Raw genomic sequence first — 56290 nt, forward strand, 5'->3', positions numbered from 1 at the left:
CTCGTCGCGAGCTCCTTCGCTCGTGTTCATGGTCGCGACCGCTTCGCTCCTCGTTGGCTCGTTCCTCGCTCTCTCGTCGCGAGCTCCTTCGCTCGGTGTGCTTCTGCCGCCAGGTGAGGATCAGCGCGTGCAACGGCACCACCGCCATCAGGATGCCCGGCACCAGCAGCACATGGGTGACGAAGACCCGCGGGATGACCTGCCCGGGGAAGCCGCCGTCGAAGGCGAACGCCGCCAGGTACGTGCCCACCAGCGGGATCGAGAGCAGCAGCGCGTGCGCCTCGCGCAGCCCGGTCATCGCGAGCTGGTCACCGGGCAGCGAGACGCCCAGGAACGACTCGAACAGCACCAGCCCGAACAGCACGACCCCGAGCATCCAGGTCAGCTCGCGCGGCCGGCGGAACGCGCCGGTGAAGAAGACCCGGCAGAGGTGGGCCACGATCGCCAGCACGAACACCGTGGCCGACCAGTGGTGGAGCTGGCGCATCAGCAGCCCGCCGCGCACGTCGAGGCTGATCTCCGTGACTGAGGCGAAGGCCACGCCGGAGTGCGGCTCGTAGAACAGCGTGAGGAACGTGCCCGTGAGCACCAGCAGCGCGAACGAGTAGAGCGCCAGCTCGCCCAGCAGGAACGTCCAGTGGCTCGGGAACAGCTTGCGCAGCTGCGGCCGGAGCCAGCGGGCCAGCGGCAGGCGGTCGTCGAGGTAGATCGCGGAATCGACGGCCGCCTTTGCGGACCCCGCGACTATGCGGGCGCGCCGCTTGGGCTTGGTAGGAGTGGCCATGGGCGCCTCCTGATGGGGGTGTGATCTGATTCTGCACCCGCCGTCCGCCTTTCTCAAGAATTGGTGTAAACCAATTGGTCTAATCCAATTCTCTATCTTCCAGAACTTTAATTGGATTAGACCTCTCCTGTGCGGTTTACCTGGGGAAACGGCAACTTATCCGAAGGGTGCAGTTTCATCATCAATTTCGCCGGTAGAGTCCCGGGCAGAGGCGTTGGATTGGAGCGTGTGGTGGCCAAGTACGTTTACGACTTCACCGAGGGCAACAGGAATCTCAAGGATCTTCTCGGCGGCAAGGGCGCGAATCTTGCCGAAATGACCAACCTCGGACTGCCCGTTCCCCCCGGATTCACGATCACCACCGACGCCTGCCGCCACTACCTGGCGACCGGCGTCGTACCGGACGGCCTGGAGCAGGAGGTCGCCGAGCACCTGGACGCGCTCGAGAAGCAGATGGGCCGGCGGCTCGGACAGGCCGACGACCCGCTGCTGGTGAGCGTGCGGTCCGGGGCGAAGTTCTCCATGCCGGGCATGATGGAGACCGTCCTCAACATCGGGCTGAACGACGAGTCCGTCCACGGCCTGGCCAAGCAGGCGGGCGGCAACGACCGCTTCGCGTGGGACTCGTACCGCAGGCTCATCCAGATGTTCGGCAAGACGGTGCTCGGGATCGACGGCGACCTGTTCGAGCGCGCGCTCGACGAGCTGAAGGGCCGGCGCCAGGACACCGACCTCGACGCGGGCGAGCTGCAGCGGCTCGTGGAGACGTTCAAGGGCATCGTCCGCGAGCAGACCGGCGAGGACTTCCCCACCGACCCGCGCCAGCAGATGCGCCTGGCCGTCATGGCGGTCTTCGACTCCTGGAACGCCCCCCGGGCGATCCTCTACCGCCGCCAGGAACGCATCCCGGCCGACCTCGGCACCGCCGTGAACATCGTGGCCATGGTCTTCGGCAACGTCGGCGACGACTCCGGCACCGGCGTCGCCTTCACCCGCGACCCCGGCACCGGCAGGCAGGGCATCTACGGCGACTACCTGCAGAACGCCCAGGGCGAGGACGTGGTGGCCGGCATCCGCAACACGATCCCGCTGGAGGAGCTCGAGCGCATCGACAAGACCTCATACGACGAGCTGCTCGGGATCATGAAGACCCTCGAGAACCACTACAAGGACCTGTGCGACATCGAGTTCACGATCGAGCGCGGCAAGCTCTGGATGCTGCAGACGCGGGTCGGCAAGCGCACGGCGGCGGCCGCGTTCTGCATCGCCACGCAGCTCGTGGACCAGGGCCTGATCACGCTCGACGAGGCCGTCACCCGCGTCACCGGCGACCAGCTGGCGCAGCTCATGTTCCCCCGCTTCGACGGCGGCGCCGACAAGAAGCGGATCGCCAAGGGCATGAACGCCTCCCCCGGCGCCGCCGTGGGCAAGGCCGTCTTCTCGTCCGAGCGGGCGGTGGAGCTGTCGGAGCAGGGCGAGGACGTCATCCTGGTCCGCCGCGAGACCAACCCCGACGACCTGGCCGGCATGATCGCCGCCAAGGGCATCCTGACCAGCCGCGGCGGCAAGACCTCCCACGCCGCCGTGGTGGCCAGGGGCATGGGCAAGACGTGCGTGTGCGGGGCGGAGGAACTGGAGGTCTCTCCTCCCGAACGCCGCTTCACCGCGCCCGGCGGGGTGGTGGTGTCCGAGGGCGACGTCATCTCCATCGACGGGACCTCCGGGGAGGTCTTCCTGGGGGAGGTGCCGGTCGTGGACTCGGCGGTGGTCGAGTACTTCGAGGGCGCCCCGCCGGAGGACGAGCTGGTCAAGGCCGTGGACCGGATCATGCGCCACGCGGACTCGGCGCGGCGCCTGGGCGTGCGGGCGAACGCCGACACCCCGGAGGACGCGGCGCGGGCCCGCCGCTTCGGCGCGCAGGGCATCGGACTGTGCCGCACGGAGCACATGTTCCTGGGCGAGCGCAGGCAACTGGTGGAGGACCTGGTCCTGGCCGCGACGGACGAGGAGCGCCAGGCGGCGCTGGACGCGCTGGAGCCGCTCCAGAAGACCGACTTCACCCAGATATTTCAGGCAATGGACGGCGCTCCCGTCACCATCCGCCTCATCGACCCGCCCCTCCATGAATTCCTGCCCGACATCGTGGACCTCTCGGTCAAGGTCGCCACGGACAGTCCCGCCAACAGAGCCACCGAGAAGGACCGCCGGCTCCTGGCGGCGGTGAAGCGCCTCCACGAGCAGAACCCGATGCTGGGTCTCCGGGGCGTCCGCCTGGGCCTGGCGATCCCGGGCCTGTTCGCGATGCAGGTGCGGGCCATCGCCCAGGCGGCCAAGGAGGTGCCGGGCGCCCGGCCGGAGATCATGATCCCGCTGGTGGCGGCCGTACAGGAGCTGGAGGCGGTACGCGAGGAGGCGGAGCGGATCCTCGCGGAGGCCGGCGTGGAGGCCCTGATCGGCACCATGATCGAGGTCCCGCGGGCGGCCCTGACGGCGGCCCAGATAGCGGAGGCGGCGGAGTTCTTCTCCTTCGGCACCAACGACCTCACCCAGATGGCCTGGGGCTTCTCACGGGACGACGTGGAGTCGGCCTTCTTCTCCCGCTACCTCGACCTCGGCATCTTCGGCGTCTCCCCGTTCGAGACCCTGGACAGGGAGGGCGTGGGCCGCCTGATCAGGATCGCGGTGGAGGAGGGCCGGTCGGCCCGCCCGGACCTGCACCTGGGGATCTGCGGGGAGCACGGCGGAGACCCGGACTCGGTGCACTTCTGCCACGAGGTCGGGCTGGACTACGTCTCCTGCTCGCCGTTCCGCATCCCGGTGGCCCGCCTGGAGGCCGGCCGCGCCGCCTTGACCGAAACCGACTCCGACACCCGCTGACACCAGGACGCCGTGGAGAGCTCCCGGGGCTCCGGGCCGACAAGCGCGGTCCTCGCTCAGCGCTCGGGCGTGCCGATGGGATCGGGGCTCCGCCCCGATCCCAGGGCGAGGGGGCATGCCTGCCCCCTTCGCGCTCCCCCTGGCGCTGGGCCGAAATTCCACCCGGTTGGGTCGTATGCCGTGAAGCCGCAGTTCAAGACCAGAGAGGCCGGCGGAAGAACCCATAGGGACACCGCAACGGCAGCCGAGAAAGACCGGGCGGCAGAGATGGCGGGACCGAACGTCCTTCCTGTTCGGTAACCGAGATCGCCAGAACTAGGCGGCGTGGGCTTCGAACCAGACAGATCCGAGATCATGGCCGGCAGTGAGGCGAACATCCGCATCCAGAGCGGCGGCCAAGTGGCGCAGCAGCGCAACGGTCGGTGTGGTGCCGCCTTCCTCGATGCACTCAATCTCGTCCTCGGTCATGCCCGCTCGCTCGGCGACTTCGGCAATGCCAAGCCCGAGTGCGACGCGCCGATCGTACAGGGCCTTGCCAAACGCCAGCGCCTCGCGAATGGCGATCCGTTCGGGATCTTCGACCTGCTCGGAAGGGCGTACCCAGCGGGTGTGGTACCCGGACATCACACGTGCCTTTCGAAAATCTCGGTTATCGGACCCCAATGATCGCGCTCGCAGATCTTCTGCGCTCGAACCGCACGTTCGATCTGCCTCTGATCATGTTGCTTGGTCTTGTGGAAAACCGTGAGCAACACGATCGTCCTGTTCGTAGTACACCAGTACGTTACCCGGGCGGCAACCACGCGAAGCCGAACCCGCAGCTCCCATACCCGTCCCTCCAAATGATCCGACCACGGCCCGCCGAGTTCAGGCCCTCTTTCGGCCAGCATGCCTGCGAGTTCATCGACTCTCTTGAAGTCGCTCCCGCTGAGATCGGCAAGCCATTCTCGTACTTCGGGTTCCAGTTCGAGGCCGTACAGCTCCCGCATCATCCCTCCCGACACCGTGGCTGAGAGTAGCGGGCGTTTGCGTTGTGTGAGACTGGGTCGGGGGAACGCCCCCATTTGTCTCATGCCGCAACCGGCGTGGACGGGCTGGGTGGGCCGATCCGGGAGGACCCCGATCGCTGGTCAGGTTGATTTCTGGCCGTCGAGCGTCTCGCGCAGGATGTCGGCGTGCCCCGCGTGCTGGGCGGTCTCGGCGATGAGGTGCAGCAGCACCTGGCGCACGCTGCGCACCGCCCCCGGCTCGTTCCAGGGCGCTTCCGGCAGCGGGTGTGTCGCCGACAGGTCGGGCACGGTGGCGATGATCTCCTCGGTACGGGCGGCGACCTGCTCGTAGCGGGCCAGGATCCCGGCCGATGTCTCGCCGGGCAGCATCCGGAAGTCGTTCTGGTGGTCGATCGCCCACTGCGGGATCTCCCGTGCGGTGCCGGCTGCGAGGTCGGCCCAGGTGACACCGTCGGGCAGGTCGTGGCGCATCGCCGACGGGCCCTCCAGCACGAAGCGCAGCCAGCTCTCCTCCATGGAGGCGACGTGCTTGATCAGCCCGCCCAGGCAGAGCGCGCTGGCCGTCGGGCGCTCGCCGAGCTGCTCGTCGCCGAGCTCCCGGACGGTGTCGGTCAGGGCGGAGCGCGCGGTCGCGAGCGCGGCGAGCAGGTCGCCCCGCTCGGCGTCGAGGGTCGAGGGGGGCGTGGTGGTGGCGGTCACGGCGTTCGGGTCCTTCGCGTTGTTGTCGTTGACGGGCACGCGACAACAGTCGCAGGTGAAGCGGACAGGAAGTGTCCGCTTCTCAGGGCACTATGGGAATCATGCCGAAGACCTCAGCGCGACTGCTGGCGCTGCTCTCGTTGCTCCAGACGCGCCGCGACTGGCCGGGGGCGCTGCTGGCCGAGCGGCTGGACATCAGCCCGCGCACCGTGCGCCGCGACGTCGACCGCCTGCGCGAGCTCGGCTATCCCATCGTGGCCTTCAAGGGGCCCGACGGCGGCTACCGGCTCGAGGCGGGCACGGAGCTGCCCCCGTTGCTCTTCGACGACGAGCAGGCCGTCGCTCTGGCCATCGCACTCCAGATCGCCACCACCACCGGCGCCGGCATCGAGGAAGCCGCGGCGCGCGCGCTGAACACCGTCCGGCAGGTCATGCCCGTACGGCTGCGCCACCGGATCGACACCCTCCAGGTCACCGCCGTCGAGCGGCCGACGACAAGACCGGACCCGCCAGTCGGCAGCGGCGTGCTGACGGCACTCAGTGCGGCCGTCCACGCCCGCGAGGTGCTGCGCTTCGACTACACCCCCGCATTCCCCCCGGCCGACCAGGCCATGGCGGCCCCGCCGCGCAGGGTGCAGCCGCATCACCTCGTCGCGTGGGGCGGGCGCTGGTATCTCGTCGCCTGGGACCTCGACCGCGAGGACTGGCGTACTTTCCGCGCCGACCGGATCGTCCCGCGCACTCCGACAGGGCCCCGCTTCACCCCGCGCGAGCTGCCCGGAGGCGGGGTGGCCGCCTTCGTGACGGGCAGGTTCCGGGGCTCCGACGGCTCAGGCGACTGGCCCTGCCGCGGCGAGGTGATCCTTGACCTGCCTGCCTCCGCCGTGTCCCGCTTCACCCGCGACGGAGTCGTCGAGGAGCTGGGACCGGAGCGCTGCCGGCTGATCCTGGGCTCGTGGTCATGGCCCGGCCTGGCCGCCGCCATCGGCAGGTTCGACGCCGACATCGAGGTCGTCGGCCCGGCCGAGCTCAAGGACGCCTTCGCGCACCTGGCCCGCCGCTACGCCCACGCCGCAGCCGGCACACCCGCCGCACCTCCCCTGGCCCGATGAGCCAGGTCAGGCGGTGAACGCATGCAGGTTGGCGGTGCTGAGCGCCTGCTCCGCGCCGAACTCCGCAAAGGTGCCGACCTGGCGGAAGCCGAGGCGGGCGGCGAGCCTCAGCGAGCGCTGGTTGGCCGTCTGGGTCACGAGAACGACCGGCTGGTCGGGGAGTTCGCCGGCGGCGGCGCGCAGCACGGCCGTCGCGGCCTCGAACGCGAGCCCCGCGCCCCACGCGCTGCGCCTGAGCACATAGGAGAGCTCCAGCTCTTCGCCGTCCTCCGTGACGTGTCCGGGGCGCTCGGCGGAGCGGCGGTCGAGGGCGAGTGTTCCGATGAGCTCGTCGGTCGTGAGGTCCGCGATGACGAAGCTTCCTGGCGGGGAGGTCAGGGCGGCGGCGCCGACCGCGTCGATGTGCCGCTCGACGTCGCCGCGGGGCCTCGGGCCGCCGAGATATGCCCTGACCTCGGGATCGGTGACGAGCTCGATGAGCCCTTCGCGGTCGGCACTGTGCGCTTTGCGCAGCAGGAGCCGATCTGAGGCGATTTCCGTCGCGGAGAGCGTGGGCACTTGGATCATGAAGCCATCCTGGCAGCGAACCTGCCTGCCCGTGCGCAGCCGTAAAAAATCATGGTGGTGAACGCAGAACGGGCCGCCCGCCGGAACAACGGCGCGCGGCCCGTCAGATGACGACCAGAACTAGTCGTTCAGGTGCTGGCGCAGGTAGGAGTCGACGCCCTCGATGGAGATGCGCTCCTGGGCCATCGAGTCGCGCTCCCGGATGGTGACCGCCTGGTCCTCGAGCGTGTCGAAGTCGACCGTGATGCAGAACGGCGTGCCGATCTCGTCCTGGCGGCGGTAGCGGCGGCCGATCGCGCCCGCGTCGTCGAACTCCACGTTCCACCGGCGGCGCAGCTGCGCGGCCAGGTCGCGGGCCTTCGGCGACAGGTCGGCGTTGCGCGAGAGCGGCAGCACCGCGGCCTTGACCGGCGCGAGCCGGTGGTCGAGCCGCAGCACCGTGCGCTTCTCCATGACGCCCTTGGCGTTGGGCGCCTCGTCCTCGCTGTAGGCGTCGAGCAGGAACGTCAGCGCCGCCCGGTCGACACCGGCCGCCGGCTCGATGACGTAGGGGACGTAACGCTCGCCCGTGTCCTGCTCGAAGAAGCTCAGGTCGACACCCGAAGCCTTGGAGTGGGCGGTGAGGTCGTAGTCGGTGCGGTTGGCGATGCCCTCGAGCTCACCCCACTCCGAGCCGGCGAAGCCGAAGCGGTATTCGACGTCCACCGTGCGCGTGGAGTAGTGGGAGCGCTTGTCGGCCGGGTGCTCGTAAAGGCGCAGGTTGTCCTTGTTGATGCCCAGGTTGGAGTACCAGCGGTAGCGCTCGTCGATCCAGTACTGGTGCCACTCCTCGTCCGTGCCCGGCTTGACGAAGAACTCCATCTCCATCTGCTCGAACTCGCGGGTGCGGAAGATGAAGTTGCCCGGCGTGATCTCGTTGCGGAACGACTTGCCGATCTGGCCGATGCCGAACGGGATCTTCTTGCGCGCCGACTGCTGCACGTTGAGGTAGTTGATGAAGATGCCCTGCGCGGTCTCGGGCCGCAGGTAGGCCAGGCCCGACTCGTCCTCGACCGGGCCGAGGTAGGTCTTGAGCAGGCCGCTGAACTGCCTGGGCTCGGTGAAGGTGCCCTTGTTGCCGCAGTTGGGGCAGGTGATGTCGGCCAGGCCGCGCTCGGGCGACTTGCCGTTCTTCTCCTCGTACGCCTCGATGAGGTGATCGGCGCGGAAGCGCTTGTGGCAGGAGAGACACTCGGTCAGCGGGTCGGTGAAGGTGTCGACGTGGCCGCTGGCCCGCCACACCTCGGGCGCCAGGATGACGCAGGAGTCGAGGCCCACGACGTCGTCACGCGACTGGACCATCGACAGCCACCACTGCCGCTTGACGTTGTTCTTGAGCTCGACACCCAGTGGACCGTAGTCCCACGACGCGCGCAGTCCGCCGTAGATCTCGCTCGACGGGTATACGAGCCCGCGGCGTTTGGCGAGGCTGACGATGGTGTCCATGACGTCGGTGCGTCGTGCCATTTTGGTTGATTCTCTTTCCGGCTGGAGGTCGGCGAGTGAAATTGGTGAGATCCCAGCTTAGGGGACGCACACACCCTCTCGCTCGCCGGTAATCGTTACTGCCTGTCTTGTGTGTAGACGTCCTCGTAGGCGCCGGGCTCGTTGACCATGAGGATCATCAGCGGGTACATCGCCATCCTCGCAGCCGACAGGGCCCTGCGGTAGAACCCGGCGCCCTCCCACTCCGTGACCAGCGCCCACAGGTTGGGCTCGTCGATCGAACGGGCCAGCCGGCCACGCCGGTAGCCCGGCTGGGCGCCGAGTGTGTCGAGGATGGTTTGGCCTTGCTTGACGAAGTCTTGGGACTGGGACTCAGGAACGGTGTATCGGATCACGGCGAGCACCCGACCAGATTAAAGGCGTCACGACTGGCAGACATGCCAACTGCCGTAGGCTCTGGGAGTGGCCCCTGACAGCAAGCGCCCGCTTCCCAAGGGCGAGCAGTTCTTCACGCCGGGCGCGACCGGCCTGCGCAAGGCCGTCGAGCAGCGCAGTGCCGTGCCGATGACCTATCTGTTCACGCAGGTGCCCCGCTGGGTGGCGCCCGCCGTGCTGGTGATCCTGCTGCTGGCCGGGTTCGCCGTGGCCAACCCGCTGGGCGGTGTGGCCGTGCTGCCGGTGATCGCGTTCATCGGCTGGCTGGCGTACCTGTCGTGGCCGTCGCTGGGGATCGGTGGCAAGGTGCTGCGGGTCGCCATGCTGACCTTCCTCGTGCTGCTCGTCGCGACCCGCTTCGGCGCCTTCTGAGAAGCCTTCTCCCCGTTCAGGGGAGCAGGGTGTAGTGGGGGAAGTTGCCCGGCAGGCGCTCGCCCTCCGGGCCCGTGGTGGCGGCCCGTACGAGCAGTTCGCCGCCGACGAACGCGCCGCGCCAGGACGCCCCGAGCCCGCCGAACAGCTCCTCCCGGTCGCCCCGCGAGCGCGGCCGGTTGTGCCCCACCTTGAACGCCCGCACCTCCGGCGCCAGCCGCCGGAACGTCTCCTCCTCGTCGCAGGAGAGCGTGGCCACGAGGGCGCCGTTGCTGGCGTTCATCGCGGCCAGCAGCTCCGCCTCCGTGTCGACCAGCACGAACGTGTCCACCGGCCCGAACGGCTCGGCGTGGAAGAGCGGGGAGGAGCGGGGCGGGTTGAGGAGCGCCGTCGGCGCGAAATAAGCCGAAATATCCTGCCCCGGCAGGAAATGTCCGGCGTCGAGCGGCGCCCGGTGCACCGGCACCCCGCCCCTGGCTACCGCCTCGTCCACCTGGTCGGCCAGCTCCTTCGCCTTCGAGGCATTGATCAGCGGCCCGAAGTCCAGCTCGGGCAGCGGATCGCCGGGAGCGTCCACCGCGAGCGGATGCCCGAACCGCAGGGAGCCCACCGCCGCCAGGTACGCCCCCAGGAACTCGTGGAACAGCGACCGCTGCACCACGAACCGCGGATAGGCGGTGCAGCGCTGCTTGCCGTAGTCGAACGAGGCCCGGATCTGCCGGGTGAGCAACTCCCAGTCGCCGTACTCCCACACGCCCCAGCAGTTGAGGCCCTCCTGCTCCAGCACGTGCCGGCGTCCGACGTCGGCCAGCGAGGTCGCCACCTTCGCCCCCGCGTCCCTGCCTCCCACGAACGACACGCAGCCCAGCGCGCGCCCGCCGACGAGCACCGGCGACAGCTCCGCCCCTCCCCCGCTGACCAGCGTGAACGGCAGCCCTTCCCGCACGGCCAGCGCGCAGGCGAGCGTGAGGCAGCACAGCCCGCCGTCCGTGGGCGTCTTGGCGATCACCGCGTTGCCGGCCAGCGCCTGCACGAGCATGGCGTGCATGAGCACGCTCATCGGGTAGTTCCAGCTCGCGATGTTGCTGACCGGCCCGGGGAGCGGCGCGCGTCCCGCGATCAGGCGGTCGATCTCCTCGACGTACCAGCGCACGCCGTCCAGGCAGCGGTCCACGTCGGCGCAGGCCGTCCGCCACGGCTTGCCGATCTCCCAGACCAGCAGCAGCGCCAGCAGGTCGCGGTGCGCGGCCATCGACTCCACGGCGGCGGAGACCATGGCCTTGCGCTCGGCGAGCGGCACGTGCCGCCACCTGCGGTGCTCCTCGACGGCGCCCGCCACCGCGCGTCCCGCACCCGCCCGGTCGAGCCTGGGCGGTCCCGCGATGGCGGTGCCGTCCAGCGGCGAGAAGCCGGGCACGGGGCGCCCGTCGCGGTGCCAGATGCCGCCCCAGTGGTTCAGCACCCGGTCGTCGTGGAAGGCCTCGGGGGCCGCGGAACAGCACCTGTCGTAGGCGTCCCGCCAGGCCGTACCCGGCTTGAGCCGCATGCGTCCCTCCTCAGTCGGACCAGTCGGCGGTGATGAGCTCGGGCAGCGGCTCGAACTCCTTGATCGCCTCCAGCGAGGGCCCCATGGCGGCGTTGGCCTCGCGCTCCACCATCACCTCCACCAGCACGGGCAGCCGCTCCCGCGCCGACTCCGCCGCCGCCCAGGCCAGCGCGTCGCGGATGTCCCCCGGCAGCTCGACGCGGCGCGCCGGGCAGCCGAACGCCTCCATGGCCTTGACATGGTCGATGCCGCCTTCCCCGTAGCGCAGGTCCACGGCGTAGTTCATGCCGTACGGGAGCTCGGCCTGCCGGATGAGTCCCAAATACTCGTTGTTGATCATGACGATGACGAACGGGATCCGGTACTGGGCAGCCACCGCGACCTCCTCCATGAGGAACTGGAAGGAGTAGTCGCCCACCACGGCCACGACCTGGCGCTCGGGATGGGCGCACTTGACGCCCATGGCCGCGGGCACCTCCCAGCCGAGCGGGCCGGCCTGGCCGCAGACCAGGTAGCGGCGTGGCAGGTACGTCGCCTGGAACTGGCCCGACCAGATCTGGTAGAGCCCGATGGCGGTGACGAACGTGGTGTCCCTGCCGAAATACTCGTTGATCTCCCTGAACACCCGTGGCGGCTTGATCGGCACGTCGTCGAAGTCGTCGCGGCGGGCCATCGTCCGGCGCAGGTCGGCGATCCGCCGTACCCACTTGCCCGGCTCCTTCGGCGCCGTACGGCGGCGCGCCTCGGCCAGCAGCTCCGCCAGCACCGGCCGGGCGTGCCCGACGATCCCCAGGTCGGGCTCGAAGACCCGGCCGATCTGCGTGGGCTCGATGTCCACGTGCACGAACGTGCGCCCCCTGCGGTAGACGTCGAGGTCGCCGGTGTGCCGGTCGCCGAAGCGGGCGCCCACGGCCAGGACCAAGTCGCTGTCCAGGAACGCGGCATTGCCCCAGCGCGTCTGGGTCTGGATGCCCGCCATGCCCGCGAACAGTGGGTGGTCCTCGGGGAAGGCGCCCTTGCCCATGAGCGTCACCTGCACGGGCACCTGGAGGTGCTCGGCCAGCGCGCGCAGCTCGTCGCACGCCTCGGCGATGATCACGCCGCCCCCCGCCAGGATGATCGGCCTCCTGGCGCCGGTCAGCAGGTCCATGGCCTTGCGCACGGCCCCGGGCAGCGGCCTGGGCTCCTCGACGGGCAGCGGCGCGTCCAGCTCCCGGTCGTACCGGCAGGTCCCGCGCTGGACGTCGAGCGGCAGGTCGATGAGCACCGGACCGGGCCGTCCCGAGCGGGCGATCCTGAACGCCTCCCTGAACACCCACGGCGCCTGCGCCGGCTCCTTGAGCTGCACCGCCCACTTGGTCACCGGCCGGGCGATCTCCACGATGTCGACCGCCTGGAACGCCTCCTGGTGCAGCTTGGAGCTCACCGCCTGCCCGGTGACGCAGATCATCGGGATCGAGTCGGCGAGGGCGGTGTAGAGGCCGGTGATCATGTTCGTGCCGGCGGGGCCGGAGGTGCCGATGCAGACGCCGACGTTCCCGGTCACCCTGGCCCAGCCGTCGGCCGCGTGGGTGCCTCCCTCCTCGTGGCGTACGGTGATGTGCCTGATCGAGCTCTGCTGGAGCGCGGCGTAGAGCGGCAGGATGGCCGCGCCGGGGATGCCGAAGACGGTGTCCACCCCCTCCGACTCCAGCACGGCGACCACGGCCTCCATGCACGGGATTCGCGTCATCCGTTCAGCCTTTCGACGACCTTGAGCAGGGCGGAGTGATCGAGCGAGCCGTGGCCCTGCGCCCTGGCCGCGGCCACGAGCTGGGCGACCTGCCCGGTGAGCGGCAGGCTGACGCCGGCCTCGCGGGCGGCGGCGACGGCGATGCCCATGTCCTTGTGGTGCAGGTCGATCCGGAACCCGGGGGCGAACTCCCGCCTGACCATGGTGTGCCGCTTGAGCTCCAGGATCCTGGAGCCCGCCAGGCCGCCCGCGAGCACGTCGAGCCCGGCCACGGGATCCACGCCGGAGGCTTCGAGCAGCACGATCGCCTCCGACACGAGCCCGTAGATGCCGCCGACGACGAGCTGGTTGGCCGCCTTGACGGTCTGTCCGGCGCCGGCCGGGCCGACGTGCACGACCGTCGTGCCGAGCACCCCGAGCACCGGCTGGGCCGCCCGGAAGTGCTCCGCCTCGCCACCCACCATGATCGACAGGGTGCCGTCCACCGCGCCGCGCTCGCCGCCGCTGACCGGGGCGTCCAGTGCGCGTACGCCGGCGGCCGCGGCCTGCCGGGCGACCCGGCGGGAGGTCTCGGGCCTGATGGTGCTCATGTCGATGTAGAGGAGGTTCGGGCGGCCGTACTCGACGGCCAGCGGCGCGACCTCTTCCACCTGTGGCGAGTCGGGCAGCATCGTGATCACCACGTCGGCGCCGCCGACCGCCTCGACCACGCCGGACGCGCCCTTGCCGCCCAGGGCGACGAGCTGCTCGACGCGCTCGGCGCTCACGTCATATCCGATCACTACATGTCCGGCTTTGAGGAGGTTCGCCGCCATCGGGCTGCCCATGATCCCCAAGCCGATGAACCCGATGTTCATGGCCGCCTCCAGTCGAACGCGCCCGGCCCCTCGTGCCGGTACTCCAGGCCGATGTGACCCCGGTAGCCCGCCGCCGACAGCCGGGCGAAGATCTCGTCGTACGGCATGCGCCCGCTGCCCGGCCGCCCCCTGCCGGGGTCGTCGGCGATCTGTACGTGGCCGAACCTGGCACTGTGCCGGTCGATGAGCGACAGCACGTCCTCGCCCATCCGGTGCAGGTGGTAGAGGTCGGCCAGGAAGGCCACGTTCTCCCTGTCCACCTCGTCGATCAGCTCGAACGCCGCCCGCGACGATGTGATCGGATATTTCGGGTTCTCGTGGGAGTTGAGCGCTTCGACCACCACGGTCGCGCCGATGCCCGCCGCCGCGTCGGCCGCCCTGCGCAGGTTGGCCACGGCCAGGGCCCGGTCGGTGCCCGGCCCGTTGCCGTACAGGGCGTTGAGCACGCCGCAGCCCAGCTCGCCCGCCAGCTGGACCGCCACGTCGATGCCGGCCTGGAACCGGGCGGAGGTGTCCGGTCTGGCCAGCAGGCCGCGCTCCCCCGCGGTCATGTCGCCCGCGTCGAAGTTCAGTCCGACGAGCCGGACGCCGGCATCCTCGATCGCCTGCCGCAGCGCCGCCGGCTCCCTGCGCGGCGGCTCCGGCCCGTCGAACGGCCACCAGAGCTCGACGGCGTCGAACCCGGCCTTGGCCGCCGCGGCGGGCCGCTCCAGCAGCGGCAGGTCGGTGAAGAGAATGGAGAGATTGACGTCGAATCTCATGACGGGATCGCCGAGCGCATGAGGCGGGCGGTCTCGGACGGGGTGCGGCCGACGCGGACGCCGACCGCCTCCAGGGCCTCCTTCTTGGCCAGGGCGGTGCCGGACGAACCGGACACGATCGCGCCCGCGTGCCCCATGGTCCTGCCCTCCGGCGCGGTGAAGCCGGCCACGTAGGCGACCACGGGCTTGGTGACGTTTGCGGCGATGTAGGCGGCGGCCCGCTCCTCGGCGTCGCCGCCGATCTCGCCGATCATGACGATGGCGTCCGTGCCGGGATCGTCCTGGAACGCCTGGAGGCAGTCGATGTGGGTGGTGCCGACGACGGGGTCGCCGCCGATGCCGACGGCGGTGGAGAAGCCCAGGTCGCGCAGCTCGTACATGAGCTGGTATGTCAGCGTGCCCGACTTCGACACCAGCCCGATGCGCCCGGCCGAGGTGATGTCGGCGGGGATGATCCCGGCCGACGACTGCCCCGGGCTGATCAGGCCGGGGCAGTTGGGCCCGATGATCCTGGTCCGGCCGCTCGCCAGGGCGCGGAAGCGCACCGTGTCGTGCACGGGGACGCCCTCGGTGATGACCACGCAGAGCGGCACCCCGGCCCCGACGGCCTCCTCCACGGCCGAGCCGGTGAACCGCGGCGGCACGAACACGACCGAGACGTCGGCCCCGGTCTCCTCCATCGCCTCCGCGACCGAGCCGAACACGGGCACCGTGCGCTCGCCGAAGTCCACGGAGCGCCCGCCCTTGCCGGGCGTGACCCCGGCCACGACGTCGGTGCCCGCGGCCAGCATGCGGGCCGTGTGCCTGGTGCCCTCCGCGCCGGTCATGCCCTGCACGAGCACCCGGCTCTCCTTGGTCAGAAAGATCGCCATCACGCACCTGCCGCGAGTCTGGCCGCCATCTCGGCGGCGCCGTCCATGGTGGAGACCTGCCGGACCGCCGGGTGCCGGGCGTCGCTGAGGATGCGCCTGCCGACCTCGGCGTTGTTGCCGTCCAGCCGTACGACGATGGGCCTGCCGAGGCCGCGCTCGCCGAGCAGCCCGAGCGCGGTGACGATGCCGTTGGCCACCGCGTCGCAGGCCGTGATGCCGCCGAAGACGTTCACCAGGACCGAGCGCACGCCGGGATCGGCCAGGATGATCTCCAGCCCGTCGGCCATGACCTTGGCGGACGCGCCGCCGCCGATGTCCAGGAAGTTCGCGGGGGCCGCCCCGGCACCGGCGACCACGTCGAGCGTGCTCATGACCAGCCCGGCGCCGTTGCCGATCACCCCGACCTGTCCGTCCAGTTTGACGTAGTTCAGTCCCTTGGCCCTGGCGCGGGCCTCCAAGCCGTCCGAGGACTCGGCGTACTCCCGGGAGTGCCGGAACGCGGCGTTGCCGTCCAGGGTGACCTTGCCGTCGAGCGCCACGATGCGCTGGTCCGTGGTGCAGATCAGCGGGTTGACCTCGACCAGCAGGGCGTCCTCCTCGACCAGGACCCGCCACAGCCTCTCCAGCACCTCGGCCGCCTGCTCCGGCAGGCCCGCCTTGGCCGCCATCAGCCGGGCGGTGTCCGCGTCCACGCCTGTCACGGGGTCGATCGGCAGCTTCACCAGCGCGTCGGGGTCGGTGGCCGCCAGCTCCTCGATCTCCATGCCGCCCTGGCCGGAGACCATCGCCAGAAAACCGCCCTCGGCCCGATCCACGAGGAAGGCCGCGTAATACTCCTCGAACGGCACGGTCGCGGCCTCGACCAGCACGCTGCGCGCGACGTGCCCCTTGATGTCCATCCCGATGACGCGCCCGGCCTCCGCCTCGGCGCCGGCCGGCCCCGCCGCCGGCCTGATGCCGCCCGCCTTGCCGCGTCCGCCGGTCTTCACCTGGGCCTTGATGACGACGGGCGCGTTCAGCTCGGTCGCGATCTCGCGGGCCTCGGCCGGGGTGGCCGCGATCCTGCCTGGGGGGACGGGGATCCCGTGGCGCCCGAAGAGCTCCTTCGCCTGATACTCGTACAGGTCCATTCGAGCCTCCTTTGTAGACGGTATACCGTATGGAAAAACCCTCGTCCAGAGTCTCGACAGCGGCTCGTCTACTGGATATTCCATACAGTATGGAGAATGCAGTGAGAGACTGGCGCGGACGCTCGTACCTCCCGGGACCCGTCCCCGCCGACCGTAAGCGCATCTTCTGGCTGGCCTGGGGCGCCATGGCGGCGATCAGCCCGCTCCAGTACGGCTACGCGGCCCTCCTCGCCAAGGAGGCCACCGGCCTCACCCTGCTGGCCGTCTGGATCGCCTGCCAGGCCGCGGGCGCCCTCCCCGCACTCCGCCTGGTACGGCGCGGCCGCCTCGGGGTCCGCGCCTGCCTGGCGGCCGGAGCCGCCCTGAGCGCCCTGGGCCTCGCCGCGGCGGCGTTCAGCGGCCCGGGTCAGGCGGCGGCGGGGCTGTCCGGCCTCGGCCTGATCGCCTTCCTGGGATACGCGCTGCTCGGCGGGCTCGGGGCCGGCCTGGTCTACGGGATCTGCGGCGAGGTGGTCTCCTCCTGGTATCCGGAGCGGCCGGCCGCCCGGGTCGGCCTGATCACCGGCGCCTTCGGGTACGGCGCGGTGCCCGTACTGGTGTGGGCCGGTATCGCCCCCGACGCCACGTCCACCGCCTTCCTGGTCGCGGCCGCCGTCGCCGTGGCGGTCATCGGGGCGGCGGCCCGGCACCTGCGGCTGGCCCCGGCGCTGTGGTGGCCCGCGGACGTCGACCCGCGCTCGCACGCGCTGGACGCGGCGAGACTGCGCACGACCCCGGAGGCGGCCAGGCAGTTCAGGCTGCCGCAGGCGCTGCGCACGCGGACGCTGCCCGCGCTCGCCCTGATCCTGACGTGCGCGGGCGCGGTGTCCGTCTTCGACGTGATCGTGGTCGCGGGCACGGGGTCCTGGGGTGCGCTCGCCCTGCTGGTGGCGCTGAACGGGGCCAGCCGGTCGGTGGCCATGCGCTGCTCGGAGCTGTTCGGCCGGCGCCGCGTGCTCGCCGCCGTGCTGACGTCGCTCGCCGTCGGGCAGCTCCTCCTCGCGGCCGCCGCCTCGGGAGGCGAGCCGCTGTTGTGGCTCGGAATCGTGGCCGCCGGGGTCGGGGGCGGGGCGTTCTATCCGCTGCTCGCCAGCCTGGTGCGGGAGTTCTTCGGCGTCGAGCGGGCGGGCGAGATCCACGCCGTCGTCTACAGCGCCAAGGCCGTGGCCGGCGTGGCGGCCGTCGCGCTGGCCCTGCTCGCCCTGAGCAATCCCGTGACGGCGCTGGGCGTCGCCACCGCGCTCGCCGCGCTGCCCGCCCTGGCCACCCCCCGCCTCCGCATCCCCGGCCTCCCGGTCACCATCCCGGCCTGACACCGCGGGAGGCCCTGTGATGAGACTCACGGTCCGGGACCTCCCCCGGACGGTATGCTGTAGGCAGTCGACGAAAAACTTTAGTCCAGCCCTGGAGACGTGACATGCTGCTCTCGGATCAGCCCGGTCAGGCGACGGCCACGAAGATCGCCCGTCCTGCCACGCTCAGGGAGAGCGTGATCGAGGCTATCCAAGAGCTCATCGTCTCCGGGCAGCTCAAGCCGGGACAGCACCTGGTCGAGAGCGAGCTGGCCGAGCTGCTGGGCGTCTCCAGGCAGCCGGTCCGCGAGGCGCTGCAGCAGCTCAGCGGCGAGGGGTGGGTGGACCTGTTCCCAGGGCAGGGCGCGTTCGTGCACGTCCCGACGCTGGAGGAGGCCGACCAGCTGCTGGCCGTGCGCACGCTGCTGGAGACCGAGTCCGCCAGGCTCGCCGCCAAGCACGCGGGCGAGGACGGCGTGCGGCGGCTGCGGGCCCTGTGCGCCCGGGGCATCGCGGCGGTGGAGTCCGACGACGTCGAGGCGGCGGTGGCGACCAACTCCGAGCTGCACGCCCTGGTGACCGCCCTGTCGGGCAACCAGGTCCTCTCCGAGCTGGCCAGCCAGGTGGCCAGGCGGGTGCGGTGGTACCACACGCCGGTGGCCCGCCAGCGCGGCATGGACTCGTGGGAGGAGCACACCTCGCTGATCGACGCCATCGAGGCGGGCGACGAGCGCCGCGCGGCCAAGATCATGCGCGAGCACACCGAGCACACCCGTGCCTCCTACCTGGCACAGCGCGAGAAGGAGCCGGTCGAGCCGGCGCCCAAGCCGGTACGCCGGCGCCGCCCGCGGCAGCTCGGTTGACCTGACGTTCACAGAAGGCCACATGCTCCGAAACACCTCGGGTAGAGGGTGGAGTCATAGGAGGTGCATGACGATGAAGGCGCTCATCCGCTTTCTCCTCGGTGATCCCCCGGGCCAGGCGGCGGACGGCCGTGCGATCGGCCTGGGGCTGAGCACGGCGCTCAAGAAGCACTACTCCGCCGACGACGCGGACCGCTACCTGCGTGAGTGGGCCGCGGCGGAGCACGACGACGTACGCGACTGCCCACGGCACTGAGCCGCGGCAGGGGCCCGTACGGAGGCCGGCCCCGGCCGCGGCGTACTCAGCGCTCTACGGGCTCGGGCGCCACCCCCTCCGAGCCCGCCTCCGAGTCAGAGGCTGCGGCCGACGCCCTGGCGTCGCGGGCGGACTTGACGAGGCTCAGCACCGTGGTGACGGCGAGGGTGCCGACGATGGCACCGAGGGACACCAGGATCGGGATCTCCGGCGCCCACGACACGCCGTCGTGGTGCAGGGCCTCGAGGATCAGCTTCACGCCGATGAAGGCCAGCACCACCGAGAGCCCCTTGCTCAGGTAGACGAGCCGGTCGAGCAGCCCGCCGATGAGGAAGAAGAGCTGGCGCAGGCCCATGAGGGCGAAGGCGTTGGCGGTGAAGACCAGGTAGGGCTCCTTGGTGAGGCCGAAGATGGCCGGGATGGAGTCGAGCGCGAAGAGCAGGTCGGTGGTCCCGATGGCGACCATGACGATCAGCATCGGGGTGACCATCCTGCGCCCGTGGTGCACGGTGAGGCGGGCCCCGTGGTACGTGTCCGTCGTCGGGAGCACCCGGCGCACCGCGCGCAGGGCGACGTTCTCGGAGAACTCCGCCTCCTCGTCCTCGTGCCCGATCAGCTTCCACGCGGTGTAGACGAGGAAGGCGCCGAACACGTAGAAGAGCCAGTCGAACCTGGACACCGCCTGCGCGCCGGCCGCGATGAAGGCGCCGCGCATGCCCAGTGCCAGGATGATGCCGATGAGCAGCACCTTCTGCCGGTACTCCCGCGGCACCCGGAAGCGGCTCATGATCAGCAGGAAGACGAAGAGGTTGTCCACGCTGAGCGAGTACTCGGTGATCCACCCGGCGAAGAACTCGCCGCCGTGCGCGGGACCCCAGAGCAGCAGCAGGCCGGCGCCGAAGGCCACGGCCAGGCCGACGTAGAACGAGACCCAGGCCACGCACTCCTTGATCGACGGCTCGTGCGGCTTCCTGGCGACGATCCAGAAGTCCACCGCGATCACGAGCGCGAAGCCGCCGACCGTGGCCAGCCAGATCCAGACGGGCAGGTTCACCGCCGCTGCCTCCTTCGTGCGCGCAACATCCCGGCGTGCCGTACGTAGACCTCGAGCAGCGCCTTGGCGAGGGGGTTCGCGCCGGCGCGGCGCATCAGCCAGTGCGGCATGAGCCGTTCGTGCAGCCAGACGAAGCCGATCGCGAAGCCGAGGCTCACCATCGCCTGGTACGCGAGGAACGGCAGCACGCCGTCGGCCAGGCCGATCCCGACCAGGCTCTCCTGCGCCAGCCGGGACACGGGGAAGGCCGCCACCCAGTACAGGCCGACGGGTGCGAAGGTGCCCGGACGGAACACGCCGTGGCCGAGCAGCATGCCGTACAGGCCGCCGAAGAGGGCGAGCGGGACGGCGAGGGACAGTGCCGACAGCGCGGCCATCCCGGTGGGCTGCCTCGCGAAGAGGGTCAGCCCACCGGCCATGGCTCCGGCGACGGCTCCGATCGACGCCCCCGGCAGGGCGAGTTCGAGGCTGTGCCGTCCGCCCATCAGCCCACGACCACGCCGTAGGCGAACAGGCTGTAGAAGAGCATCCCGAGATAGAACACCGCTCCGCAGCCGATGATCACGTTCGTCCACCACCTGGGCCTGATCGGCTTGGGCAGCATGCGGTTGTTCACCAGGAGCAGCGTCACGCAGTACGCCCCCATCGCGAACGTCGACAGGAACGCCAGCGTGTCCAGGATCCCGCTCGGCCCGTCGGCCGGCCCGAACAGCAGGATCAGGATGCCGAAGATGATCACCCCCCAGAGGAAGATGCCGTACAGACGCGACATGCCCAGCTTCTTCGCCCCAGGGACGAAGTTGTACGTCATGTCCGCCTGACCCCGGGAGAAGGAGTCGAACAGCCCCAGAGTCGCGTTCAGCCCGATCAGCGCGATGAACCCGAGGAACACCCCGCCGAGCACCGAACTGCCCGCGTGCGAGACCGCGCCCGCCATCGCGGTCAGCGCGACCTCGCGGTCGTCGCCCTGGATGGCCGCGCGCACGCCCGGGTTCAGCCGCGCCGCCGACTGCGCGATCACCGTGAACGAGATCGTCACCATCATGGTGACGCCCCAGAACATCAGCAGCGCGTCGAACGTGACCCAGCGCCGCCAGCCCTTCCACTTGGCCATCTCGGCCTGGTCCTCGGTGTCGAACATGAACCCGCGCGCGGGCATCTCCTCTTCCTCGCCCGCGTGCCGCAGCCCGCGGACCTGCGGGATGTGCGCGCCCATGCCGGCCCCCGAGTCACGGAGGTGCAGCGTGTACCACATCTGCTGCATGCCGGACGGGCCCGCGAAGGCGCACGCGCCCACGATGACGGGGAACCAGGCCGCCGACATGGCCTCGGACGGCAGGTAGCCGAAGGCGAACATGCCCCTGATCGTGTCGACCACGTCGCCCCAGGATCCGACCATGGCCGCGACCACGGCCGTGCCGAGCACGAGCGCGCCGATGAGCAGCGACAGCACGTTCTCCAGCACGTTGTAGATCACCTTGGCCAGGCTGAACACCACCCCGACCAAGATGAGCCCGGCGATGGCCGTCACCATCCACGGGATGCCGGTGATCTCCTCGAACGCCGCCGCTCCCGCCGACAGGTGCCCCGGCCAGATGTAGACGGCGATCGCCACGATGAAGAAGAACCACATCAGCGGCTTGAACACCCTGGCCGCGCCCGAGAAGATGCTCTCCCCCGTGGCCATGGCGTACCGCGCCATCTCGAGCATCACCACGGCCTGCAGCGTGACGCCGATGAGGAACAGCCACCTGATCTCCGGCCCGAACAGCAGCACCAGCCTGGGCCACATGTACGACTCGCCCATGCCCACGCCCAGCGCGACGAGGAAGACCGTCGGCCCGAGAATGTGCACCGACGGAGGCGCGTCGGGCAGCTTCCTGATGGGCATCGGCTCAAGCCGGCCCGCTTTCCATACTCGTTCGTCCTGGACCGGCGGCGTGGCCGTCGCCGGTGGTGTTTTTGATGTGTCCACCTACGGACCTCCTGGGGGGTTTGTTGCTTCTCGTGCGCCCCGATTAGCCCCCTTGCCAGCTGCTGTGCTCATGGTCGCGACCGCTCAGGACTCGTTGGCTCCGCTCTCTCGCCCTGAGCTCCTTCGCTCCATGCTCGGCTCTTAGCGCAGCAGTCCGGCGGCCCTGGCCCAGCGGTACTTCGCACCGAGGACCGCCACGGGCTTCTCCGTCGTGTACGGGTACGCGACCACGCCGTGCTCGAACAGGTACTCGCTGGCCTCCTCTACCTCGGTGTCACCGGCGAGCGACGCCACGACCGGCTTGACGTTGCCCTTCGCCCGCTCCTCCGCCACCACGCGGGCGATGAGCTCGGCGAAGACCATCGGCGGCGTCACGATCGTGTGCCAGTAGCCCAGGACCAGCGCGTGGATGCGCTCGTCGGCCAGGCCGAGGCGGACCGTGTTCTCGTACGTGGAGGGCGGTTCGCCGCCGGTGATGTCGATGGGGTTGCCCGCCGCGCCGAACGGCGGGATGTAGGCGCGGAAGGCCGCGTCCAGGTCGGGCGGGATGTCCATGAGCGTCAGGCCGGCGTCCACGATGGCGTCCGACAGCAGCACGCCGGAGCCGCCCGCCCCGGTGATGATGACGACGTTCTCGCCCTTGGGGGCGGGCAGGACCGGCAGCGCGCGAGCGTACTCCAGCATGTCGTTCAGCCCAGGCGCGCGGACCACCCCGGCCTGCCGCAGGATGTCGTCGTACACCTTGTCGTCGCCGGCCAGCGCGCCCGTGTGCGAGCCCGCCGCCCGCGCGCCCATCGCGGTGCGGCCCGCCTTGAGCACGATGACCGGCTTCTGCCTGACGACCCGGCGCGCGGCCTCGACGAAGCCGCGCCCGTCCTTGAGGTCCTCCAGGTGCATGGCCACGGCCTTGGTGTTGTCGTCCTGCTCGAAGAAGGTCAGCAGGTCGTCCTCGTCCACGTCGGCCTTGTTGCCGACGCCGACGATGGCCGAGACGCCCATCTTGGTGGTGCGGCTGAAGCCCAGGATGGCCATGCCGATGCCGCCGCTCTGCGAGGTCAGCGCCACGCTGCCCTTGACGTCGTACGGGGTGCAGAACGTCGCGCAGAGGTTCTCCGGCGTGTAGTAGTAGCCGTAGATGTTCGGCCCGAGCATGCGCACGCCGTGCCTGCGCGCGATCTCGACGATCTCCTTCTGGCCCTCGACGTTCCCCGTCTCGGCGAACCCCGACGGGATCATGACCGCGCCCGCCACGCCCTTCTGCCCCACCTCCTCCAGCGCGGGCGCCACGAACTTGGCGGGGATCGCGAACACCGCCACATCCACGTCCCCTGGCACGTCCGAGATGCTCTTGTACGCGGCCAGCCCCATGATCTCGTCGGCCTTGGGGTTGATCGGGAAGATCTGGCCCTGGTAGCCGCCGTTGATGAGGTTGCGCATGACCGAGTTGCCGATCTTGCCGGTCTCGGCCGAGGCGCCGATCACGGCGACCGAGCGCGGCTTGAAGATCCGCGTCATCTGCCGGAGTATCTCCTCGCGCGGAAGGCGGCTGACCTCCGCGGGCCTGTCGCCGATGAGGATGCGCACGTCTGCGGCGACCGCGCCGTTCGCGTCGGCGAAGACCGGGTTGAGGTCCACCTCGACGATCTCGGGGAAGTCGGAGACCAGCCTGCCGACGCGCTCGATCAGCTCCGCGAGCGCCTCCCGGTCGGCAGGCTCGGCGCCACGGGCACCACGGAGCACCTCCGCCGCCCTGATGTCGTCCAGCATCCCCAGGGCATCTTCCCCCGAAACCGGGGCAAGCCGGAAGGTCACGTCCTTGAGCACCTCGACCAGGACGCCGCCCAGGCCGAACGCGATGACCTTGCCGAAGGTGGGGTCGGTGACGGCTCCGACGATGACCTCGTGGCCGCCGCCGACGAGCTGCTGCACCTGGACGCCGTCGATCCTGGCGTCGGGGCTGTGGGCGCGGGCGTTGGCCAGGATCGTGTCGTAACCCGCCCGGACCTCCTCCGCGCTCTTGAGGCCGACCAGCACGCCGCCGGCGTCGGTCTTGTGCAGGATGTCCGGTGAGACGATCTTGAGGACGACCGGGAGGCCGATCTGCTCGGCCAGCTCGGCGGCCTCGGCGGCGGAGGTGGCCAGGCCCTCGCCGGGGGTGGCGATGCCGTACTCCTCGCAGATCAGGCGGCCCTCGGGAGCCGTCAGGGCGGTGCGGCCCTCGGCGAGCGCCTTCTCGATGACTTCCCTGACCGCGCCCATGGTCGCGCTCCCTACGGGCCCTCCCTGGTTACGCTGGAGGCTGCCGCTGCCGGGCCCTACTCGCCGCTCCACTAGATGACTCCGTTCGTCTTCAGTTCGGCCAGCTCGTCCGCGCTCACGCCGAGCTCGCCGTAGATCTCCTGGTTGTGCTCGCCGAGCAGGGGCGGGGTACGGACGTCCACCGGCGAGTCCGACAGCTGCAGCGGGCTGCCGACGGTCACGAACTCGCCGCGCTCCGGATGGTCGACCGTGACGACGATGCCCTCCTCGCGCAGGCTCTCGTCCTCGGCCAGCTCCTTGGTGGACAGGATCGGACCGCACGGGATGTTCTCGGCGTTGAGCCGGTCGAGGACCGTCCACTTGTCGTGGTGGATCGTCCACTCCTCGATGAGCTGGAACATCTTGTCCAGCTTCGACAGCCGCGCCTCCGGCGTCGCCCACTCGGGGTCGTCGGCCAGCTCGGGACGGCCGATGATGCTGGAGATGGGCTTCCAGCCGACCGGCTGCACGATGACGTAGATGTAGTCGTTCGGGCCGCCGGGCGCGCAGCGCACCGCCCAGCCGGGCTGGCCGCCGCCGCTGGCGTTGCCCGAGCGCGGCACCTCGTCGCCGAACGTCCTGTTCGGGTACTCGCGCAGCGGGCCGTGCGCCAGCCGCTGCTGGTCGCGGAGCTTGACGCGGCACAGGTTCAGCACGGCGTGCTGCATGGCCACCTGCACGCGCTGCCCGCGCCCGCTCTGCTCGCGCTGGTAGAGGGCGGCCAGGATGCCGGCCACCGTGTGGATGCCGGTGCCCGAGTCGCCGATCTGCGCCCCGGTGGCCAGCGGCGGGCCCTCCTCGAAGCCGGTGGTGCTCATCGAGCCGCCCATGGCCTGGGCGATCACCTCGTACGCCTTGAACTTGGCGTACCTGCCGGTGCCGAAGCCCTTGATCGAGGCGTAGATGAGACGCGGGTTGAGCTCCTGGAGGCGCTCCCAGGTGAAGCCCATGCGGTCGACCGCGCCCGGCCCGAAGTTCTCCACCAGGATGTCGGCGCCCTTCACCAGCTCGGTGAAGATCTCCTTGCCGCGCTCGCTCTTCATGTTGAGGGTGATGCTGCGCTTGTTGCAGTTGAGCATCGTGAAGTAGAGGCTGTCGACGCCCGGCAGGTCGCGGAGCTGCTGCCGGGTGATGTCGCCGGTCGGGGCCTCCAGCTTGACCACGTCCGCGCCCAGCCAGGCGAGCAGCTGGGTGCAGGACGGGCCCGACTGGACATGGGTCATGTCGAGGACGCGGACACCTTCGAGAGCCTTCATGTTGGCGTTCCCCTACTTGTACATCGTCTGATTCATGGTTCCGGGGGCGTAGACCTCCGGATCGACCCACACGTTGATCAGCGAGGGCTTGCCCGACTCCCTGGCCCGCTCCAGCGCGGGGCGGATCTCGGCCGGGTCGCGCACCTCCTCGCCGTAGCCGCCGAGCAGCTTGGCGAAGTCGCCGTAGCGGATGTCGCCGAGGGTGTTGCCGACGCGGGCGCGGTCCTCGCCGTACTTGGCGGCCTGGCCGTACCTGATCTGGTTCATGGACGAGTTGTTGCCGATGACCCCGATGAACGGCAGGTCGAAGCGGACCATGGTCTCGAAGTCCCACCCGGTCAGGCTGAACGCGCCGTCACCGAACAGGCAGAGCACCTCCTTGTCACGCCGCGCCTGCTTGGCGGCCATCGCGAACGCCATGCCGACGCCGAGCGTGCCGAGCGGCCCCGGGTCCATCCAGTGACCCGGCGACTTGGGCTGCACGACCTGGCCCGAGAAGGTGACGATGTCGCCGCCGTCGCCGATGTAGATCGTGTCCTCGGTGAGGAACTCGTTGATCTCGTGGACCAGGCGGTACGGGTCGATGGGCCGGGCGTCGGAGAGCTGGCGGGGCAGGCGCTTCTCGTACGCCTGGGTCTCGACGGCGCGCAGCTCGTCCATCCACTCCTTGCGCCTGGCGCCCGCGTTCTCGATGCGGCCGCTGGCGGCCTGGGCCGCCGCCGCGAGGATGAGGCCCGCGTCGCCGACGATCCCCAGGTCGATGTCCCGATTTTTCCCGACAGTGCGGTAGTCGAGGTCGATCTGGACCACGGTGGCGGTCGGTGAGAGGCGCTTGCCGTAGCCCATCCTGAAGTCGAACGGGGTGCCGACGATGATGATCAGGTCGGCGTTGGTGAAGGCGTACCTGCGGCTGAGCTGGAAGTGGTGCGGATCGCCCGGCGGGAGCGTGCCGCGGCCCGAGCCGTTCATGTACGCGGGCACGTTCAGGGCCCGGACGAAGTCGATCGCGGCGTCGGTCGCCCGGCACGTCCACACCTGGCTCCCGAGCAGGATGCACGGCTTCTCCGCGTGCGCCAGCAGGTCCGCCAGCCGCTCGACGGCCTCGGGGTCCCCCTGCTGGCGCGTGGAGGCCCGGTACTGCCCGGCCTTGGGGATGCGGGCCTTGTCCAGGGGAACCTTCGCGTCGAGCACGTCACGCGGGATCTCCAGGAACGACGGCCCGGGAGCGCCGTGGTAGCACTCGCGGAAGGCCATCGACACGATGTCGGCCACCCGTTCCGTGCTGGGCACCGTCGCGGCGAACTTCGTGATCGGGGTCATCATGTCCACGTGCGGCAGGTCCTGGAGCGAGCCCATCTTGTGCTGGCTCAGCGCTCCCTGGCCGCCGATCAGCAACATGGGGCTCTCCGCGCGGAAGGCGTTCGCCACGCCGGTGACCGCGTCGGTCGTGCCCGGGCCCGCGGTGACGACCGCGCAGCCGGGCTTGCCGGTGATGCGCGCGTAACCGTCCGCCGCGTGCGCGGCTACCTGCTCGTGGCGTACGTCGATGACCTCGATGCCCTCATCGACGCAGCCGTCGTAGATATCGATGATGTGGCCGCCGCAGAGCGTGTAGATCACATCCACGCCCTCGGCCTTGAGTGCCTTGGCTACGAGATGACCGCCAGAGATCGTTTCCGACATCATGCCACCTTTCCCGGCGCTGTCTTCCGCATACTGCATACCGTATGACCGCAATGGTTACTCCCTCCCGATCGGCCTGTCTAGCCCCCAGGGGGCAACTCGATCAGCTCGACCTGCTCACCGGCCCACCCCGGCGGGACCACGGCCAGCGCGTCCGCCAGCGCCGCTCCCCACAACGAGCCGGGCCGGTCGTGCCCCACGGGCACCGCGCCCCGGCCCGATCTCCTGACCGGCACCAGCCGGGTGTCCCTTCCGTGCGCCCGCACGGCTCCGGCCAGCGCGGACGTCTCCTTGCGCGCGGTCCTCCCCGCCAGCTCGCGCACGATGGGGGCGAGCAGCGTGAGCGCCGCGCCGAGCGCCGCGAACGGGTTCCCCGGCAGCCCCACGACCAGCGGCCCGCCCGGCAGCCTGGCCAGGAGCTGGGGGTGCCCCGGGCGCACGGCGACGCCGTCGACGAGCACGCCGGCTTCGAGGCCGGCGAGCACGGGCCGGAGGTGGTCCGCGGGCCCTTTGGACGATGCGCCGCAAACGACGACCACGTCAGCAGCGGCGGCCAGTGCGGCGTGGAGCGCGTGCGGACCGTCCGGGAGCCGTGACGTGTCCGTGACGCGGCCCCCGGCCCACTCCACCAGGCCCGGCAGGAACGGGCCGATGGCGTCGCGCACCCGGCCCGGGGCGGGGAGCCCTTCGTGCACGACCTCGTCGCCCGTCACCAGCACCGCCACGCGCGGCTTCGGGCGTACCGGCAGCTCGTCGTGGCCGAGTGCGGCGGCCAGCCCGAGGGTCACCGGGGTCACCACCGCGCCCGCCCCGAGCACCACCGCGCCTTCGGCGATGTCCTCGCCGCGCCGCCGGACGTGCCGCCCCGCCTCCACGGCACCGCCCACCCACACCGGCTCCGCCTCCACACGCGCCCGGGGCACCGCCACCGGCCCGGAAGGCCGCACCCCCACCGGCCCGGAAGGCGGCGCCGCCACCGGCCCGGAAGGCGGCACCTGCGCCACAGGCCCAGGGGGTGGCAGCTCGGTCGCGTGCTCATAGGGCAGCACCGCCGCCGCCCCCGACGGCGTCGGTGCGCCGGTGGCGATCTCCACTGCCTCTCCCGGCCCCAGCTCGTGCCCGTAGCACGCGCCGCCGGCCAGGACGCGGCCCACCACGCGCCACGGGCCCGGACCGGCCACCGCGTAGCCGTCCATCGCCGCGACGTCCACCCCCGGCACCGCCACCAGCGCGGTCAACGGCTCGGCGAGGCGGCAGCCGAGGGCGTCGGCGAGGGCCACCCGAGCGGGCGGGAGTGGCACCGCGGAGCCCGCCGCCAGGGCGCGCGCGGCAGCCCAGGTCGTCGCCTCCACCTGCGAAACGGTCATAGGCATGCTCCTTGACCCATGTTTTTCCATACTGTATACCGAATGCACTATCCGACGCGAGAACGGAGCGCAGCATGCAGGTCGCTGTTCTTGGCGCCGGCGCCATCGGCGCATACGTGGGGGCCGCCCTCCACCGGGCGGGAGTCGAGGTGCACCTCATCGCGAGAGGCGAGCACCTGGAGGCGATACGCCGCGCCGGTGTGCGGGTGCTCACCCCCAGAGGAGACTTCACCGCCCATCCCCATGCCACCGACGACCCCGCCGAGGTCGGCCCGGTGGACCACGTCTTCCTGGGCCTCAAGGCGAACAGCTACGCCGCCGCGGGCCCCATGATCAAGCCGCTGCTGCACGAGAGCACGAGCATCATCGCCGCGCAGAACGGCATCCCGTGGTGGTACTTCCACGGGCTCAAGGGCCCGTACGAGGGCTACCGCATCGAGAGCGTCGACCCGGGCGGCGCGGTCACGGCCGCGCTGCCCCTTCACCGTGCCGTCGGCTGCGTCGTGTACGCCGCCACCGAGATCGAGCGCCCCGGCGTGATCCGCCACCTGGAGGGCACCCGCTTCTCCATCGGCGAGCCGGACGGCCGGCTCACTGAGCGGTGTGCCGCCTTCAGCGAGGCCGCGATCGCGGGCGGGCTGAAGTGCCCGGTGGAGCGGGACCTGCGGAGAGACGTCTGGATCAAGCTCATGGGCAACATCGCCTTCAACCCGATCAGCGCCCTGGCCAGGGCGACGATGGCCGGGATCTGCCGCCACGACGGCGCGAGGGAGCTGGTCGTGGCCATGATGCGGGAGACCGTCGAGGTGGCCGGGAGGGTCGGCTGCGATCCGGGGATCTCGATCGAGCGCCGCCTGCGGGGCGCGGAGAAGGCGGGCGAGCACAAGACCTCCACGCTCCAGGACCTGGAGAAGGGCAAGCCACTGGAGCTCGACGTGCTGCTGGCGGCGGTCGTCGAGCTGGCCGACCTCACCGGCGCCGAGGTCCCGACACTGCGCGCGATCCACGCCGTGAGCGACCTGCTCAACACCAACCTTGTCCGAGCGGTCTAGCGAGGAATACCGTAGCCTGTATACAGAATGGAGGGATCATGAGCTATGACCGCCTGACCCATCCACTGGTGCGTGAGAACGGCGTGCTGCGCAGAGCGACCTGGGAAGAAGCGCTCGAGCGGGCGGCGGAGGGCTTCCGCCGCAACATCGCCAGGCACGGCCCCGACAGCTTCGCCATGCTGTCGTGCGCCCGCTCCACCAATGAGATGAACTACGTCGGGCAGAAGTTCACCCGCGTGGTGGTGGGCACCAACAACGTGGACTCCTGCAACCGCACCTGTCACGCGCCGAGCGTGGCGGGGCTGTCGGCCGTGTTCGGCAGCGGTGGCGGCACCTCCTCCTACCAGGAGGTGGAGGAGACCGATGTGATCGTGATGTGGGGCTCGGCGGCGCGCAACGCCCATCCCATCTTCTTCCAGCACGTGCTGAAGGGCATTCACAACGGCGCGCGGATGTTCGCGGTGGACCCGCGCCGCACCGGCACCGCCCAGTGGGCCGACCTGTGGCTGGGGCTCAACGTGGGCACCGACATCCCTCTCGCCCACGCGGTGGCCAGGGAGATCATCCACGCGGGGCTGCAGAACGAGGCGTTCATCGAGCGGGCCACGGTCGGCTTCGAGGAGTTCAGGGAGTCGGTCGAGCCGTGGACGCTGACCGCCGCCGAGCAGGTCACCGGCGTGCCCGCCGCCGCCATCCGCGAGCTGGCCCACGCCTACGCCCGCGCCGACCGCGCCCAGCTCTGCTGGACGCTCGGCATCACCGAGCACCACAACGCGACGGACAACGTACGGGCCCTCATCAACCTGGCCCTGCTCACCGGCCACGTCGGCCGCTACGGCTCGGGCCTGTCACCGCTGCGCGGCCAGAACAACGTGCAGGGCGGCGGCGACATGGGCGCCATCCCCAACCGCCTGCCCGGCTTCCAGGACATCCTCGATCCGGACACCAGGGCGCGTTTCGAGAGCGCGTGGGGCAGGCAGATCCAGCCGCGTTACGGCCTCAACCTCACCCAGATGCTGGAGGCGATGGCCGAGGGCAAGGTGACCACCTGCTACCTCATCGGTGAGAACCCCGTGCAGTCCGAGGCCGACTCGCTGTCCTGCATCAAGCGCCTGTCCATGCTCGACCACCTGGTCGTGCAGGACATCTTCCTCACCAAGACCGCCCAGATGGCCGACGTCGTGCTGCCCGCCAGCGCCGCCTGGTGCGAGGCGGACGGCACGTTCACCAACAGCGAGCGCCGGGTCCAGCGGGTGCGCAAGGCGGTGGACCCGCCGGGCGAGGCGCGCGACGACATCTGGATCATGTGCGAGATCGCCCGCAGGCTGGGCCACGACTGGCACTACGACGGCGCGGAAGAGGTCTGGAACGAGCTGCGCGCCCTGTCTCCCCAGCACCACGGCATGACCTACCAGCGCCTGGCCGACCTGCAGGGCATCCAGTGGCCCTGCCCGTCGGAGGACTCGCTGGAGCCGCCCTACCTGCACGGCAGGCTGTGGGAGAGCGACCCGGTCAAGCGGGGCGTGCCGGCGCCGTTCGCGGTGCTGCGCCACTCGCCGCCGGTGGACCTGCTGGACGAGGAGTATCCGCTGCGGCTGACGACCGGGCGGCGGCTGGACTCGTACAACACGGGTGTGCAGTCGTCGGGGTTCGCCTCCCCCCTGCGCCGCGGCGAGACGGTGGAGCTCTGCCCCGAGGACGCCGAGCGTCTCGGCGTGGTCGCGGGCGAGGAGGTGCGGATCAGCTCGCGGCGCGGGTCGGTGGTCGCGCCGGTGTTCATCGACCCCGCCCTGCGGCCGGGGCTGGTGTTCATGACCATGCACTTCCCTGACGAGGTGGACACCAACTCGCTCACCATCGAGGCGACCTGCCCGATCGCGGGCACGGCGGAGTTCAAGGCGGCGGCCGTACGCGTCGAGAAGCTCGTGAAGGCCGGGTGATCAGATGGATCTGAGGTTCCGCGGCGCCGAGCCGTCCGAGGAGGAGCGCGCGGCGGTCGACGCCCTGCTCGGGCCGCCCGCCAGCGCATGGGAGGGCGGCTCGAGGACCGAGACCGACCTGCGGGTCGCCGCCCGCGCCGAGTCGCAGCGCGACCTGCTGCTGCCCGCCCTGCACGCGGTCAACGACCGGGTCGGCTGGATCAGCGAGGGCGCGCTCGAGTACATCTGCCGCCGCCTCACCGTGCCGCCCGCCGAGGCGTACGGGGTGGCCACGTTCTACTCGCTCTTCTCCATGGAGCCGCGCCCGAAGCGCGTGCTGCACGTCTGCACCGACCTGGCCTGCCAGGCGAAGGGCGGGGAGAGCGTACGCAGGCGGGTCGAGGAGGCGCTCGGCCCGCAGGGCACGTCCTGGCACGAGAGCCCCTGCCTGGGCCTGTGCGAACGTGCCCCCGCCGCGCTCGCCCTGGAGGCGGGCACGCCCCCGAAGGCCCAGGTGTACGCCCCCGCGCACGCCCTGTCCTTGGACGGGCCCGCCCCCAACGGCGACACCCCCGCTCTCGACGTGACGGGCGACGCCCCGGTGAAGGAGGCCGTGCCGCAGGCCGGGCAGGACGGGCTGGTCCTGCTCAGGCGGGTCGGCACGACCGATCCGGGGAGCCTGGACGACTACCGGGCGAGCGGCGGGTACACCGCCCTGCGCAGGGCGTTCGAGCTGGGCCCCGCCGGGGTGATCCGGGAGGTGCTGGAGTCGGGGCTGGTCGGCAGGGGCGGCGCCGCGTTCCCGACCGGCCGCAAGTGGGAGGCCGCCGCCCGCCAGCCCGATCATCCGCACTACCTGGTCTGCAACGCCGACGAGAGCGAGCCGGGCACGTTCAAGGACCGGGTCATCATGGAGGGCGACCCGTACGCGCTGGTCGAGGCCATGACGATCGCCGGGTACGCCACCGGCTGCGCCAAGGGATACCTCTACATCAGGGGCGAGTACCCCCGGGCGGCCGCGAGACTCCAGCACGCCATCGCGACCGCCCGCGCGCGGGGCCTGCTCGGCGACGACATCCTCGGCAAGGGGCTGTCGTTCGACATCGAGCTGCGCAGGGGCGCGGGCGCGTACATCTGCGGCGAGGAGACCGCGATCTTCAACTCCATCGAGGGGAAGCGCGGCGAGCCGCGCAGCAAGCCGCCGTTCCCCGTGGAGAAGGGGCTGTTCGGCAAGCCGACCGTGGTCAACAACGTCGAGACGCTGGTCAACGTGCTGCCGATCCTGGAGCGCGGCGCCCAGGCGTACGCGGCGGCCGAGCCCAAGCTCTTCTGCGTCTCGGGCGCGGTGCAGCGGCCCGGCGTGTACGAGCTGACGTTCGGCGCCAGCCTGCGCGAACTGCTGGAGCTGGCCGGGACCACGGGCACGACCAGGGCGGTGCTGCTCGGCGGCGCGGCCGGCGCGTTCGTCACCGATCTGGACATCCCGCTCACCTTCGAGGGCACCAGGAACGCGGGGGCCACGCTCGGCTCCGGCGTGGTGCTCGTCATCGACGACACCGTGGACATGAAACGGCTCCTGCTGCGCATCGCGGAGTTCTTCCGCGACGAGTCCTGCGGCCAGTGCGTGCCCTGCCGGGTGGGCACCGTACGGCAGGAGGAGGCCCTGCACCGCCTGTCGCGCCGCGTCTCGCCGAGCCTCCCGCGCCGGGACGACGACCCCGATCTCGTGCTCCTGCGCGAGGTCGGACAGACCATGCGCGACGCCTCGATCTGCGGCCTGGGACAGACCGCCTGGAACGCCGTCGAATCCGCCATCGACCGCCTGGGGGTGTTCAGGTGATCCCGCTCCAGCCGCCCCGGCGGCTCATCGACGTCCAGATCGACGGGGAGGAGGTCCGCGTCCCGGAGGGCTCGACGATCCTCGACGCCTGCCAGGCGGCGGGCAAGGACATCCCCACCCTCTGCTACGGCGACACGCTGACCCCGAAGAACGCCTGCCGGGTCTGCGTCGTGGAGGTGGAGGGCGCCAGGACGCTGGCGCCCGCCTGCTCCAGGAAGGCCGAGCCGGGCATGAAGGTCGGCACCGGCACCGAGCGCGTCCGGCAGAGCCGCAAGGTGGTGCTGGAGCTGCTCGGCTCCTCCGTGGACCTGTCGACCACGCCCCGTGCTGCCGAGTGGGCGGCGGAGTACGGCGCCGACCCCTCGCGCTTCGGCGACGGCGCGGCCACGGTCGAGCAGCCCGCCAAGGTGGACAACGACCTCTACGTACGCGACTACAGCAAGTGCATCCTCTGCTACAAGTGCGTGGACGCCTGCGGCGACCAGTGGCAGAACACCTTCGCCATCGGCGTCGCCGGCCGGGGCTTCGACGCGACGATCTCCACGGAGTTCGACGCCCCGCTCACCGACTCGGCCTGCGTCTACTGCGGCAACTGCGTCGAGGTGTGCCCCACGGGCGCGCTGTCGTTCAAGACCGAGTTCGACATGCGGGCCGAGGGCACCTGGGACGAGTCCAGGCAGACGGAGACCACTACGGTCTGCAGCTACTGCGGGGTCGGCTGCAACCTGACCCTGCACGTGCAGGAGAACAAGATCGTCAAGGTGACCTCGCCGCACGACAACCCCGTGACCAAGGGGAATCTCTGCGTCAAGGGCCGCTTCGGGTTCGGCTATGTCTAGGGTCGCGGTGAAACGGCGGATCCTCCGGGTCAAGGACACCGCCCGCATCCCCAAGGTCGACTCGCTGGCCGCCGAGGAGCCGCTGGAGATCCGGCTCGACGGGACGCCGCTGACGGTCACCATGCGCACCCCCGGCGACGACTTCGACCTGGCCGCCGGCTTCCTGGTCAGCGAGGGGGCCGTGGGCTCGGCGGACGACATCGCCACGATCCGCTACTGCGCGGGCGCCACGGTGGACGGCGGGAACACCTACAACGTCCTCGACGTGCGGCTGGCACCCGGCGTCGAGGCGCCCGCGCCGCGCAACTTCTACACCACCTCCTCCTGCGGCGTCTGCGGCAAGGCGTCGCTGGAGGCGGTGCGCACCGTGGCTCGCTGGAGCGCCGGCGACGATCCGGTCGAGCTGGCGCAGTCCGTCGTCGTCACCCTGCCGGACCGGCTGCGTGCGGCCCAGCGGGTGTTCGACAGAACCGGGGGCCTGCACGCGGCCGGCCTGTTCACGGCCGACGGCGAGCCGCTGTGCGTGCGCGAGGACGTGGGCCGGCACAACGCGGTGGACAAGCTGCTCGGCTGGGCGCTGCGCGACGGCCGGCTCCCGCTGCGGGGCACCGTGCTGATGGTGTCGGGCCGGGCCTCGTTCGAGCTGGTGCAGAAGGCCGTCATGGGCGGGATCCCGGCGCTCGCCGCGGTCTCGGCGCCGTCGTCGCTCGCGGCCGAACTGGCCGCGGAGGAGGGGCTGACCCTCATCGGGTTCCTGCGTGGGAACTCGATGAACGTCTACGCCGGCGAGCGCCGCTTGGACATCACTTCGGGCGCCGGCAACGGCTCTGCCGGCGCACGTCCACCGGGGTGATGGCGGGATGCCGTACGGCGCCGCCTGGCCCCCAGCCCGCCGTCGGCATCCTGATTTTGACAACCATTTTCATTTTGGCCCATACTGACTCACATGATGTCAGGATTTTCCCGGTCGTACGCTGCTGGTTTGCTGGCCGGAGCCGTTCTCCTCACCACTGCCGCCTGCGGCTCGGGCTCCGCTGAAACCGTCTCGGGGAACCGGCCCGAGGTGGTGGCCGCGTTCTACCCGCTCCAGTGGCTGACCGAGCAAGTGGGGGGATCCGACGCGCACGTCACGGGCCTGACCGCGCCCGGCGTGGAGCCGCACGACCTGGAGCTTGGGATCCAGCAGGTGAGCGAGCTCCAGAAGGCCGCGCTCACCGTCTACATCAAGGGCGTCCAGCCGGCCGTGGACGACGCGGTGGACGCGGAGCGCAGCTTCGACGCGGCGACCGCCGTCAAGACGCTCCCCTCTCACGGGGGCGAGGAGCACGGGGGCGAGGAGCACGCGGGCGAGGAGCACGAGCACGAGGTCTCGTACGACCCGCACCTCTGGCTCGACCCGTCCCGCCTGGCCACCGTCGCCACCAAGCTCGGCGAGCGCCTGGCCGCCGCCGACCCGCCGCACGCGCAGGCGTACAAGGATCGCGCCGCGAAGACGGCGAGCGCGCTGGGAGCGCTCGACCAGGAGTTCGCCAAGGGTCTGAGCACGTGCAGAACCAAGACGCTGGTCACCGCGCACGAGGCGTTCGGCTATCTGGCCGACCGCTACGGGCTCAAGCAGGTCGGCATCACGCTCGACCCCGAGCAGGAGCCGTCGCCCACGCGCCTGTCCGAGGTGGGCAAGCTGGCCAAGGCCGAAGGCGTGACCACGATCTTCACCGAGTCCCTGGTCAGCCCCAAGGTGGGCGAGGTGCTGGCGAACGAGATCGGCGCGAAGACGGCCGTGCTGGACCCGCTGGAGAGCAAGCCCGCCGGCGACTACCTGTCCGCCATGCGCGATAACCTCAAGACCCTACAAACAGCACTGGGGTGTACGGCATGAGCGAAACGGCCTTCGCGATGACCGGCGGCCGGGTCTCCTTCGACGGCAAGCCCGTCCTTCGCGGGATCGACCTGACCGTCTGTCCTGGAGAGGTCGTGGCCCTCCTGGGCGCCAACGGCTCGGGCAAGTCGACGCTGGTCCGCGCGCTGCTCGGCCTCACGCCGCTGTCCGGCGGCACGACGCTGGTGTACGGCACCCCGCCCGGCAGATTCCGCGACTGGTGGCGCATCGGCTACGTGCCGCAGCGGCTGCACGTCGGCGGCGGCGTGCCCGCCACCGTGCGGGAGGTCGTGGCCTCGGGCCGCATCGCCAGGCAGAGCCGGCTGCGCAGGACCAGCCCGGCCGACAAGGCCGCCGTGGCCCGCGCGCTGGAGGCCGTCCAGCTGGCCGACCGCGCGAACGATCCCGTCCAGTCGCTCTCCGGCGGGCAGCAGCAGCGGGTGCTCATCGCGCGCGCCCTGGCCGGGGAGCCGGACACGTACGTGATGGACGAGCCGACGGCCGGCGTGGACACCGGGACGCAGCAGTTGCTCGCCGACACGCTGGCGGGGCTGGTGCTCGCCGGCAAGACGGTGGTGCTGGTCGCGCACGAGCTGGGGCCGCTGGAGCCGATCATCACGCGCGGCGTGGTGATCCGCGAGGGCCGCGTCGCGCACGACGGCCGCCCGCCGCGCCCGGAGGGCGACTGCGCCAGGCCAGGCCACGAACACCAGCACCCGCACGCCGCGGCCCCCGCCGCGGGACCGCTGACGGGCTGGCAGGGGGACGCGTCATGATCATGGAACTTCTCCAGGAGCAGCTCTTCCAGCTCGCCCTGGTCGCCGCGCTGCTGGTGGGCCTGTGCGCGCCCGCCGTGGGGACGTTCATCGTGCAGCGCAGGCTCGCCCTGCTGGGCGACGGCATCGGGCACGTGGCGCTGACCGGCGTGGCCCTGGGCTTCCTGACGGGCACGGCGCCCGTGCTCACGGCCGTGATCGTCTCGGTGGTCGGGGCGGTGGCCATCGAGCTGGTCAGGGCCCGCGGGCGGACGAGCGGCGACGTGGCGCTCGCGCTGCTGTTCTACGGCGGGATCGCGGGCGGCGTCATGCTCATGGGCATCGCGCCCGGCGGCAGCAACGCCAAGCTGAACTCGTACCTGTTCGGCGCCATCGCCAGCGTGACCCCGCAGGACATCTGGGTGATCGGCGCGCTGGCCGTGGCCGTGATCGCGGTGGTCGTGATCTTCGGCAGGGAGCTGTTCGTGCTCTGCCAGGACGAGGAGATGGCCAGGGCGAGCGGCCTGCCGGTGCGCTTCCTCAGCCTGCTGATCGCGGTCACGGCCGCGCTGACCGTGGTGATCGCCATGCGCGTGGTCGGCCTGCTGCTGGTCAGCGCGCTGATGGTGATCCCGGTGGCCACCAGTCAGCAGCTCACCCGGGGGTTCCGCACCACGATGGGGCTGGCCATGCTGTTCGGGGTGCTCGCCTCGGTGGGCGGCCTGCTGGCCTCCACCTACTCGGCCAAGGTGCCGCCCGGGGCGGCGATCGTGCTTCTTGCTCTTGCCGGCTTCGTCCTGGCGCTCGGGATCGGTAGATTCGTACGGCGAGGCCGTACCCAGGAGTCGACAGTGAGCGAGAGAGCCAAGTTGCACGCGGAGGAGGCCGCATGACGACGAGACGTGATGCCGTGCACGACACCCTCCGCAGGAGCGAGGGCTTCCGCAGCGCGCAGGACGTCTATGCCGAGATGCGCCTGCACGGCGCCAAGATCGGCCTGACCACCGTCTACCGCGCCCTGCAGGCCCTGGCCGACGGCGGGCAGGTCGACGTGCTGCGCACGGACGAGGGCGAGTCGGTCTACCGGGCGTGCGCCAGCGACGCCCATCACCACCACCTGGTCTGCCGCCGCTGCGGCCACACGGTGGAGGTGGCCGGTCCCGCGGTCGAGCGGTGGGCGGAGGCCGTGGGGAGCGAGCACGGCTTCACCGGGATCACCCACACGGTGGAGGTCTTCGGCACCTGCGCCTCGTGCTCCACGGTCCCGGCGAAGGTGGGCTGAGCCCCGCTTCACGCCACCTTCGTCAGCTCCTCGTCGTGGACCGCCCTGGCCTGAGCACGGCGGCCGGAGCCGTACAGGACGCCGAGGACGACCACCAGACATCCGGCGAGTTGCAGGAGCGAGGGTCGCTCGCCGAGCGCCACCGCCGACAGCGCCACGGTCGTCATGGGCTGGATGAGCAGCAGCAGCGCGGTGAGCGCGGCGGGCTGGCGCGGCAGCGAGAACGTGATCAGCGACCAGCCCAGCACCTGCGGCCCCAGCGCGAGCAGCAGCAGCCATCCGTGCGCCGGCCACGCGGGCACGAGGTCGGCGCCTCCGAAGAGCGGGCTGAGGGCGGCGATGGCCACGGTGGCGACCACGGTCGCGTGTGCGAGCGGCCCGGCGGCCCGCTCGGGTCCGGCCTTCATCAGCAGCAGGAACGCCGCATAGGAGACGGACGTGGCGATCCCGGCCCACACCCCCATGATCGGATCGCTCCCGTAGGCGGCACTGTCGAACATCCCGGATATGAGCACCACCCCGGCGAACACCACCGGCGTGGCGATCATCAGCCGCGTGGACGGGCGCTCCCGGAACAGCGCCCACGCCGCGAACGCCACGATGAAGACCTGCAGGTTCCCCAGCACGGTGGCCAGCCCCGCGCCCACGTACTCGATCGCGTGGTGCCAGAAGAGCAGGTCGAGCGCGAACACCGCCCCCGCGAGCCAGGCGAGCACCAGCCCCTTGACCGGCATGGGCCCGAGCCTGCGCCGCTCCAGCCAGGCCAGCACGAGCATGGGCGGCACGGCGTACGCACAGCGGAACAATGCCGACGTGGCGGGCGATACACCGGAGAGCCGGACCAAGGGGCCGGAGGTGGAGATGATGAGCGCACCCGCTATCGCGATCAGCACGATACGGCGATGTGCACTCACGGAGACCCCCGAACGGCCATGCAGCAGATACAGTTCGACCACGCTAGAACCCGGCGCGGACAGGAGTCAACATGCCGTTTGGCCATGACATGGTGCATTCTTTGGCCACCGTTGTCGAACTGGTCAACACCTCGCCCTCCACAGGCGGCGAAGAGGGCCTGCCCGGCCTGGCCGAGTTGCAGGCGTTCGTGGAGTCCCGCCAGATGAGCGGCGTGACCAAGCTGACGCCCCGCGACCTGGGCCATGTGCGGATGGTGCGGGAGGCGTTCCACCGGGTCTTCACCGCCCCCGACCAGCCCACGGCGGTCCGCACCCTGAACGCGCTGCTGTCGGAGACCCGCATCACGCCCCGCCTGACGGAGCACGACGGCCATCCGCTCCACATGCACTACTTCGCCGCCGACGCGACGCTGGCCGAGCACGTGGCGGCCGACTGCGGGGTGGCCCTGGCCCATCTGCTGGTCGAAGGCGAGGCCGAACGGCTGCGCACCTGCTCGGCTCCCGACTGCGACCGCGTCTTCGTCGACGAGTCCCGCAACCGGTCGCGGGTCTACTGCGACAGCCGGACGTGTGGCAACCGCATGCACGTGGCCGCCTACCGCGCCCGGCGCCGCGCCTAGGAGGGCGGGCGTTCAGCTCCTGGTGCCGAAGTACGTGGAGTACGTGCTCGGCGAGAGCATGACCAGGATCTTGCAGATGTCGGACTCGTCGCGGATCCGGAACACGACCACGATCTCCGGATAGATGGCCTCGATGCCGAGCCCGGAGAAGTAGTAGTCGCTGTCGAAGACAACCCGGTAAAGCCCGCGGGACAGCTCCGACTGGGCCCACTTGCTGACGTTCCCGTCGCCGTCGGTCTCGGCCTTGCCGATGTCGCCCCACACGCCGTTGACCAACTGCTCCAAACGCACTCGCAGGCCCGACGCCGGACGGCCGTACACGCCGTCGAGCACCTGCGCAGAGATATTCATGTCTTTCACCATTCCGACGCCTTCTATCCTTGTGCCTTCCAGCCACTATTCGCCCGCCGGCCATCGCCGACGCCTTCGCAGATGCCGAGGATGAGCTCGCGCCGGGCGACCGCGGAACGCATGGGCCCGGTCCTGCCGGGGCGCCTCGCGCGCCAGGGTGTCCACGCCCGTGGTTTAGCGCCTCTGACGCGGGCAGGAGACCGAGGTGCACGCGAGATCACTGCCCGCTAGACCGACGCGGATGCACCGGTAATTCGGCGGCACACCGGATTTAGAGGATGTCGGAGACGCGTTACCAAGGTCAAGTTCGAGTGTCAACCGGACCGGCGTAAGAGTGATCTGGCACACGTTGCCGGCCCCTTCCCCGTGGCCGAACCGGAGCCCTTCTTACGCCGCCCGGTAGAGGCCACTCCGCCGGGGCCGCACGTGTGCCGCGGTCGTTGTGCGGATGGACCGGCAGGCGCGTTCTGGACGGCTTGCCGTTCATCCTTTGATCAGGCCTGCGGAGGCGCCTGGCATGGCGCGTTCCACGGGGGCCGGGAAGCTGAGAGCCATTCCGTCCCGGCTCGCCGTCCAACACGTCACGCGATCGCGGGCAAACCTCGAGCGACAAGTCAGGCATCGGGCCGTCGAACAGCTCGGATGAATACCGGAAGCCGAGTTCTCAGGTCCCCGGTTATCCCCTGGCCGGGCTGATAACCATGCGGGATCCCGCTATGGCGAGCTCTTTGCAGCGGCGCCGGGCAGTTACCCGCTCTACGCGGGTGATCAGCGCAAATGTCACATTACATCGATGAATCGCCGCGCCTGGCGGGTCCGTCGGGCTCCGCGCGTGCGCCCGATCGACTCCGCGCCGTTCGCGACACCATGTCGCGGGACGGGGGACCCTCTCCGCCGGATCCGCGAACGAACACGCGCTCGTCCCGGCAATCCATCGAAAACAGACTTCGATTTCCGCGGATAACCGCCGCGGCCGACCGGGCGGGCACTCCCCGCTTTTACGCGGGCGCCGCGCCCGGAAACATCCTTCCATGGTCACCGGTAGATCCGGGTCACGGCCCATGGGGAATCTTGATGATAACGCTATCCATCCGGGCGCGATCGGAACTCCCCAGGCGCATTTCTCCGGACGGCGGGCAGCCGCCGGCATCATCCGCGTGGCCGCTGTTCCCATATCCCATCCCGAGGGGATATACCGCCATTTCACCGGAGACCAGTGCGGTGACGTACGCAGTCAAGTCCGTACGCAACTCCGGAAATGTAATGGATCAGTTATGCGGCGGCCCGGGAGCGGCGCCCTTCCTCTTTCTCCGGCACCGTGGTCACGGTGCCGCCCGGGAGGCATCCCAAGAGCCCGCGCGGAGGTAACGCGAGCCCACGGCCGGGGCATCGGCCTATTCAGCCGCCATCGACCCGTCCACTCCCCAATGACCGCTCCGACCAGGGAAGATGTCACCCGAGAAGGGAACGGATAATGAATGGATGGAGGGCGCTCATAGCTTCGGATCAACAGGCAGCCCGCCGGGCGGCGGCAGGCGCCCCAATTGTTAACACGAGGTAAAACATGATGTGGCGTCGTCTCACGAAAAGCACCATCCCGCTCGCCCTGTCCGCGGCCCTCTCGGCGGGAATCCTTTGGGCCGGCGCCCACTCCGCCGTCGGCTCGGTCGCACTGTCGCCTAATCTCACCGCCGCGCACGATGACGGCACCCCCTGGGACTGACCCGGCGCTCCACGCACAAGGCTGACGGCCGTCCCATCGCCTGACCTTCTCGTCAGGCGGAAGAGATTGGGGCGGCCGTTTTCGCATTCACGTGTTCACCCAGGTTCCGGACAATGGAGTACCGCTGCCGCATGAGAGGCGACCGCGTCGCGAACAGATCGCGAAGAAATAAGTCTAATCTGGCTTCCAAATGCACCGGGCTGTACACTCCGCGAGTAGGGGGTAATCCATCGGTCCTCTATCGCAGCTGGTCAGGGGGCCTGTCCTGCGCGGATGGCGGTGATGGGCGCACCAGTGATGTCGGCTGCTCGTACGCCATCGCCGGGCTGAACGGGAGACACGGGGTGGAGATTCGGATCCTCGGCCCTTTGGAAATCACGATCGAGGGGAAGCGGCTGGACCTCGGCAGCCCGCGGCAGCAGGCCGTTCTCGCCGTCCTGCTGCTGGAGGCGGGGCGCGTGGTCTCGGTCCGCAGGCTCATGGAAGCGATCTACGGCGACGACCCGCCGGCCACGTCCCGGGCGCAGATCCAGATCTGCATCTCCTCGCTCCGGCGCTTGTTCGCCTCGTACGGATACCCCCACATCATCACCACCGAGTCGCAGGGATACATCTTCCGCTGCGACGACGACCAGATCGACGCGCAGCGGTTCCGGCGGCTCGCCGTCGAAGCACGGCGCGCGCGTGACGCCGGACAGCTCGACGACGCCGTACGCGGTTACCGCGAGGCCCTCGCCCTGTGCAGCGGGCCGCTGGAGGGCATCGAGAGCCGGCTGGTCCGGTCGGCGGTGACCAGGTTCACCGAGCGGCAGATCACCATCAACGAGGAGTGCATCGAGCTCGAACTCGAGCTCGGCCGGCATCGCGAGCTGGTGGCCGAGATCACCGAGCTGGTCGAGAGACACCCGCTCCGGGAGCGCTTACGCGGCCAGCTCATGACAGCGCTGTACCGGTCCGGGCGCCAGGCGGAGGCGTTACAGGTCTACCAGCACACCCGGGAGACCATGATCGAGGAGCTGGGCCTGGAGCCCAACGAGGAGCTCCGCCAGCTGCACCAGGCGATCCTCACCTCGCACGAAAGCCTCAACGCCCCGGCCCCGCCACCCCCACGCGAATCCCCGCCCGTCGCGCCCCAGGGGACGCCGCGATTACTTCCCAGCGACATCGCCGACTTCACCGGACGCCGCCGGCAGGTGGAGACGATAGGACGGCTGCTGACCTCGGACCGCTGCCAACTCGCCGTACCGGTGGTGGTCATCTACGGCAAGCCCGGCGTCGGAAAGACCGCCATCGCCGTGCACACCTCGCACGCCATCGCCGACAGGTTCCCCGACGGCCAGCTCTTCGCCGACCTGCACGGCGCCGCGTCGCCCACGGTCCACCCCAAGCAGGTGCTCGAACGCTTCCTCCGCGCCCTCGGCCTGCCCGGCACGGAGATACCCGACGGCCTGGAGGAACGGGCCGAGGTCTACCGCACCATGCTCTCCGACCGGCGCATGCTGATCGTCCTCGACGACGCCGGCAGCGAGAGCCAGGTCCTCCCCCTGGTGCCCGGCTACCCGGACTGCGCCGTCATGGTCACCAGCCGCAGCCGCCTGGTCGGGCTGCCCGGCGCCATGTCCGTCGAGATCGAGACGTTCGAGTCGCAACAGTCGATCAACCTGCTCAAGCGCATCGCCGGCAGCGACCGCATCCAGGACGATCCCGAGCCCGCCGCCGCCCTGGCGCAGCTCTGCGGCCACCTCCCGCTGGCCCTGCGCATCGCCGGCGCCCGGCTCGCCGCCCGGCCCAACTGGACCATCGGCCACCTGGTGGAGCGGCTGGCCGACGAGGCACGGCGGCTCGACGAGCTCCGGTACGGCGAAATGGGGATCCGGGCCAGCCTCGCCCTGACGTACGAGAGCATGAGCGAACCGGCCCGCCGCCTGCTCCGGCGGCTGGCCATCCTCGACTTCACCCACTACTCCGGCTGGATCGCGGCCGCGCTGCTCGACGCGCCGCTCACCGTGGCCCAGGACCTGCTCGACGACCTGTCCGACGCCCAGCTGATCGAGATGTCCGGCACGGACGACGGGCAGGCCCACTATCACCTGCACGAGCTGACCCGCGTGTTCGCGCGGGAGCGGGTGGTGGCCGAGGAGTCCCCCGTCGAACGCAAGGACGAGCTGACCCGGGTGCTCAGCGCCCTGCTCGCCCTCGCCCAGCAGGCGCACAGCCTGGAGTACGGCGGCGACTACGTCAAGGTGCGCAGCGCCACCCCGTCCTGGCCCGCCCCGCCCGAGCAGATGGAGACGATCATCGGGATCCCGATGCAGTGGTTCGAGCGCGAACGCGTGACGCTGGTGGCCGCGATCCGGCAGGCCGCCAGGGCCGGGCTCGTCGAGCTCTGCTGGGACCTGGCGATCACCTCGGTGACGCTGTTCGAGGCGCGCATCTACTATGACGACTGGCGGCAGACCCACGAGGTCGCGCTGGAAGCCGCCCGTCAGGTCGGGGACGTGCGCGGCCAGGCGACGATGCTCTACTCGCTCGGCTCGCTGCACAGTGCCGAGCAGCGCTTCGACGACGCGCGGCGCGACTTCGAGGCGGCGGCCGAGATGTTCCGGGCCGAGGGGAACGACCAGGGAGAGGCGCTGGCGATCCGCGACCTGGCGTTCCTGGACCGGATGTACGGCCGGCTCACCGCCGCCGAGAACGGTTACCGCCACGCCCTGAAGATCTTCCACGCCAACGGGGACCTGGCCGCCGCGGCGTTCGTGCTGCACAGCCTGGCCAGGACGCGGCTGGAGTTACGCGACCCGGCCGAGGCGAGGCGGCTGCTCGACGAGTCGCTCCGGCTCAGCCGCACGGCCGGGAGCAAGCGGGTGGAGGCTCAGGTGCTGTGCTGGCTCGGCGACGCGTACATCCAGGCGGGCGACCTCTCCCGCGCCGTCGACGTGCTCCAGTCGTCGCTGACGATGGTGCGGGCGATGGACGACGCCATCGGTGAGGCGTACGCGCTGCACCAGCTGGCGCTCGCCCGGCTGCGCCGCGGCGAGTTCGCCGAGGCGGCCACCGCGCTCGAGCGGTGCATCGATCTGGCGGGCAGCTCCCGGTCGCGACTGGCCGAGGTCAAGGGGTTCACCGGGCTCGGCGAGCTGGCCTCCGCCCGGGGCGAGCCCGACAAGGCCATCCACCATCTGGACCAGGCGCTGGCGCTCTGCCGGAAGATCCACGCTCCGCTGTACGAGGTCCGGGTGCTCACCCAGCTCAGCGGGGCCCACGCCGCCACCGGAGACCGGAGCGCGGCGGAGCAGGCCCTCGCGGAGGCGCTGTCGCTGGCCGCGCAGATGGATCCGGTGGTCGTGGGGCAGGTCAGCGCCGACCTGGGCCGTCGAGCGCCGTGATCAGGGCCGGTTCAGCTCTTTCCAGAGCCGCGCCTCCTCCGGGGTCAGCGGCACATCGGGGATGAGCTGTTCCGGATGTCCCGCCGGCAGAGACGGCGGCGGGTTGTCCGGAGGGACCACCAGGAAAGGGGCCATTCCGGAGAAACGCCCAACACCCACCAGGCCGTCCCAGATGAACTTGACGATCCCTCTGGCAAGCCGAGCTAACACGCCCTCACCCTCCTTCGGCGTCCTGTAGGTGATGGATTGTCACTTCCCCCGCTCGACCCCGCCTGGACGCCGCTTTCCGCCGGTCCGTCGGGCGGTCCAGCGGGCATCGAACAGGCGTCGAGCCGCGGCGTGCACGCTGGGAGAAACGAGGGGGCAGACATGAAGACGTTCACCCTTCCGGCCCACCCCGGCGACGACGCCCTCGCCCGGCTGGAGTGCTCGCCCGTCGCCGACCATTGGACGGCCAGGGCCGGCTGCGCGCAGAGCGATCCCGATCTGTTCTTCCACGACGCCGGCCACAGCGCCGCCCGCCGTGCCAAGGCGATCTGCCGCGACTGCCCGGTGGCCGAGCAATGTCTGGCGGTCGCCGTACAGCTGCAGGTGCGGCACGGCATCTGGGGCGGCCTGCTGCCCGAGGAGCGCCGCCACCTCTACGTCTCGGCCGCGCCCGGCGAGGGCGGCGGACGGGTCAGGAGCCGGATCGACACGGCGACCAGCTCGGCCGCTTGAGGCACCCCACGCTGCTTCACCACCGCACTGCCGCACACGCCGACCGTCACCGTGCCGCCGCCGTGCCGCCCGTCGCACACGCCGACCGCCGCCGTGCCGCCGCCGTGCCGCCGCCGTGCCGCCGCCGTGCCGCCGCCCCACCGCAGGCGCCCTTCGCGAGCATCGCACAGGGCGCGGCGCCACCTTGAGTGCCGTCGCTCGCGAGCATCGCGCAGGACCGGCGGCGCGCCTTGGGTGCCGTCATTCGCCGGCATCGCACAGGCCGGACGGCGCACCTTCAGTCCCGCAGTTCGGGAGCATCGCGCAGGCGCCGACAGCGTCGTCAGCGAGCCGCAGCCCCGCGGGTGTCGCCGCACGATCGAGGCCGGCTTGCCGTCTGGCGGCGAGCCGGCCTCGTGCGCGTCGCCCTCAGGAGGGGCGATTGTAGTGAGCCGGAGGAGCCATGCCGGCGTCGATCATGACCTCCGCGCCCGTGATGCTGCGGACCTTGCCGGACGCCAGCATGACGACCAGGGTCGCGATCTCGTCAGGGTCGATCATCTCCCCCGTGGAGAGCCCCGTCATCTTGGGCACGGTGGCGACGAACTCCTCCGGGGTCATCCCCGCGCGCCGCGCGATCTCCGGATTCGTCCACAGCCGGGTACGGACAGGACCGGGCGAGATGGTGTTGACCCGGACGCCCTGCGAGCTGAACTCCGCCGACAGCGCCTTGCCGATGTTGGTGAGCGCGGCCTTGGCGGCCGAGTAGTGCCCGAGCCGCGGGTCCACCATGCTCGAGTTCATCGAACCGATGTTGATGATGGCGCCGTTCCGCTCGACCAGGCTGGGGAGCGCCGCCCGGGTGGCCCGGATCGTGGTGAGGACGTTGAGCTCGAACGTGTGCTGCCAGACGTCGTCGTCGATGTCCAGGAAGCCCGAGGCCAGCTTCACCCCGCCGCCCACGTTGTTGACGAGGATGTCGATGCCGCCGAACTTGGCGAGCGCCGCGTCGATCAGCGACTGCGGGCCCTGCTTGGTGAGGAGGTCGACTTCGAGGGTGTGCGGCGTCGTGGCCAGCAGGTCCGAGCTGACGGTACGCGCCCCGCCGAAGACGTCGGCGCCCGCCGCGGCCAGCTTCCGCGTGACCGCCAGCCCGATCCCGGCTCCGGCCCCAGTGACCACGGCCGTCTTGCCGGTCAGGTCGAATTCCATGCTGTCTCCTTAACCCTGACTGCGTTTCTCGGTGAGGAAGCTGCCGTTCGGCCCGCCGGACGGCAGCGTCGCCACGTCGGCGATGAACCGGGCGGCCTGTTCCGGCGTGACGTGGCCGGAGGGCATCATGTCGGTACGCACGCGTCCCGGGTTGACCGCGTTCACCAGCACCCCGGTGCCCTCGCACTGGGCGGCGAGCATGGTGGTCAGGCCGTTCAACGCGCTCTTGGAGAGCGAGTAGCCGGGGGCGCCGGCGAACAGGGCCCCGCCGAACTCGGCGGTCGTCCCGCTGGAGATCAGCACCACGCGACCCCACCCGCGGCGGATCATGGACGGGACGAAGGCCTGGGCCAGCCGCCACGAGCCGAGCAGGTTCACCCGCAGCGTCCGGTCGACGAGGTCGAGCGGTGCGGTGAGGGGGTCGGTGCGCGCGTCGAGCAGGACTCCGGCGTTGCACACCAGCACGTCGACGTGCTCGATCTCCTTGCGCAGCAGCATGACGCCGGTGGGGTCGGTGACGTCCAGGACGTGCGCGCAGACACCGGGACCGATGTCGGCGGCGGTGGCGAGGGCCGTCTCGGGGTCCCGCGCGGTCACCACCACCCGCAGGTTCCTGCGGTACAGCTCGGCGGCGACCGCGCGGCCGATCCCGCGGTTGGCCCCGGTGACGAGCGCGGTGCGCGGACCGGTCACCACGTGACCGGAATCTCGCTGAAGCCCTCCATGAACCCGCCCAGACCCCGGGGCAGCTCGTCCCCGGGCACCGCGAGGCGCAGATCCGGGAACCGCCTCAGCAGGGTCTCGGTGGCCACCTGGAGTTCCATCCGGGCCAGGGCCGCGCCGACGCAGTAGTGGATGCCCGCGCCGAACGTCATGTGGTGGTTCTCCTTACGCCGGATGTCCAGCGTGAAGGGGTCGTTGAACACGGTCTCGTCCATGTTGGCCGACTCCTCGGAGAGCAGGACGCTGGAGCCCTGCTTGATCACCGTGCCGTCGGACAGCGGGATGTCCACCAGCGCGTAGCGCAGGGTCCCGATGGACGAGCCCATGATCTGCGTACGCAGCAGCTCCTCCACCGCCGAGGGCACCAGCGAGTAGTCGGCCCGGATCTCCTTGACCAGGTCCTGCCGGTGGAGCAGCACCGCGGTCCCGGTGCCGATCTGGCTGGCGGTGGTGACGTAGCCGGCGATGAGCAGGCTCTGCGTCCAGAAGTGCAGCTCGTGCTCGGACAGGCGGTTGTCGTCCTCGTCGCGTACCTTGATCAGGGCGCTGATCAGGTCGTCGCCCAGGTCCTCCCGCTTGGCGGCGATCAGCTCGACGAGATAGCCCCACAGGCCCTTGCGGCACTCCTCGACCTCGTCGGCGGGCAGCTTGGTGACGGACAGGAAGCCGTCCACCAGCCGGCGGAACCGGTTCCTGTCCTCCGGGGGGATGCCGAGCAGCTTGCAGATCACCAGGATCGGGAGCGGGAACGCGACCGCCTCGTTCAGGTCGACCGGCTTGGGCCCGGCCTCCATCGCGTCCAGCAGCTCGTCCACGGTGGCCTGCGCATAAGGCCGCAGCCGCTCGATCCGGCGCGCGGTGAACGCCTTGGTCACCAGGCTACGCATCCTGGTGTGGTCCGGCGGGTCGGCGTCGATCTCGGGGTCGACGAACAGCTCGTTGTCCGCGGAGATCCGCGCGACACCGGGCCTGGCGATGTTCTTGCTCAGCCGCTCGTCGGCGAAGAGCTTCCTGACATCCTTATAGCGCGTCACCATCACCGCCGTGTCACCGCTGGGCAGCCTGACCTCGACGAGAGCCTTGCTCCGCAGGCCACGCAGCCCCTCGGGCACCTCCATCGGAGGTGTCCACGCGAAGGGGTAGTGAAGGGGGGTTTCCGTGCTCATTCGGCGACCTTTCTCCTCAAACCGGCCAGGAGGGCTGCCGCAGGCAGCATTCCGCGAAGGCCCATTCGTAACGGATGCTGGTGGAGAACTGCTCGACGATGAGCCGACGCTCCGCGGCCGAGCAGCTCTCGCCGGCCCGGTCGATCATGTCCAGGAACGCCCGCACGGCGTACCCGTAGGACTCGCCCGGGTGGTAGACCTCGATCCACGGCAGGTAGCGGGAGCCGGGAGTGGCGTTGATCTTCAGGTTGTCGGACACCTCGGCGTTGAACCAGACCATGGGCAGCAGCGCGCCGATCCCGGCGTAGAAGGAGCGCGCGGTGGCGGCCGCGAAGAAGGACGCGTGCGCGTGCGTGGCCGGATCCACCGGGATCTGCTCGCCGAGCTCCGGCAGGCCGAGCTCGCCGGCCAGCCGAGTGTAGGCCTGGCGCAGCCGGTCCTTGGCCTCGAGCGTGCCCGCCACGGACTGGCCGAGCAGGAACGCGTCGGCGTCCTCGGGAGCGGCGGCGGCGCACCGGGCCAGCGCGCGGGCGTAGGCGGGCAGCAGGAAGCCGGTGTCCTGCTGGACGAAATAGGCGAGGGCCTCGCCGGGCAGCGAGCCGTCGCGAAGGCCAGACCAGAACGGATGGTCCTGCACCTTCCGTAACACCGGGTCCCTGATCTCCATGAGCTCTTCGTGCAGCATCGGCCTTCCCCTGTCGTCGTGAACTCCGTTCCGGACGGTAGGGACCCGTCCTAGAAGCCCTCTGGAGTCCGGCACCAGGCGGTGACCAGCCGTTCTCGAGCCCGCTGCCGCACAGTGGTGGCTCCCAACGCCGACTTAAGGACGTCACATGGATCTTGGCTTGGCGGACAAGCGGGTACTGATCACCGGCGCCACCCGGGGCATCGGCCTGGCCACGGCCCGCGTCTTCGCCGCGGAAGGGGCGCGGGTCGCCATCACGTATCACACCTCCGACGCCGCGGCCAAGCGCGTGGTCGAGGAGCTGGGCGGCGAGGACCGGGCGTGTGCCTTGCCGTACGACCTGGCCGATCCGGACTCCATCAGGCAGGCCGTGTCGGCCGTCGAGGAGCGCTGGGGCGGGGTCGACGTCGTCGTGGCCAACGCGCAGTCGTGGGTGTGGATCAACCCCGAGGACATCCCGCCCTACCAGGACTTCCCCATGGATCACTGGCTCGGGCTGTTCCGCGAGAACGTCGAAGGCCACCTGTGGACCGTCCGCCAGGCGCTGGGCGGCATGCGGGAGCGCGGGTGGGGCCGGATCGTGCTGCTGTCGTCGGTGACCGCGACCCATGGCAATCCCGGTTCCGAGCTCTACAGCGCGGCCAAGGCGGCGCTGCACGGGTTCGTCCGCGGGCTGATGTGGACGCGCGACGGAGTGCTCGCGAACGTGGTCGCGCCCGGCGGCACGCTGACGGAGAGCCTGGAGGCCGTGGACCCCGCGCTCCTGGCGCGGGCCGTGGAGGAGACCCCGAGCGGGCGCCTCAGCACGGCGGACGACGTCGCGCGCCTCATCGTCTTCCTGTGCTCCGAGGCCAACGGCAACATCAACGGCGAAGTCGTGCACACCGCCGGCGGGCGCTGACCGAGAGCTGAGGGTCGAACATGCATCTCACCACTCCGGTGCCGCCCATCGCGGCGGACAGTCTCCTGCTCTTCCTGCTCCAGACCGGGCTGCTCCTGCTGGTCGCCCTGGTGCTCGGCAGGCTCGCCACCAGGCTCGGGCTGCCCGCGCTGGTGGGCGAGCTGGGCACCGGCGTCCTGCTCGGCCCCTCCCTGCTGGGCCACGTCGCGCCGGGGGTGTCGGACTGGCTGCTGCCCAGGGACGCCGCCCAGTTCCACCTGCTCGACGCGGTGGGCCAGATCGGCGTCCTGCTGCTGGTCGGCATCACCGGCATGCACCTGGACCTCGACCTGATCAAGCGCAAGGGCACGACCGCCGTCCGGGTCAGCGCCGCCGGGCTCCTGGTGCCGCTGCTCTGCGGGGTCGGGGTGGGGCTGCTGCTGCCCGCCTCGCTCATGGCCGGGCAGGGCGACAGAACGGTCTTCGCCCTGTTCCTCGGCGTCGCGCTGTGCGTGAGCGCCATCCCGGTGATCGCCAAGACGCTCATGGACATGAACCTGCTGCACCGCGAGGTCGGCCAGCTCACCCTGGCCGCGGGCACGGTCGACGACGTCTTCGGCTGGCTGATGCTCTCGGTCGTCTCCGCCATGGCCACCACCGGCCTGCGCGCGGGCAGCATCGTCCAGTCCCTGGTGGCCCTGGCCGTCTTCATCACCCTGGCGGTCACGGTCGGGCGGACGGCCGTCGGGGTGCTCCTGCGGCCGGTCAGCAGGCCGGGTTCGCCGGGCCCGGCGATCGCCGCCGTGGTGATCCTGCTCCTCGGGGGCGCCGCCGCCACTCACGCCCTCGGGCTCGAGGCGGTCTTCGGCGCCTTCATCCTGGGCATCCTCATCGGTCAGGCGCCCGGCTTCGACCTGAGCCTGCTCGCGCCCCTTCGTACGGTCGTGCTGGCCGTACTGGCCCCGATCTTCTTCGCCACGGCCGGGCTGCGCATGGACCTGACGGCGCTCGGCGACTCCGCGATCCTGCTGGCCGCCCTCGCGGTGGTGGCGATCGCGATCGCCGGCAAGTTCGTCGGCGCCTTCATCGGCGCGCTGAGCAGCCGCCTCACGCGCTGGGAGGCCCTGGCGCTGGGGGCCGGGATGAACGCCAGAGGCGTGATCGAGGTGATCGTCGCGATGGTGGGCCTGCGGCTCGGGGTGCTGAACACCGCGAGTTACACCATCCTCATCCTGGTCGCCGTCTTCACGTCCCTCATGGCGCCGCCGCTGCTGCGCCTGGCGATGGCCCGCGTGGCCGTCCAGCCCGGAGAGCGCGAACGCGAGTTGCGGACGGTGGCATAGCACCGCCGAAGAAATCCGGCATCGTCGCTTGGAACGCCGAACAGACCGGCACCGTCGCCTAGCACGCCGAAGAGACCGGCCCGGAGATGCTCTCCGGGCCGGTCTCTTCTTTGCGCCGGCTCAGCCAGGGTGGCGCAGCACCAGGCAGCCGACGTTCCCGTCGTCACCGGTGACGACGACCAGGGCCACCGCTCCCGCCGCGGCCGGAGCGGTGCGCCAGGTCGCGAGCACGTCCGCCAGCTGCAGCGCGGCCGTGGCGCTGAAGCTCTCGCCCAGCAGGGTCGCCGTCCTCAGCTGTGCGGGCAGCGACCCGCCCAGGGCGTCGCCGACGCCGGCCTCCTCGGCCGCTCTCAGCCCGCGCAGGACCGACGCGCTCAAGGAGATGGCGGTGACCGCCGCGCCGGGCACGCCGCTGCGCTCCAGTGCACGGCCGACGCAGGTGGCCACGCCCTGCCGTACGTCGGACATGCCCAGGGTGCCGACCTCGCAGGCGAGCACCTCGGCCAGCGCCGCGCGGCCGGCCGCGGCGGCGCCTTCGGCGCTCTCCATGACGAAGACCGCCGCCCCCTCCCCCACCGCCGCGTCCGGCGCCAGCGCGCCGGACAGGTGCCAGGCCCACGCGGATTGCGGGCACAGCTCCTCCACCGCACCGACCAGGGCGCGGTCGATGTGGCCCTGGATGATCGCGTTCCTGGCGTAGCTGACCGCGCCGAGGCCCGACACGCGGCCGTCGGCGATCGTGGCGTTCACGCCGCGCAGCGAGTTCCAGATCGCGATCTGGCTCGCGCAGAAGTTCATCACCGACGGCGGGAAGAGCGTGGCCTGCACCAGGTAGGGCTTCTCCCGCACCAGCGTCTCGCGGGAGAACTCGCTGGAGCTGCGGATGCTGCCAGTGCTGGTCCCGATCACCACGCCGGTTCTGGCGCGGTCCTCCTCGCTCAGGGCGGTCTCCAGCGTCGCCAGCGCGCGGTTGCTCGCCACCAGGGCGAGCCGGGTGGTCCGGTCCAGGGTTCTGATCCCCTTTTTGCCCAGGTACTCCTCGACCCTGAGGTCGGGGATCACCGCGAGCGGGATGGGCGGGTACTCCCCTTCGGGAGGCTCCGCCTGTCCTGTCCCGTTCCGGGGAGCGGTGAGCGCCTCCAGGCCGATGCCCGAGGGCGAGACCACGCCGCAACCGGTGATCACGAGTGGCGCCGACGTCGTCACGCGACCCTCCCCAGGATGGTGATCGCATTGTTGCCGCCGAAGGCGAAGCCGTGGTTCTGCACGATCCGCGGCGAGGCCGGCCGGCCCGTCCCCGGTACGCAGTCCACCCCCGGACCCAGCGCCGGATCGATCTCCGTCACGTTGGCCGTGGGCGGCAGGAACCCGTCATGCAGCGCCATGCAGCAGATCAGCGCGCCGAAGCCGCTGGCGGCGCCCATCGTGTGCCCGATCATGGATTTGATCGAGCTGATCGGCGGCAGCCTGTCGCCGAACACCTCACGCACCGCCTTCACCTCCGTGGCGTCGTTGGTCGGGGTGCCCGTGCCGTGCGCGCAGATGTAGTCGATGTCCTCGGTACGCACCCCGGCGTTCCGGTGCGCGGCCCTGATGCACTCCGCGATGCTCGTCGGGTCGGGCGCCACCGGGTGCTTGGCGTCGCAGTTGACGCCGTATCCGAGCACTTCCGCATAGATACGGGCGCCTCGGGCGAGTGCCCCCTCCAGCGGCTCCAGGAACAGCGCGACGCCGCCCTCGGCGGTGAGGATCCCCGAGCGGTGCGTGTCGAAGGGCCGGCACACCGACTCGGCCAGCGCCCCGAGCCGGTAGAAACCGGCATGCTCCCAGCGGTTGACCGAATCGGCACCGCCGCTGATCATGAAGTCCGCCTCGCCGGTACGCACCAGGTCGTACGCGTAGCCGAGCGTGTAATTGCTCGCCGAGCAGGCCGTCGCGATGGTGTGGGCCTCCCCGGTGAGGGCGAGCTCGGCGTTGACCGCGGTGGCGATGCGGTTGGCCGGCGCCCGGCGGGCCAGGACCGGGTCGATGTCCTTGAGCCCTTGGTCGACCCACTGGCTCACCAGCTCCTCGATCACCGCCGACTCGCCGAGCGTCGTCCCGATCGCCGAACCCGCGCGCGACGCCGAGACCTGGGCGGGGTCGATCTCGGCGTCGATCAGCGCCAGCCGCGCGGCGGAGGCCGCGAACAGGCTGCTGCGGCCCCACTCCTCGACCCGCAGCCGGCGCAGCACCTGGCCGGGGTCGAAGTCGTGGACCTCGCCCGCGTAGGTGTGCGGGAACCCGCTCGCGTCGAAACTCCGGATGGGCGACACGCCGTTCCGCCCCGCCCTGATGGCGTCGGCGAAGGCGCGCGCCCCCGTTCCGAGGCTGCTCACCGCTCCGAGCCCGGTGACCACGACCCGGCGCGACGCCGTTTCAGGCATCGGTGCCCTCGTAACGGAGCACGAGCTCCACCACGGCCCCCAGGTTGACCATCTCGGGAAGGGCCTCGCTCGGGATGCGCACGCCCATGGATCGCTCGATGCTGGCGATGATGTCAATGGCCAGCAGCGAGTCGGCGCCGTGCTGGTTGACGAAGTCGCTGGTGTACGTCAGCTCGTCCGGCTCGATCTCCAGGACGTCGACGAGGATGTCACGGATCTGCTGGAGCCGCTCGGCCTGGATCGCCACGTGGGACATCATGCTTCCTTTCGGTTAGGCGGCGCCCTCGAGCGCCCGGTGGATCATTTCCGCGGCTTGCCGGTTGCCGTCGTCGGTGAAGTGCACGGTGTCCGCGAACGCGTCGCCCTCGAACAGGTCGGCCGACAGGTTCAGGAACGAGATCCCCAGGTCGGCGCAGCCCTTGGCGTACAGGGCGGCGTAGGCGTCCCAGTTCTCCTCGATGGCGCTGTGCAGGACGCCGAAGACGGGTGCGTCGAAGTCGTACCGTGCCTTCTCCTCGGGGCTGAGCTGTCTCGTGCGCGAGGTCACGAGCGGCTGCAGGCAGAACAGGACCCGGGTACGGTCGCCGGCCGCCCGCGCGAGGAAGCCGAGGTGCTCGAGCCGCCTGCGCGCGGCCGCCTCCATCCGCGGCACGGCGTCGGCGAGGTTCCAGGCCGGGGTCCTGTCGCGCTTGCGGCGGCGGGACTCGAGGTCGGGGACCTCCTCGCCGGCGGCGAGGGTGGCCAGGTCGAACAGCGGGATCTCGGCGAGCTCGGTGAACGTGCGCTCGTAGGAGACCGCGCCGAACAGCCCGCTCGGGTCGAGCGAGCCGACCAGATTGACGAAGTCGGGGCCGCCGCCGATGACCACCACGGTGGACGCCGCGTGCAGGAACGGTGTGGCGGCGACGAGCTCCTGGAGGGAGACCGCCGCGCACAGGCCCAGGTTGAGCTGCCGGGTCCCGGAGGCGAAGGCCAGGTGCGAGGGAGGCGAGTGGCGGTCGGAGGTCGCCGCGAGGCCGACGGCCACCGAGTTGCCCAGCACTATGCCGCCGCCGCCCGCGGCCAGCCACGAGGTGGTGTCCACCGTGCCGAACGGCGAGTCCGAGAGGCGAAAGCCCTCCTCATCGGTGTTGAGCACGGAGGAACGGTGACCGGGAGGCAGGGTGAAGCCGAGGAAGGGATGCGGATAGAGATCGATGCCGTGCCTTTCGAGCAGCATCCCGCCACGGTGTCGCCGAGCGAATGACTCGTGCGCGAATTTCGGGGTGGATCTCATTGTTCGACAGTCACCGCAGCCGGTTGAGGGCGGCTCGCGCCCGGCTCGACGAGGCTCTCCAGCGACCTCACGACCTGGGCCGGGGACGGCTGGCCGGACATCTCGGCCTGCAGCCGCCGCGCGGCGGCCCGGTGCTCCGGTTTGGCCATCAGCTCGGCGAGGAGGTCCCTGATCGCCTTCGGCTCGGCGTCCTGCGCCGCGAGCACCAGGCCGGCGCCCACCTCGGCCAGCCGCCCGGCGTGGCGCTGGTGGTCGGGCAGCCGCGGGAGGTGCAGCTGCGGCAGCCCGTGCGCCAGCCCGGTCAGCAGGGTGCCCGCGCCGCCGTGGGCCACGACGACGTCGCAGGACGGCAGCAGGAGATCGAGCGGCGTTCCCTCGGTGACGTACGCACCGGGCGGCAGCTCGCCGAGCAGCGGCCGCTGCTCCGGCGTGACCGCGACCACCACTTCCACGTCGAGGTCGCCGATCGCCCTGGCCACCTGCCCTGCCAGGAAGAGCTCCGGAGCCACCCGGCTCGGCGTGGTGCCCCAGGTGACGCAGACGCGCGGCCGGCCGGACGGCGCGGGCAGGCCGGCGGGCAGGCTGCCCGGGCCGTTGTGGGGCAGATACCGCATCGGCAGGCGGCGGGAGCCGACGGGAACCTGGAGCCCGGCGGGGCACGGGTCCACGGACGCCACGCCGAACGGATCGACGGCGTCCAGCCCCAGCTTCTCGCTGAGCGGGGCGAGCGCGTCCAGGAGGAACCGCCCGACGACGCTCATGAGATCGGTGCCGAACAGGTGCCGCACGGCGGGGATGCCGAGCGCGGCGGCGGCCAGCGCTCCCGCGAAGGCGGTGGGCTCGAACACGACGAGGTCCGCGCGCCACCGCCTCCCCAGCGCGACGAGATCGTCCGTCATCGCCTCCGCCAGCTCGGCCAGCAGCCCGAAGACCCGCGGCCCGCCGCCCGCCGGCCGCTGCGCCGACGGCGACGGCTGCGAAGGCGGCGACTGCTGCGA

At 70.8% G+C, this 56290-nt stretch carries 52 protein-coding genes (1 of these 52 running past the window's edge); 20 read left to right on the forward strand and 32 right to left on the reverse strand.

The genetic code is table 11. The features are described 5' to 3' along the window. A partial coding sequence (locus tag AB0H84_RS44785) for a cytochrome b N-terminal domain-containing protein (RefSeq protein WP_357618766.1) occupies nucleotides 1-784 on the reverse strand: 784 nt, incomplete at its 3' end. Between the two features lie 231 nt (nucleotides 785-1015). Between AB0H84_RS44785 and ppdK the strand changes: the two genes are divergently transcribed. Continuing rightward, on the forward strand, nucleotides 1016-3661 hold the full coding sequence (gene ppdK / locus AB0H84_RS44790) for a pyruvate, phosphate dikinase (protein WP_357618769.1): 2646 nt from the start codon (nucleotides 1016-1018) through the stop codon (nucleotides 3659-3661). Between the two features lie 315 nt (nucleotides 3662-3976). Here the strand turns inward: ppdK and AB0H84_RS44795 are convergent, their stop codons facing one another. The 3 genes from AB0H84_RS44795 to AB0H84_RS44805 all read right to left on the reverse strand — a co-directional run bounded on the left by AB0H84_RS44795 (nucleotide 3977) and on the right by AB0H84_RS44805 (nucleotide 5409). Continuing rightward, entirely contained in the window at nucleotides 3977-4285 is a 309-nt protein-coding gene (locus tag AB0H84_RS44795) for a helix-turn-helix domain-containing protein (RefSeq protein WP_357618773.1), read from the reverse strand. Then, nucleotides 4285-4650 carry a type II toxin-antitoxin system RelE/ParE family toxin gene (locus AB0H84_RS44800; protein ID WP_357618775.1) on the reverse strand — a complete coding sequence of 122 codons (366 nt, stop codon included), beginning with the start codon at nucleotides 4648-4650 and terminating at the stop codon, nucleotides 4285-4287. The genes AB0H84_RS44795 and AB0H84_RS44800 overlap by 1 nt, the downstream gene beginning before the upstream one ends. A 141-nt stretch (nucleotides 4651-4791) precedes the next feature. Beyond that, a complete protein-coding gene (locus tag AB0H84_RS44805) occupies nucleotides 4792-5409 on the reverse strand; it encodes a DinB family protein (protein ID WP_357618778.1) in 618 nt (205 codons plus the stop codon). Nucleotides 5410-5471: 62 nt separating this feature from the next. On the opposite strand from AB0H84_RS44805, the gene AB0H84_RS44810 reads away from it, so the two are divergent. Beyond that, nucleotides 5472-6482 carry a WYL domain-containing protein gene (locus AB0H84_RS44810; RefSeq protein ID WP_357618781.1) on the forward strand — a complete coding sequence of 337 codons (1011 nt, stop codon included), beginning with the start codon at nucleotides 5472-5474 and terminating at the stop codon, nucleotides 6480-6482. Nucleotides 6483-6488: 6 nt separating this feature from the next. Here AB0H84_RS44810 and AB0H84_RS44815 read toward each other — a convergent pair whose 3' ends face one another. From AB0H84_RS44815 to AB0H84_RS44825, 3 genes are all read right to left on the reverse strand, one after another. Continuing rightward, a complete protein-coding gene (locus AB0H84_RS44815) occupies nucleotides 6489-7049 on the reverse strand; it encodes a GNAT family N-acetyltransferase (RefSeq protein ID WP_357618784.1) in 561 nt (186 codons plus the stop codon). Between the two features lie 120 nt (nucleotides 7050-7169). Continuing rightward, entirely contained in the window at nucleotides 7170-8555 is a 1386-nt protein-coding gene (locus AB0H84_RS44820) for a glycine--tRNA ligase (RefSeq protein WP_357618787.1), read from the reverse strand. Between the two features lie 95 nt (nucleotides 8556-8650). Next, nucleotides 8651-8938, reverse strand: coding sequence for an antibiotic biosynthesis monooxygenase family protein (locus AB0H84_RS44825; RefSeq protein ID WP_357618791.1), 288 nt, complete (start codon nucleotides 8936-8938; stop codon nucleotides 8651-8653). Between the two features lie 58 nt (nucleotides 8939-8996). Here AB0H84_RS44825 and AB0H84_RS44830 point away from each other — a divergent pair, with 58 nt between their 5' ends. Beyond that, nucleotides 8997-9341, forward strand: a complete 345-nt coding sequence (locus AB0H84_RS44830) for a DUF6703 family protein (protein WP_357618794.1) — start codon at nucleotides 8997-8999, stop codon at nucleotides 9339-9341. A gap of 16 nt (nucleotides 9342-9357) precedes the next feature. On the opposite strand, the gene AB0H84_RS44835 is transcribed toward AB0H84_RS44830, so the two are convergent. Genes AB0H84_RS44835 through sucC form a run of 6 tightly spaced genes read right to left on the reverse strand, consistent with a single transcriptional unit; the run spans nucleotide 9358 to nucleotide 16239 of the window. Further along, nucleotides 9358-10887, reverse strand: coding sequence for an aldehyde dehydrogenase family protein (locus tag AB0H84_RS44835; RefSeq protein WP_357618796.1), 1530 nt, complete (start codon nucleotides 10885-10887; stop codon nucleotides 9358-9360). Between the two features lie 10 nt (nucleotides 10888-10897). Continuing rightward, the gene (gcl, locus tag AB0H84_RS44840; RefSeq protein ID WP_357618799.1) at nucleotides 10898-12619 is read right to left on the reverse strand and encodes a glyoxylate carboligase; all 1722 of its coding nucleotides are present in this window, start codon (nucleotides 12617-12619) and stop codon (nucleotides 10898-10900) included. Continuing rightward, entirely contained in the window at nucleotides 12616-13476 is an 861-nt protein-coding gene (locus AB0H84_RS44845) for a 2-hydroxy-3-oxopropionate reductase (protein ID WP_357618802.1), read from the reverse strand. The genes gcl and AB0H84_RS44845 overlap by 4 nt, the downstream gene beginning before the upstream one ends. After that, on the reverse strand, nucleotides 13473-14237 hold the full coding sequence (locus tag AB0H84_RS44850) for a TIM barrel protein (protein ID WP_357618805.1): 765 nt from the start codon (nucleotides 14235-14237) through the stop codon (nucleotides 13473-13475). The genes AB0H84_RS44845 and AB0H84_RS44850 overlap by 4 nt, the downstream gene beginning before the upstream one ends. Then, complete coding sequence (gene sucD / locus AB0H84_RS44855) at nucleotides 14234-15109, reverse strand: succinate--CoA ligase subunit alpha (protein WP_357618808.1); 876 nt, start codon at nucleotides 15107-15109, stop codon at nucleotides 14234-14236. Before sucD ends, AB0H84_RS44850 begins: the two co-directional genes overlap by 4 nt. Continuing rightward, the gene (gene sucC, locus AB0H84_RS44860) at nucleotides 15109-16239 is read right to left on the reverse strand and encodes an ADP-forming succinate--CoA ligase subunit beta (RefSeq protein WP_357618811.1); all 1131 of its coding nucleotides are present in this window, start codon (nucleotides 16237-16239) and stop codon (nucleotides 15109-15111) included. Before sucC ends, sucD begins: the two co-directional genes overlap by 1 nt. 101 nt (nucleotides 16240-16340) lie before the next feature. Here sucC and AB0H84_RS44865 point away from each other — a divergent pair, with 101 nt between their 5' ends. The 3 genes from AB0H84_RS44865 to AB0H84_RS44875 all read left to right on the forward strand — a co-directional run bounded on the left by AB0H84_RS44865 (nucleotide 16341) and on the right by AB0H84_RS44875 (nucleotide 18689). Continuing rightward, nucleotides 16341-17591 carry an MFS transporter gene (locus tag AB0H84_RS44865; protein WP_357618814.1) on the forward strand — a complete coding sequence of 417 codons (1251 nt, stop codon included), beginning with the start codon at nucleotides 16341-16343 and terminating at the stop codon, nucleotides 17589-17591. Between the two features lie 104 nt (nucleotides 17592-17695). Further along, nucleotides 17696-18433, forward strand: a complete 738-nt coding sequence (locus tag AB0H84_RS44870; protein ID WP_357618816.1) for a GntR family transcriptional regulator — start codon at nucleotides 17696-17698, stop codon at nucleotides 18431-18433. A gap of 67 nt (nucleotides 18434-18500) precedes the next feature. Then, nucleotides 18501-18689, forward strand: coding sequence for a hypothetical protein (locus AB0H84_RS44875; RefSeq protein WP_357618819.1), 189 nt, complete (start codon nucleotides 18501-18503; stop codon nucleotides 18687-18689). A 46-nt stretch (nucleotides 18690-18735) separates the two neighbouring features. Here the strand turns inward: AB0H84_RS44875 and AB0H84_RS44880 are convergent, their stop codons facing one another. The 7 genes from AB0H84_RS44880 to AB0H84_RS44910 form a co-directional block, all read right to left on the reverse strand. Beyond that, nucleotides 18736-19743 carry a TerC family protein gene (locus AB0H84_RS44880; protein ID WP_357618822.1) on the reverse strand — a complete coding sequence of 336 codons (1008 nt, stop codon included), beginning with the start codon at nucleotides 19741-19743 and terminating at the stop codon, nucleotides 18736-18738. Beyond that, on the reverse strand, nucleotides 19740-20228 hold the full coding sequence (locus AB0H84_RS44885) for a hypothetical protein (RefSeq protein WP_357618825.1): 489 nt from the start codon (nucleotides 20226-20228) through the stop codon (nucleotides 19740-19742). The genes AB0H84_RS44880 and AB0H84_RS44885 overlap by 4 nt, the downstream gene beginning before the upstream one ends. Further along, entirely contained in the window at nucleotides 20228-21634 is a 1407-nt protein-coding gene (locus AB0H84_RS44890; RefSeq protein WP_357618828.1) for an Nramp family divalent metal transporter, read from the reverse strand. The genes AB0H84_RS44885 and AB0H84_RS44890 overlap by 1 nt, the downstream gene beginning before the upstream one ends. A 225-nt stretch (nucleotides 21635-21859) precedes the next feature. Next, the gene (locus tag AB0H84_RS44895) at nucleotides 21860-23977 is read right to left on the reverse strand and encodes an acetate--CoA ligase family protein (protein ID WP_357618831.1); all 2118 of its coding nucleotides are present in this window, start codon (nucleotides 23975-23977) and stop codon (nucleotides 21860-21862) included. Nucleotides 23978-24048: 71 nt separating this feature from the next. Next, nucleotides 24049-25272: a formyl-CoA transferase gene (gene frc / locus AB0H84_RS44900; RefSeq protein ID WP_357618834.1), complete on the reverse strand. Its 1224-nt coding sequence runs from the start codon at nucleotides 25270-25272 to the stop codon at nucleotides 24049-24051. A gap of 12 nt (nucleotides 25273-25284) precedes the next feature. Continuing rightward, entirely contained in the window at nucleotides 25285-26955 is a 1671-nt protein-coding gene (locus tag AB0H84_RS44905) for a thiamine pyrophosphate-binding protein (RefSeq protein ID WP_357618837.1), read from the reverse strand. Between the two features lie 80 nt (nucleotides 26956-27035). Next, entirely contained in the window at nucleotides 27036-28322 is a 1287-nt protein-coding gene (locus AB0H84_RS44910) for a molybdopterin molybdotransferase MoeA (RefSeq protein ID WP_357618840.1), read from the reverse strand. 74 nt (nucleotides 28323-28396) lie between these two features. Between AB0H84_RS44910 and AB0H84_RS44915 the strand changes: the two genes are divergently transcribed. The 9 genes from AB0H84_RS44915 to AB0H84_RS44955 all read left to right on the forward strand — a co-directional run bounded on the left by AB0H84_RS44915 (nucleotide 28397) and on the right by AB0H84_RS44955 (nucleotide 37888). Next, a complete protein-coding gene (locus AB0H84_RS44915) occupies nucleotides 28397-29374 on the forward strand; it encodes a 2-dehydropantoate 2-reductase (RefSeq protein ID WP_357618843.1) in 978 nt (325 codons plus the stop codon). A gap of 38 nt (nucleotides 29375-29412) precedes the next feature. Beyond that, nucleotides 29413-31314: a molybdopterin-dependent oxidoreductase gene (locus AB0H84_RS44920; protein ID WP_357618846.1), complete on the forward strand. Its 1902-nt coding sequence runs from the start codon at nucleotides 29413-29415 to the stop codon at nucleotides 31312-31314. Between the two features lie 4 nt (nucleotides 31315-31318). Beyond that, nucleotides 31319-33133 carry an NAD(P)H-dependent oxidoreductase subunit E gene (locus AB0H84_RS44925; protein ID WP_357618850.1) on the forward strand — a complete coding sequence of 605 codons (1815 nt, stop codon included), beginning with the start codon at nucleotides 31319-31321 and terminating at the stop codon, nucleotides 33131-33133. Continuing rightward, a complete protein-coding gene (locus AB0H84_RS44930) occupies nucleotides 33133-33972 on the forward strand; it encodes a 2Fe-2S iron-sulfur cluster-binding protein (protein ID WP_357618930.1) in 840 nt (279 codons plus the stop codon). The genes AB0H84_RS44925 and AB0H84_RS44930 overlap by 1 nt, the downstream gene beginning before the upstream one ends. Beyond that, nucleotides 33965-34825 (forward strand): formate dehydrogenase accessory sulfurtransferase FdhD, encoded by an 861-nt coding sequence (fdhD, locus tag AB0H84_RS44935; protein WP_357618852.1) that lies wholly within the window; start codon nucleotides 33965-33967, stop codon nucleotides 34823-34825. The genes AB0H84_RS44930 and fdhD overlap by 8 nt, the downstream gene beginning before the upstream one ends. 129 nt (nucleotides 34826-34954) lie before the next feature. After that, entirely contained in the window at nucleotides 34955-35851 is an 897-nt protein-coding gene (locus AB0H84_RS44940) for a metal ABC transporter substrate-binding protein (protein WP_357618855.1), read from the forward strand. Beyond that, nucleotides 35848-36627 (forward strand): metal ABC transporter ATP-binding protein, encoded by a 780-nt coding sequence (locus AB0H84_RS44945; RefSeq protein ID WP_357618858.1) that lies wholly within the window; start codon nucleotides 35848-35850, stop codon nucleotides 36625-36627. Before AB0H84_RS44940 ends, AB0H84_RS44945 begins: the two co-directional genes overlap by 4 nt. Then, nucleotides 36627-37499: a metal ABC transporter permease gene (locus tag AB0H84_RS44950; RefSeq protein ID WP_357618933.1), complete on the forward strand. Its 873-nt coding sequence runs from the start codon at nucleotides 36627-36629 to the stop codon at nucleotides 37497-37499. Before AB0H84_RS44945 ends, AB0H84_RS44950 begins: the two co-directional genes overlap by 1 nt. Further along, entirely contained in the window at nucleotides 37496-37888 is a 393-nt protein-coding gene (locus AB0H84_RS44955; protein WP_357618861.1) for a transcriptional repressor, read from the forward strand. The genes AB0H84_RS44950 and AB0H84_RS44955 overlap by 4 nt, the downstream gene beginning before the upstream one ends. Nucleotides 37889-37896: 8 nt before the next feature. On the opposite strand, the gene AB0H84_RS44960 is transcribed toward AB0H84_RS44955, so the two are convergent. Next, a complete protein-coding gene (locus tag AB0H84_RS44960) occupies nucleotides 37897-38781 on the reverse strand; it encodes a DMT family transporter (protein ID WP_357618864.1) in 885 nt (294 codons plus the stop codon). A 113-nt stretch (nucleotides 38782-38894) separates the two neighbouring features. Between AB0H84_RS44960 and AB0H84_RS44965 the strand changes: the two genes are divergently transcribed. Further along, on the forward strand, nucleotides 38895-39422 hold the full coding sequence (locus AB0H84_RS44965) for a CGNR zinc finger domain-containing protein (protein WP_357618936.1): 528 nt from the start codon (nucleotides 38895-38897) through the stop codon (nucleotides 39420-39422). A 12-nt stretch (nucleotides 39423-39434) separates the two neighbouring features. On the opposite strand, the gene AB0H84_RS44970 is transcribed toward AB0H84_RS44965, so the two are convergent. Beyond that, nucleotides 39435-39773 (reverse strand): hydroxyisourate hydrolase, encoded by a 339-nt coding sequence (locus AB0H84_RS44970; protein ID WP_357618867.1) that lies wholly within the window; start codon nucleotides 39771-39773, stop codon nucleotides 39435-39437. A gap of 2091 nt (nucleotides 39774-41864) precedes the next feature. Between AB0H84_RS44970 and AB0H84_RS44975 the strand changes: the two genes are divergently transcribed. Further along, on the forward strand, nucleotides 41865-44882 hold the full coding sequence (locus tag AB0H84_RS44975) for a BTAD domain-containing putative transcriptional regulator (protein WP_357618871.1): 3018 nt from the start codon (nucleotides 41865-41867) through the stop codon (nucleotides 44880-44882). Here AB0H84_RS44975 and AB0H84_RS44980 read toward each other — a convergent pair whose 3' ends face one another. Beyond that, nucleotides 44883-45092: a DUF6059 family protein gene (locus tag AB0H84_RS44980; RefSeq protein ID WP_357618874.1), complete on the reverse strand. Its 210-nt coding sequence runs from the start codon at nucleotides 45090-45092 to the stop codon at nucleotides 44883-44885. Between the two features lie 159 nt (nucleotides 45093-45251). Between AB0H84_RS44980 and AB0H84_RS44985 the strand changes: the two genes are divergently transcribed. Then, the gene (locus tag AB0H84_RS44985) at nucleotides 45252-45602 is read left to right on the forward strand and encodes a WhiB family transcriptional regulator (RefSeq protein WP_357618877.1); all 351 of its coding nucleotides are present in this window, start codon (nucleotides 45252-45254) and stop codon (nucleotides 45600-45602) included. Nucleotides 45603-46010: 408 nt separating this feature from the next. Here AB0H84_RS44985 and AB0H84_RS44990 read toward each other — a convergent pair whose 3' ends face one another. From AB0H84_RS44990 to AB0H84_RS45005, 4 genes are read right to left on the reverse strand one after another with little or no spacing between them, the layout of a single operon-like run. Then, entirely contained in the window at nucleotides 46011-46793 is a 783-nt protein-coding gene (locus AB0H84_RS44990; RefSeq protein WP_357618880.1) for an SDR family oxidoreductase, read from the reverse strand. Between the two features lie 9 nt (nucleotides 46794-46802). After that, the gene (locus AB0H84_RS44995; RefSeq protein WP_357618883.1) at nucleotides 46803-47486 is read right to left on the reverse strand and encodes an SDR family NAD(P)-dependent oxidoreductase; all 684 of its coding nucleotides are present in this window, start codon (nucleotides 47484-47486) and stop codon (nucleotides 46803-46805) included. Next, complete coding sequence (locus AB0H84_RS45000; RefSeq protein WP_357618886.1) at nucleotides 47483-48682, reverse strand: cytochrome P450; 1200 nt, start codon at nucleotides 48680-48682, stop codon at nucleotides 47483-47485. The genes AB0H84_RS44995 and AB0H84_RS45000 overlap by 4 nt, the downstream gene beginning before the upstream one ends. A 16-nt stretch (nucleotides 48683-48698) precedes the next feature. Further along, nucleotides 48699-49367 carry a TenA family transcriptional regulator gene (locus AB0H84_RS45005; protein WP_357618889.1) on the reverse strand — a complete coding sequence of 223 codons (669 nt, stop codon included), beginning with the start codon at nucleotides 49365-49367 and terminating at the stop codon, nucleotides 48699-48701. A 148-nt stretch (nucleotides 49368-49515) separates the two neighbouring features. Between AB0H84_RS45005 and AB0H84_RS45010 the strand changes: the two genes are divergently transcribed. Next, on the forward strand, nucleotides 49516-50268 hold the full coding sequence (locus AB0H84_RS45010) for an SDR family oxidoreductase (RefSeq protein WP_357618896.1): 753 nt from the start codon (nucleotides 49516-49518) through the stop codon (nucleotides 50266-50268). A gap of 20 nt (nucleotides 50269-50288) precedes the next feature. Further along, on the forward strand, nucleotides 50289-51590 hold the full coding sequence (locus AB0H84_RS45015; protein WP_357618899.1) for a cation:proton antiporter: 1302 nt from the start codon (nucleotides 50289-50291) through the stop codon (nucleotides 51588-51590). A gap of 120 nt (nucleotides 51591-51710) precedes the next feature. Here the strand turns inward: AB0H84_RS45015 and AB0H84_RS45020 are convergent, their stop codons facing one another. The 5 genes in view from AB0H84_RS45020 to AB0H84_RS45040 are tightly spaced (at most 53 nt apart) and all read right to left on the reverse strand, a layout consistent with a single transcriptional unit that may run on beyond the window. Next, a complete protein-coding gene (locus AB0H84_RS45020) occupies nucleotides 51711-52796 on the reverse strand; it encodes a beta-ketoacyl synthase N-terminal-like domain-containing protein (protein ID WP_357618902.1) in 1086 nt (361 codons plus the stop codon). Then, entirely contained in the window at nucleotides 52793-54016 is a 1224-nt protein-coding gene (locus AB0H84_RS45025; protein WP_357618905.1) for a beta-ketoacyl-[acyl-carrier-protein] synthase family protein, read from the reverse strand. The genes AB0H84_RS45020 and AB0H84_RS45025 overlap by 4 nt, the downstream gene beginning before the upstream one ends. Continuing rightward, nucleotides 54009-54275: an acyl carrier protein gene (locus tag AB0H84_RS45030; protein WP_357618908.1), complete on the reverse strand. Its 267-nt coding sequence runs from the start codon at nucleotides 54273-54275 to the stop codon at nucleotides 54009-54011. The genes AB0H84_RS45025 and AB0H84_RS45030 overlap by 8 nt, the downstream gene beginning before the upstream one ends. Before the next feature lie 12 nt (nucleotides 54276-54287). Then, a complete protein-coding gene (locus tag AB0H84_RS45035) occupies nucleotides 54288-55235 on the reverse strand; it encodes a hypothetical protein (protein ID WP_357618911.1) in 948 nt (315 codons plus the stop codon). 53 nt (nucleotides 55236-55288) lie between these two features. After that, nucleotides 55289-56290, reverse strand: the 3' portion of a protein-coding gene (locus tag AB0H84_RS45040) for a nucleotide disphospho-sugar-binding domain-containing protein (RefSeq protein ID WP_357618914.1). 210 nt of this gene lie beyond the right edge of the window; 1002 of the gene's 1212 nt are visible here — the last part of the coding sequence; its start codon lies off the right edge, out of view; it ends in the stop codon at nucleotides 55289-55291.

The sequence above is a fragment of the Nonomuraea sp. NPDC050786 genome, assembly GCF_040654115.1.
GTDB lineage: Bacteria > Actinomycetota > Actinomycetes > Streptosporangiales > Streptosporangiaceae > Nonomuraea.

Excerpts from the sequence above, each read along its gene's own strand:
- AB0H84_RS44895 (WP_357618831.1), bottom strand. The coding sequence starts at position 23,977 with ATGGGCGCGGTCAGGGAAGTCATCGAGAAGGCGCTCGCCGAGGGCCGC.
- fdhD (WP_357618852.1), top strand. The coding sequence starts at position 33,965 with ATGTCTAGGGTCGCGGTGAAACGGCGGATCCTCCGGGTCAAGGACACC.
- gcl (WP_357618799.1), bottom strand. The coding sequence starts at position 12,619 with ATGACGCGAATCCCGTGCATGGAGGCCGTGGTCGCCGTGCTGGAGTCG.
- AB0H84_RS44810 (WP_357618781.1), top strand. The coding sequence starts at position 5,472 with ATGCCGAAGACCTCAGCGCGACTGCTGGCGCTGCTCTCGTTGCTCCAG.
- AB0H84_RS44870 (WP_357618816.1), top strand. The coding sequence starts at position 17,696 with ATGCTGCTCTCGGATCAGCCCGGTCAGGCGACGGCCACGAAGATCGCC.
- AB0H84_RS45010 (WP_357618896.1), top strand. The coding sequence starts at position 49,516 with ATGGATCTTGGCTTGGCGGACAAGCGGGTACTGATCACCGGCGCCACC.
- sucC (WP_357618811.1), bottom strand. The coding sequence starts at position 16,239 with ATGGACCTGTACGAGTATCAGGCGAAGGAGCTCTTCGGGCGCCACGGG.
- AB0H84_RS44820 (WP_357618787.1), bottom strand. The coding sequence starts at position 8,555 with ATGGCACGACGCACCGACGTCATGGACACCATCGTCAGCCTCGCCAAA.
- AB0H84_RS44850 (WP_357618805.1), bottom strand. The coding sequence starts at position 14,237 with ATGAGATTCGACGTCAATCTCTCCATTCTCTTCACCGACCTGCCGCTG.
- AB0H84_RS44945 (WP_357618858.1), top strand. The coding sequence starts at position 35,848 with ATGAGCGAAACGGCCTTCGCGATGACCGGCGGCCGGGTCTCCTTCGAC.
- AB0H84_RS44835 (WP_357618796.1), bottom strand. The coding sequence starts at position 10,887 with ATGCGGCTCAAGCCGGGTACGGCCTGGCGGGACGCCTACGACAGGTGC.
- AB0H84_RS45015 (WP_357618899.1), top strand. The coding sequence starts at position 50,289 with ATGCATCTCACCACTCCGGTGCCGCCCATCGCGGCGGACAGTCTCCTG.
- AB0H84_RS44910 (WP_357618840.1), bottom strand. The coding sequence starts at position 28,322 with ATGACCGTTTCGCAGGTGGAGGCGACGACCTGGGCTGCCGCGCGCGCC.
- AB0H84_RS44925 (WP_357618850.1), top strand. The coding sequence starts at position 31,319 with ATGGATCTGAGGTTCCGCGGCGCCGAGCCGTCCGAGGAGGAGCGCGCG.
- AB0H84_RS44815 (WP_357618784.1), bottom strand. The coding sequence starts at position 7,049 with ATGATCCAAGTGCCCACGCTCTCCGCGACGGAAATCGCCTCAGATCGG.
- AB0H84_RS44800 (WP_357618775.1), bottom strand. The coding sequence starts at position 4,650 with ATGCGGGAGCTGTACGGCCTCGAACTGGAACCCGAAGTACGAGAATGG.
- AB0H84_RS44795 (WP_357618773.1), bottom strand. The coding sequence starts at position 4,285 with ATGTCCGGGTACCACACCCGCTGGGTACGCCCTTCCGAGCAGGTCGAA.
- AB0H84_RS44875 (WP_357618819.1), top strand. The coding sequence starts at position 18,501 with ATGACGATGAAGGCGCTCATCCGCTTTCTCCTCGGTGATCCCCCGGGC.
- AB0H84_RS45030 (WP_357618908.1), bottom strand. The coding sequence starts at position 54,275 with ATGATGTCCCACGTGGCGATCCAGGCCGAGCGGCTCCAGCAGATCCGT.
- AB0H84_RS44955 (WP_357618861.1), top strand. The coding sequence starts at position 37,496 with ATGACGACGAGACGTGATGCCGTGCACGACACCCTCCGCAGGAGCGAG.
- frc (WP_357618834.1), bottom strand. The coding sequence starts at position 25,272 with ATGAAGGCTCTCGAAGGTGTCCGCGTCCTCGACATGACCCATGTCCAG.
- AB0H84_RS44920 (WP_357618846.1), top strand. The coding sequence starts at position 29,413 with ATGAGCTATGACCGCCTGACCCATCCACTGGTGCGTGAGAACGGCGTG.
- AB0H84_RS44885 (WP_357618825.1), bottom strand. The coding sequence starts at position 20,228 with ATGGGCGGACGGCACAGCCTCGAACTCGCCCTGCCGGGGGCGTCGATC.
- AB0H84_RS44970 (WP_357618867.1), bottom strand. The coding sequence starts at position 39,773 with ATGAATATCTCTGCGCAGGTGCTCGACGGCGTGTACGGCCGTCCGGCG.
- AB0H84_RS44890 (WP_357618828.1), bottom strand. The coding sequence starts at position 21,634 with ATGCCCATCAGGAAGCTGCCCGACGCGCCTCCGTCGGTGCACATTCTC.
- AB0H84_RS44845 (WP_357618802.1), bottom strand. The coding sequence starts at position 13,476 with ATGAACATCGGGTTCATCGGCTTGGGGATCATGGGCAGCCCGATGGCG.
- AB0H84_RS44990 (WP_357618880.1), bottom strand. The coding sequence starts at position 46,793 with ATGGAATTCGACCTGACCGGCAAGACGGCCGTGGTCACTGGGGCCGGA.
- sucD (WP_357618808.1), bottom strand. The coding sequence starts at position 15,109 with ATGGCGATCTTTCTGACCAAGGAGAGCCGGGTGCTCGTGCAGGGCATG.
- AB0H84_RS45035 (WP_357618911.1), bottom strand. The coding sequence starts at position 55,235 with ATGCTGCTCGAAAGGCACGGCATCGATCTCTATCCGCATCCCTTCCTC.
- AB0H84_RS44985 (WP_357618877.1), top strand. The coding sequence starts at position 45,252 with ATGAAGACGTTCACCCTTCCGGCCCACCCCGGCGACGACGCCCTCGCC.
- AB0H84_RS45000 (WP_357618886.1), bottom strand. The coding sequence starts at position 48,682 with ATGAGCACGGAAACCCCCCTTCACTACCCCTTCGCGTGGACACCTCCG.
- AB0H84_RS44905 (WP_357618837.1), bottom strand. The coding sequence starts at position 26,955 with ATGTCGGAAACGATCTCTGGCGGTCATCTCGTAGCCAAGGCACTCAAG.
- AB0H84_RS45005 (WP_357618889.1), bottom strand. The coding sequence starts at position 49,367 with ATGCTGCACGAAGAGCTCATGGAGATCAGGGACCCGGTGTTACGGAAG.
- AB0H84_RS45025 (WP_357618905.1), bottom strand. The coding sequence starts at position 54,016 with ATGCCTGAAACGGCGTCGCGCCGGGTCGTGGTCACCGGGCTCGGAGCG.
- AB0H84_RS44915 (WP_357618843.1), top strand. The coding sequence starts at position 28,397 with ATGCAGGTCGCTGTTCTTGGCGCCGGCGCCATCGGCGCATACGTGGGG.